We start from the raw sequence: 57,671 nt of genomic DNA, 5'->3' as shown, positions 1-57,671 counted from the left end.
TATTACGATGAACAGAAGTTCAGGTCGTGATTTACTGAGCATTAAATATACTTTAGAAACGGCAACGATTATTAAAGGAGTATTCTTTGACGCTTACGGTTTTAATTTACCTGATTTTATCGAAAAAATTATTAAACCTCTATCAGGCGATGCAGAATTATATAATTTAATAGACGAAACAATACGAGAAGATGCACCAAATAATTTAAATGACGGAGGTATAATAAAACATGAATATCATCCGAAAGTAGCCCAATTACATGATTTAATTAATAACGGAAAATTATATATTGAAAAACTAAAAGATCAATATCGCAAAGAAACGGGAATAGATAGTTTAAAAATATCTCATAATAATGTTATAGGGCTTTTTATCGATATCACCGCTAAAAATGTTAATAAAATCCTTGATCCCAAATTTATTCACCGTCAAACAACGGTTAATCATGTTCGTTACACTACTGCTGAACTACAAAAGCTTGAAAGTGAGTTAGTCAACGCTAAAACCTTAGTAATAAGCTTAGAAAAAGAATTATATTCGGATATTTGTAGCCAAGTAATCGAAAAAGCTTCCTATTTACGAATGCTTGCAAACTCCTTAAGCGGGCTTGACGTATTTTGTAATTTTGCTTACATCGCTGATGAATATTATTATGTTAAGCCTGAGTTTACCGATGATTTAAGCTTTGATATCATTAAAGGACGGCATCCTGTAGTAGAGAAAGCACTACAGCAAGAAAGCAAAAGCTTTGTATATAATGATTGTCATTTATCAGAGCTTGAGCGTATTTGGTTAATTACCGGTCCTAATATGGCAGGTAAAAGTACTTTTTTACGTCAAAACGCCATTATTGCAATCATTGCTCAAATAGGTTCGTTTGTACCGGCAAAAAGTGCTAAAATAGGGGTAGTCGACAAAATATTTAGCCGCATAGGTGCTGCCGATGACTTAATTAAGGGACAATCGACCTTTATGGCAGAGATGCTTGAAACCTCAGCAATTCTTGCTCAATCTACAAAAAACTCACTAATCATACTTGATGAGGTAGGTAGAGGCACATCCACTTATGACGGGGTATCTATAGCATGGTCGGTGCTTGAATATATTCATGATAAGCTGAAATGTCGCTGTTTATTTGCAACGCACTATCATGAGCTAACCGTTATGAGTAATTTTCTGCCGGCTTTGCAAAATTATACTATTGCTATTGAGGAGTCAGGTAAAGATATTCTATTTTTACATAATATTATATCAGGTGCTGCCGATAGGTCCTACGGTCTTCATGTTGCGGCTCTTGCCGGTCTTCCTGCGAGTGTTATAAACAGAGCTGAGCAGATTCTGCTTAAATTTGAAAAAACTTCTACAGGTAAAGGAAAAAATATTTTATCAACGGAATCAAATAATTTGAGTTTGTTTTATCTTGAACCTAATAAAACTACTATAAGCAGCAAATTAGATAAAAAATTCAGCACTATCGATCCTGATAAACTATCCCCTAAAGAAGCACTTGAGTTAATTTATGAGTTAAAGAAGTTGGTTTGATGCGAGTTTGGCAGTGCCTGCGTGAATCATTTTTTTCATCATTGCGAGGAAAAACTGCAAGTTTTGACGAAGCAATCTCAGGAGTTTGTTATTATTTCATGAGATTGCCACGCAGCCTACGGCTGCTCGCAATGACGACCTAGTATCTATGCAACCTTGCCTCCCTTTCCAACCAATATTTACTACAGGCGAAAAAATTAGGATTAGCGAAACTTTCTTTACCGTAAGTAATTTCTTGTCCATGCGTATCTAAAATATTACCACCACCGGCTTTAATTAAAGCATGACCTGCCGCTATGTCCCATTCCATAGTTTGACCGAATTTTGGATATATATCAGCTGCTCCTTCAGCAATTAAGCATAGTTTAATTGAACTGCCTATTGCATTTATTTGACCGAATGAATACTTACTTAAAAATTCTTTAGTAGCTTTATTTGAATTATAAAAACCTATTACCGCATTAAGCTCTTCATGTTTAAGTTCATGATTAACAAATATTTCTTTAGAATTCTGTTCGATTCTTAACCGACCGTTTACATCGGTATAATATAGCTTTGCTGTTTCAGGGTGATATATCAAGCCGATGGTTGGAAAACCGTTTTCAATAAGCCCTATATTGACCGTATATGTACATTTACCGTTTACATAGCTCCATGTCCCATCAATAGGATCGATTAACCAAAAAGTATCACTGCTGAATATAGGTAGCGGCTGCTCTTCACATACTATAGCTATTTGAGAGGTTAAGGTTTGTAGAGTTTGATAAATTATTTTACTAATTTCCTTATCGGCATTAGTGACTACTGACCCATCTGATTTAATATCAGTCAATATCCCTGCCTTTTTTATATCTAGTGCAATCTTGCCGGTATTAATAATTAAATCTTTTAAAGCATTAATTAAATTGTCATTCATAATTATTTATTTAACATCTTTGCAGCTGTATCATCTTCTAACCACTGACCGGTATTTAAAAACGTAGATTGCTGCAACTCAGCGATTTGATGATCAGGTGACCCCGGTAACATTTGCCACCCCAAATATTCAATTCCATAATATCCTATATCAACCATACTTAAATAAGAGTCCATATTTTCTAAATCTTTTTTATTATTTGCAAAAATTACTATTTTTTTAGGTTGTTTCGGTATAATTTTTAAGAACTCTACAAGAGCTTTTACTCTATTTATATTACCGGTAAATATTATACCTAAATAAAAAATAGGGGCTTCAGCATCGCTTGGATTAAATCTAAATACATCTTTATCATTAACTTTATTAGTAAAATTAATATTGAGTCCGTAAAGTACGGTATATAACCATCCTTCATAATTTTCAATTAAATTACATGGGGCCGTTATTTCCTGAAGACCTAAAACCGTTGCACCTTGTTGTTTCATCTTATTAATTAAATCTACCCATTTAGATTCAACAAGCATCATTTGACGCTGCACTATCAATTTTGCAATAGTTTTATTAACTGATGCGTTATCCGCTGCAAGACTATATAAATATTTAGTAAAATTTATATAAGAATTATCCTGATATCGAAATAATTTGGATTTCGGTGTTATGATAGTATTATCTATATTTATAAGTACCAGCGTATCTGCGTCTATCTTCGGTAATAAGTTTTTCATTGTTACTGAATCTACGGAGTAAGTAGGAATAATTTGACCGTAGCCCGCATACGAAATAACTAAGCAAAGTAAACTCAATAAAACTTTATTTATTCGTGTCATAAGGATTTTTACCTTTTGCATTATTATTCTTTAAAGGTGGATTATTTCTTTTTAGCTTATTTATTTGAGATATTAAATCATTAATCAGTTTAGTATAATATGCAACATCTTTATTTTTCAGAGTATTTTTATTATTATAATGATAACCAATAAATAATATATTAGAACTATAACTACTAAGTTGCAATTCCATTGAGCTTAGCAATTCTATGCTACTACTAATCATTATAAAGCATTTCGGTATAAAATTCATTTGAATAAGGAAATTGAGTATCATTTCCGCTTCCGATATATTATTACTCGTCAATATACCCTTATAAAATACCGGATAAGTATTAGCAAAACTGTCTAAATTATTAAAAATAATATAATTATTGTTTGGAAAACTATTTGAAAAATCAATATCGAAATTTTTCTTTAAATAATCGGCAAACCATATCTCAAATTTAGGAATATTATTAAAATTACCGGTAAACCCATCATTTACTGCTATTATGGGGATTTTACTATTACTAATTTCATTTACAAAATTTGGAAAATCAGATTCTTGTAATTCTTTCTTATAACTATCATTAGTTAAAATCAATTGCTTTATATAAATAGTTTTTGAATTTTTATTAATATTACGTAAAAGAGGCGTTAGTGTAAGATAAATGTCTTTATCAAGCTGTGCAACGATAGGCACTAAAGACTTAAACAAAAATTCATCTAGAACCGTTACTACTAATAAATCCTGAGGTACATAATTTTTATTATAATTTTCTTTAAAATCTTGTTTTATTTTATTTAAACTATCCACTTCTATAATTTCTGCACGAGCTATAGAAGCAATAAATAATATTAGAATAAATATATATTTTTTAAACATTTATGATTTCCATTTTTTTAAAGGCAGCATATCACCCTGTGATTTTCTATGTCATTCCCACGAAAGCAGGAATCCAGAAAAAATAACCTTAATAATTGGTACATGTTTGACAAAATAAACATATAAAAGCTTGTTTTTTTATATGTTTTCCTAGATTCCTGCCTACGCGGGAATGACATATATTAGTGTTACCACATCATACTGCTAATATCAATCCATATTAAATTATAATATGGTAAATATGTTTGGAAGTTTTTTTAGTTCGCTTGTCGGTACTGTTGGAAATGCATTTGGCGGTGGCATATTTTCAAGCGTGGGCAGATTTGTCGGCAAAATGCTTGGTGAGTATTTAGATCAACTAAATCACGAACCGATAGAATATGACAATATTAAAAATTTCAAAGAAAGTTTTAAATATGTAACAGCTAATTACGGCGAACCTATACCGCTCATTTTCGGTACTGCAAGAGTTAATGGACAAATAATTTGGGCAAATCAAAATAAGCAACTAAATTGTTATGTTCTATAACCAGTTCCGTAGCAAGAGCCGGTAGTAAATAAATCTCTTTAGGGTACGAGTCTAGAGCTGATAAAATATAACTATTACCGCATAATAATTTGCTTGCAATTAGCTCACTAACAAAATCCGCTCCGGCTTTTTTGGGATTCGGTTTTTTTAGTAAATAATGCACTGGATAGTCTAATATTACTTCTCCGGTTTTACTTTTAAGCACTTTCCACTGAACATGTCCCGCCGATTGTGCAATTAAATTAATACATCTATATACTATAACATTTTCTCGATAAGCTTCTATGCCGACTCTGATTAAATTACCATATGCAATGTCGTTTAGTTCAATAAAATTTTGTGATTTGGTAGTACTATTCTTCCAAAACTTTTTCCAATAATTTTTTATCATATATCCTAATATATTTGTTGTTTTCAGGATTATATAATGATTTGGGAGGTAGACTAAGAGAACTTAATAAGATGTTAATGTTCGTTAATGTAATTAAAATTATTTCTTTACAAATATAAAGATATACTATTTATTATAAAACATATTACCATGAAATATAGCAACTTGATAGGATATAAAACATGTCTTTACCATCTGAATATTATTCACAATGCCCCACAACAGCTTTGAATAAGCTAAAAAATTTTATAAAAACTAAAAAATATGACGAAATAAAATCAATTTTAGCATCTAAGAACAGCTATAATTGTTAGGGTTACATCATGCCATTACGTCATTTGATCTAGAAGCATATAAACTTATTATTTCTTATGCTAACCCTAGCCACTTTACTTCTGCTGAATACGATAGATATATACATAACATCGATGATACATCTATGCTTGATGTAGCAGCATTTATAAATTTTGATACTATACAATATAGAGATACAAAAAGCAGCATGTTGCAAGAGTTGATTAAGTTTAAGAAGAGAGCGATTGAGGAGCAAAATAACAATGCAATTAGTGAACTTAAAATAGAAGGATTTGAATTAAAAAATTAGCTAGTTATTTAAGTTTTCAAGAGTTTAAAAGCTTTATTGAAGATAATAAAATTGAGATAAATATTGAAGAACTTAATATTGCAAAATTTAAAATAGAAAAATTATCACCAATTGCATATAGCAAAAACTCTGATATTACTATTTTAATGACAAGGACTTACAATGTAAGCGATTTAAATGACAATATAATTCTTCATAACTATACAAAGCTTTTGCAATAGGGGCCTACAAATAAGTTATTAGCCTATATAACGGCTAATATTAAAGTGCAAGATAGCCTAAAAATAATATTTGATAATAAATCATTTGCTCATTACGATTGAGACAATAACCTAATATGTATAGGCGCAGAAAAATTAAATTTAGAATCAATAATAGCACATGAATTTGGACATTATGCAATAGAGAAAATTTTTTACAATGCAAGTATCCCACTAAATAATAGTTTTCAAATTTTGAAAACAGATTTCGTAAAAAATGTACCATATCAAAATGATGATAAAATATTTTTGCCTAAAAATTTTGAAAGCTTAAAGCGCTTAATTAATAGTGCATATGAATAGTAGTAGAGCGGCAAAACCAATACTTGATTTAACGGCAAGTTTAATATTAACATCAGAGGAAAAAAATGAAATTAGTAGTAAATATAACGATAGTAAAGAATTGATTAAATATTTAAAAAACGAGACTATATTACCTATATTTTACTTTAATAATTATAGACCGGACAAAACAGATACAAGAGAATTAGAGGAAGTTATAAAAACTAATTCTCATGCCCATATTATGACCAATTTAATTATTAATTTATTAAAATTACCTTGTGTAAAAGAACAGGATTATTATGAATTATTTGCAACTGATCAAAAAGTTCAATTGCAATGTATATTAACCAAAATTCTACCGCAAATAATAAAAGATAAAGATCTTACTAGCGAGCAAGTTTACTACTTAGAAAGCATTGGAAATCTTATACACAGAGAATCAGATGATAGAGCTGCAGAGTTCATAGTTAGGTATCTAGAAATTAGTATAGATAATTTATTGCATTCCATCGAAGATTCACGTATTATTAATGCAATCCAACCGCTGACAGATTTTTGGGAGGAACACATAGTTCCTAAAATGGAATCTACTATTATAGGATGTACAAAGGAATATAATTGTGACACATTTGATGGAGCGTAATTAATTTAGCTATTGTTGTGTGGCGCTTTTTATGTCATACCTGGCTTTTCGAAAACTATCCAGCACTATAACAAAAAAACCCTAATCACTAAAATTATACCTAATATTTTTTCTAGCAGAACTTATATCTTTTAAACGTTCACAAACCTTTTCAAAGACTTGTTTAGGCAAGATATTTGAAGCATTAATTTGTAAAAATTTATCGTCTTTTAATTTAATCGAAAAAGAAGGCTCTTGAAATTCTGGCCCATCAATTTCTCTAGCAATTTTTATATAATAACCGATTATATGACTGTTGTAATAATCACTTTTACTAATCATTTTCTTAGCTATTTTATTAATCTGCATGTCAGTTTTAGCAGTATAAGTAACCGTAAGGGCAATACCTAGCATAAGACGCTGTCTATGACTAAAAGGAATATCTGAAGATAATATAAATTCCGAAACAAAATTTGCTCTAAGCGTTTTATCAATATTTTTATTATATTGTGCTAGCATTATAGCGAGTTTAATAATAATAACAGTCGTGGCATCGGCATTAATTAAAAGATATTGTACTGCTTCAATATATTTTTCAATTTTACATATATTTCTATCAAATTTTACTAATCTCTTCACCCTCTCATAAATAATATCTTTTTCTGTTTCATGAGACGGCAACGAGTCAAATCTTACTCCTTCTTTTAAACCGTAATTTGAGATAATAATTTTTTCCGGTGAAAATACCTTAATCATTGCTTTTATTACTAAAACTGCATTATAATTTATGACTTTCTGCTCGTAATAACTCAGCTTTAATTTATCGATTTGCGATAATTTCTCTAAATATAACTCAAACTCTACACGATTTATTTCAAAATTATGTAAATTTTTAAGGGGATAATTTATAGACTCCATGTATATACGGCTCATTAGACGTAATGCACCGCCAATTAAATATAAATTAGGATAATGTGCAGTTCCAAATTCTTCCTCTAGCATTTTAGTAATAAGCCCGACATCACCAAAATTGCTACTAACAATAATTTTTGTACCAAGCGGCAATGATTTTAATTTACCGACTTTTTTATTTCCAATCTGTGCAAGCTCAAGACTTCCACCTCCAAGATCAGCTACAATACCGAAAGCATCACTAATACCGGAAATTAATCCGGCAGCAGTTAAATAAGCTTCACGTTCACCTGAGATAATTTCAATATCAATATTGAATCTCTTTTTAATTATAGCTTTGAATTCATCTGCTTTAGGATGCCCCCTAAGTATAGCTGTTGCAACACATCTAATATTAGTAACGGACAGTTTGGTAAAAATATGAATAAGATATTGTAGAGATAAATATGTTTGATGTTTTACGTCTAAATTATCTAAATTAAGTAAATTTGTAAGATAATTTCTAAATTTATAATTAAAAATTTCCGGCGCTCCAAGCTCATCACTTTCATAAACTACAGCTCTTAAAGCATTTGAACCGATATCAATAATAGCTGAACGCATTTTACTCATTATTTTCCGGAACAGTTATTGTTTCGGTCTCTTCAGAAGCCTCATTATTATTTGCCCTAGGGTCAAAAGGTACTTGAGTAGGTACAAAAGTCGGCGGTAATAATCTACTAGTAAAAAACTTATCTTCGTAATACTTAATTTTACGAGATTTTATAGGCGGAAAGGATTCTATTAAAACAATTTGCTCATCTCTCGGTAACTGTATTACTTCTTGAGGTAAAAGTAAAGCTCTTTGAACCTGAGAAACGTTTTGAGTTCTAGTAGAAATATTAAGATCAAAAAATAAAGGTTTACTAAATGATCTTTGTTCTACCGTCTTATTACCGACAAGCTGCGATATTAAATTTGCCGTTTCATAGTTATTAGCGGCAAAAGTAATACGATATGTTGCATTAGATAAGAAAGAATTCATCCCTGCATCTTCATATGTTCCTTTTAACTGCTGTGTATCTTGAATAATTAAAAATAAACGAACTCTATAACCTCTAAAATAAGCTATACCGGATTTAAAAGTATCCATCTTCCCGAGCGTCGGGAACTCGTCAAGTAAGAACATTACTCCATACGGCTCTTCCTTTAAATCCGGCATTTTGCGGCTTAAAAATTCTGTCGCCTGCTGATAAAACACCTGCATTAATTTTTGTAAACGCTGTATATTATCGGGTGTTAACCCTACATATACGGTTGTTTTTACTTTTTTAAATTCTTGTATATTGAAATCAGAAGATGCTGTAGCTGAATCAATAAGTGGATTTGCCCATAATTCAAGCGATGAGTTCATTGTAGATATTACGCCGGAACGCTCTTTATCGGCTTTTTGCAAAAATGCAGCAATATTCATATATGCAACAGGATGTATTACACCACCAAGCGTATCGAGTACGACCGCTAGATTATAAACTACGTCGTCACTCCTCATAGTACGCACTACTTCACCGAAAGATTTAGTTTTAGTAGAATCGGCTATTAAATATAGAGTTACGCCTAAAAATAAGCTTCGTGCCTCATTATTCCAAAAATCCTTTTCCGGCATTATAAGATTTGAAATTTTTTGAACGTCATCAACCATTTGCCCAGGTTTAGTACTAACCCAATCAATCGGATTATAACAATGAGTAATACCATCAGGATTAGAAGGCTCCCATACAAAAACTTTCTGCCCTTGCTTCTCACGCCAACCACTTGTCAACCCGTGATTTTCGAGCTTTATGTCATGCACTACTACCGAATCACTCCAAAATAACAAGTTAGGTATCACAAACCCTACACCTTTACCTGAACCGGTAGGAGCAAATAATAAAGCATGCTGGAACCCGTCTGCAACAAAATATCCACCGGCATCAACACCGATCAGCATACCTTTCTTAGATCTAAGACCTGCAGCCTCTATATCTGACGGATTAGCCCAGCTTGCATCTCCATATACTTTTTCATCTTGTTTGAAAAATTGTAATGATTTTATTCTTTCAAAATTTTTAATGTAAAATATTATAACAATAATAGCTGGACTGAGAAGAGAGGCAAGTAGCTTCAATTTTAAATAATTATAGTCGGCAATTTTTAACTGCCCCCAAACGTTAATAAGCCAGTAAGCCCACTTATAAGCAATATTTATAGCATTTATATTTACACCTAAAGCTCCAACCTCATTAGTAAAAATTGCAACAAATGCACCACTTATCCAAATGGTACAAAAAATAACAACCGGATGAATTATAGCATGACCGAATATATTTCTAGTAACTTTAAGTATCTTATGCCATTCCATGAATTGATATCCCTAGTTTATGCTTATATATTAGTTTTTGCGTGGAGTCATTTTTACGTCATTACGAGCAACTAAAAGGAGCGTGGCAATCTCAGGATTGTGTCCTGAGATTGCTTCGTCAATTACTTCGTAATTTCCTCGCAATAATGTTTTTAAATCATCCCCTCAGCGTTCTTGTTCTTCTTATAATATACTTCCGAAACATATCTTTTCCCGCCGCTACCGCGTTTTAACTGCACAACGATATCTACAACGGTTAAAATATATTTCTTTACTTCTTCAGGCGGCATACCAAGATCTGCTTGCATAACCATAAGCTTTAACTGCTCAATAGCCATAGCAGGACTATCAGCATGCAGTGTTGATATTGAACCGGGATGACCTGTATTAATAGCACGCAAAAAACTAAAAGCTTCCTTACCTCGAAGCTCACCTACTATAATCCTATCTGGTCTTAAACGCAAACAGGCCTCTATTAAATCTTGAGTAGTAACATTTGCACGCCCCTGTCCTCCTTTGGAAGCCAGTAAATGCACTCTGTTAGGATGACTTGATAGCACAACCTCACGAGCATCTTCTACAGTAATTAATCTTTCTATTGCAGGTATTTCAGTGAGTGCCGCATTAGTAAAAGTAGTTTTACCAGTTGAAGTACCGCCGCTAATTATGATATTTTTCTTTGAAACAACTGCATGTCTAATAAATTCTTTAATCTTTTTTTCAGCTAAGAAATTATTTAAAATTACTGCATCTTCATCTATTAAACTCTCTGTTGCAGTATCATCAAATGCCCCCATTTTAGCATATTCATCTAAAGTTAGATTCATACCGCTAGGCTTTCTTATAGCATAAATGATTTGTCCTATCTCACAAGCAGGAGGAAATACTATTTGAATACGGTAGCCATTCGGCAAAGTTGCCGAAAGAAGCGGTTTTTCTTCTGAAATCATCTGCTCGGTAGATTGAGCGACTAAACTCCCTAATGCAAGTAGATGTTCGCTATCCAGTTCCGGTATTTGCTTAGAATATATATCGCCTTTTTTTTCAACCCATACTTCTCCGGGCTTATTAACCATAATTTCGTTAATACCGTCTTCAGCAAATAAATTTTTAAAAGGAAGTAAAAACGTCTCTAAGGCTGCAAATTCTTCACTCATTTCATTACCTTCGATTTTAATAAAACGGATTTTGGGAATTTATAATCCTTATTAACGTATATTCTAACCGACGTACCTTGATTAACCGTTGTCGTCGGCTTAAACTGCTGCTGAGTTATCATATTTTTTACAACATTCGTTACATCCTTAAAAGCTTGAGTAGAAGCTTGTTGTGCTTGCGTCGGAGTTGATGCTATAGAGGTAGTAGTAAGCAAACTTGAAGCTGCCGTATTAACTGCCTGTACTAAGGTTTGAAGTCTCTGCTCAGCAGTATTCGCTGAAGAAGCAGTTTGTGCGGTTGTACATGCTTGAGTCATAGTAGTATAAGCAGTCGAAGTTTTATCGGTAATAGCAGCAAGTATATTAGTACAAATTGTAACTATCCTAGTATTTGCATCCATAGCGGTATTAGACGCAATAGTTTGAGCAGTATTTAATAATTGTTTTGCCGTAGCACTATTGGTAGCCGCTGCCTGAGAAGCTATAGGAGGCGGCACTAACTTATCAAGGACTTTAGCAAGCCCTATATTAAAACCGGATTGTAATACGGCATTTGCAAATTGTTCTTTATATTTATTATCAACTCTTCCTTGTAGTCCCGGTCTACCTAAATTATCAACTGCAGGTGAGTCGAATTCTATAGTATAACCATTAGTTAAATCGATTCTATCCCATATTATAGAAACTCTACCGTAACTATCTGAAGAAGTTGAGGTTGCATATTTACCGAATATTTTTGATCCTTTCGGTATCAATATAACTTTATCTTTCTCAGAAAATACGTCTCTACTAATAATGGCTCTTATTTCACCGCCGAGATCACTATTTATTGCCGTTTCAAGGACTGCATCAATTAATTTACCGCGTCCGAGAACCAAAGACATATCACCGCGATCTTTAAAGGTTGCTGCTGCCGTAATCTGTTCCGGTGTTTTTTTAGGCTCTACACCACCAATTAACACTATCGCTGATTTTCTTTTTGCTTCACGACGTTGCTTCTCTGCATCGCTCTCAACTAACGTTCCTGAAGTCGAAGGCAACGAAACCGGCGGCAATGGAAGTGTTTTATCTTTATTCTCTTCTACAGGAGTAGTAGGAGGTAAGACCGGTGGAACTTTTACTACCGGAGGGGGAGGCGGTGGAGGAGCAGTGGGCATCTCAAGCTTAGGCGGATCAGGTAACTTTGGAATCTCCGGAATATTATCATCAACCTCCGTAACAGGTTTTACAATATGACTCGGTATCTGAGTCTCCAGTACTTCTTCTTTTTCAGTACCGAAAAAAAGAGTATAAAAAATATATATAAAAATACCACAAATTACGACTACTATCGCAATACTCTTATTAAAGCTAACCGAAACTTTTGATAATTCTCTTTGTACTTCAGGAAAATCTGCTCCTGATAAAGAATCGGTATTATGATTGTTATTTTGCTCTTCAGCCATATCTAAATTATATTAGTTAAAGTATTTTTATTGTCATTGTTGCGTGGATCGGTTTTCCGTCATTGCGAGGAACCGCAGAGCAATTGTAAGTCCGCAATCTCAGGAGTTTGTATTATTTCATGAGATTGCCACGCAGCCTACGGCTGCTCGCAATGACGTATCTACACAGAAATGACATCGATTAAAATCTTGCCATGTAATTACTATTTTTCTTAGGGTAGTAAAATTTAATTACATATACTAAATCCCTTTCGTTACCCATCATAAGTTCCGTAGAAGCGATATCAAATTCATATATTCTTTTATTAGTTATAATAGTCATATTTGTACGAATATCTTTTTCAAGAGGCTTAATAAATAATCTATTTGCCAAAGGAGTTATTTTCCAAGCATAAGCATCCCCAAGAATTATATTTTGGATTTCTTCGTTTTTAGCAAATTCTATATGCGATTGAAAGCCAAAATGCAAAACTAATAAATAAACTTCATTTGGATTATATATATAAGTTTTTATCCTATTATCTTTAGTTATAGATAAATCATCTACATAATTATTACTACTATTACATGGATCATCTACAAGTGGACATTCTCGTTGTACTGTAAAACCACTTAATAATATAAAAACTAAAAAATAAAATCTAACTATTGTCATCGTCTACCCTATATCCGTTCACTTGAAACCCTACAGGATTTACATCAAGTTCTGAATCTGTTAATTGCATAGGCACATAAGCATAACTTACTACCGCTATTTTATTATAAACTAATTGGTTTCCTGATGTTTCATTTACGGAAAATCTAACTATATATTTATCTGCTGCGATTTTTGACCATGATTTTATTACTAAAAATGTAGTATTCTCTTCTTTATATTTTAAAGTAGGATCAAAATCTTTATTTCTTATATAGCCAAGATAATTGTAATAAACACTGCTTGTTGAAAATAATCTTATTGTCGTACGAGCTATCGTCGCAAAATCAACCGGATTATATGTTTCCCGTGCCGTTATGTATTTCTTTATAAAATACCTTGTAAGAGACTCATCCGCCGTTAACACTGGTGATGAAATAGGTTCTACCACCGAGGCACGTCCGGTATTACTATTAAGCTGAATAACAAAAGGCTCAAACTGTTTAGATTTTACTACAAAGGCTATTACTAAAGTTGCTATAACCATAAAAATAGTTAGTAGTATTATTAATATGATAAGTAAGTTACGTTGAACAAGTAACTTATCAGATCGCTCTTCATACCAATTCTGAGTAATTTTTAAAGGATTAGCCGATTTAATACTTTCTTGTGTTTGTGTATCTCCTGAACCGATTTGCGAGTTATTACTTGATTTAAAGAAGCCAAATATATTATTCATATCAAAGGTATTTTTATTATTACATTGTTATTGTGTAAAACTATTACTTTTATACTATATTTACTGAATTAACAGGTCTTCTTATACAAGGATTTACGCTTACACTCGAGCCATCATCTATATCAGCAGAAACACACGGGCTTTTAATTTCATAAGGAGCTGAAGGGGTACATGACAACAATTGAGCAAGCATAATTAATACTAATAGAAGCTTTAATGATTTTAACATTTTAATTATACATTATTAAATTATCTTGTTACTATTTTAAAATTACCTTACTATACAATAGTTCACAAGCATTTTTTGAAAAAATCTATTTATAAATATAAAAAAATATTAAAAAGATTGTAAACTATTATACTCTGAAGTAAATGAAAGAGTAGTTAACGAAGTTCAGCTTAGGAGAAGAGCGTATACTTAATACGTGGCTACCTGCGGACTTATAAGACATTGTCGCCAATTTTTCAAGTAGGACGAGTATAACATAATAACTACCATCAATAATTGTTATTGTATAATTTTAATTTATAATTTATTTATTTTAATTTTAAAGTTAAATATTTGGTATTGTAGCAACAATATAAACTTATTTTATAGCTTAAATAACATTAAATTAACAAATCATAATCATATTATAATAATTATGATAGAGTTTTAAAACAGAATAAAATTAGATATTAATCTAGTAATTATGGACCCATTAACCAACGCAATACAAGAATATATAAAATCCGGTGAATATTTTATTGATGCAAGAAAATGGTATAATTTTAAGTATATCTTACCATTAAGTCATAGAAGTCTTCTGCTTTTAATATGCACGATTTTTACCTTATTATTAACCTTAGTTTGTATAAATATCAATATATTGCTACCTATAAACAAAAAAGTAAGTTATTTAATAAAAGATGATGCCGCAAAACAAGCTACCGTTACTAATACTAAACATTCAACATTAACAAATCCTTATATCTCTATTGCAAATATTATGCTTCAGAATTATGTAAAGCAACGAGAAGAATACAATTACAATATATTAAAAGAACAATTTACCTTTATCAAAAATGCTTCTACGAGTATTGTTTATATGCAATTTGCTAATTTTATGAATATTGATAACCCATTATCACCGGTCATAAGATATCAAAAACTATATAGACGCTCAATTAATATATTATCAATTAACAATATAAACTATAACGAGGCAGTTGTTACTTTTGAATCATTGGCAAAAAATAGTACGGATGCAATTTTAGAAAATATGGTATGGGAAGCAAGAATCGGATTTATAATGGATTCTATCAGTACAAATACATCACCTGATATGCCGTTCAATTTTACCGTTACTAGTTACAAACTAAAGTTATTAAGGAATAAAAATCAGAAATAATATGAAGCAACTAATAATATTTTGTACTTTTATAATACTTACATTAGATGTATTTGCTCTTACTATATCACGACCTCTAGGTCGAGACCCACGTCTAAGAGTTATGACTTATAACCCTGACGATGTTTTCAAATTCACAGGATATTACGGCTATCAAGCAAGTATAGAACTAGCAAGAGACGAGGAAATAGTAAGTATTTCTATGGGAGATACTACTTCATGGCAAATAGTACCTGCCGGTCATAGGATTTTTATTAAACCGATGGAACCGGATGCTACTACTAATATGACTTTAATTACTAATAAACGGACGTACTTCTTTGAACTATATGCCGCCGAAACTCTTGATATGCGTGATCCTGAAATGGTCTTTAACGTAAAGTTTCTTTATCCGGATGACGAAAATGACAATATGAGCGGTCATATGCAAACTTTTTCTACTGCCCTAGCAAGTCCCGACCTGACTCATCCTGAAAAATATAACTTTAATTACTATATTAGCGGCAGCGAAGAAATAGCTCCTATTAAAATTTTTGATGACGGTGAGTTTACTTATCTGCAATTTAGAGATAAAAACGCTGAAATTTCTGGTATTTTTGCTGTAGATGATTCACTTCGAGAATCTTTAGTAAATTATCGCCTTGCTCAAGATAATCCTAATATGGTGATCCTTGAACAGGTTTTTCCTAAGCTCGCTATACGTAAGGGCAAAAAAGTCACATGCGTATTTAATCAGTCTTTCAAAGCGTATTAATGTCTACCAACGTCATTGCGGCAATGACGATGAAACTGATTCACGTAACAATACTTTTCTTACAATAACAATATAATTATGCATCATTTAATATATTTCTTTGCCTTGATTTTACTAACTAGCGGCTTATTTATAATGCTTACAAGTCGTAATTATATTCATAAAATTATCGGGCTTGGAATCTTTCAAAGTTCGGTGTTAGTATTTTATTTAAGTATCGGAAAAATTAAAATAGGCGGTGTACCTATTTTCCAAGAGGGCGTCACTACTTACACTAGCCCTTTGCCTCATGTATTAATGCTAACTGCTATAGTAGTTGGGTTTGCTACTCTTAGCGTAGCTTTAAGTTTAATATATCAAATTTATAAACATTTTGGTACAATATCAGAAAACGAAATTAATTTTGATAAATGATTATAGCTAACCATGTCCCTATCATACAAATATTATTCCCTTTATTTGGGGCTTTACTCTCAATAATATCTTTTCGCTTTATTACCTTTGCACGAATAATTACTACGATTTGTATTTTATCTAGCCTTTTGGTCAGTGTTTATGGATATAGCATTATACAAAATACGGAGCTATCTTACACCATGGGAGGATGGACTTCAAAAATAGGAATAGAATATCGGCTAAATGCACTAAACCAAGCTATTATTATTTATCTTAACTTGGTTTTATTATTCTTCTTAGTTTTTTGTCATAAGATTACTAATCAAACTATCTTAAAATATATAAACCATAATAGAAAATCTTTATTTTACGGTATATTATTATTCGCTCATACGGGCTATTTAGGGATGATTGCTACTCACGATTTTTTTAATCTATATATATTTATAGAGATTTCGGCACTTAGTAGCTATGTCCTGATAGCCTCAGGTAATAATCCAAAATCTTTAATCGGAACTTTTGATTATTTGATAATAGGTAGTATCGGTGCAACTCTTATTCTTATATCTATAGGATTTTTGCTAAGCATTACGGGTAGTTTGAATATGGCAGAAATTGCAGCGTATTTACAAGAACATACTAATTCCCGTATAATTACTATAGCTATCGGTTTTTTCTTAATAGGTGCTATTTTAAAAACAGCTTTTTTCCCTATGCATTTTTGGATGATGAGAGCTTATAATAACACGGCTTCAGTTATTTTAGTATATTTAGCAGGGATTTCTACTATAATAGGAATATATATAATATATAAATTTACTTATATTATTATAGGCTATGAGACAATTAAAACGGCTATTACAAATTTTATAAAACCTATCGCTTTAGCTACTCTTATTATAGCCCCGTATTTTGCTTACCAAACACAAGATTTCAAGAATATTATAATTTATTCATGTTGCACTCAAATAGGTTACGTATTTTTATTATACGTAACCGAAAACGGTATAATAGTTTTACCAAGTTTATTACTTGCGGATAGTATAAATAAAATAGCTCTTTTCTTGATAGATGCTTATAATGAAAGCTATAAAAGAGAGCCTAACAAAGTTTTAATAATAATTGCTATTATGTGCAGCTGTGGCTTACCTATCAGTCCATTATTTTTTATCAAAGTAAATATTCTTGAATTATTATTAACACAAAATCTACTATTAGATTTTATTATAATTTTACTTAGCTCCGTAGGATCGTTATTTTACCATTATAAAATGGTACTATTGTCATTCCCGCGAAAGCGGGAATCCAGTAATTAAAAAATATAAACACAGTAAGTTTTTAAAACTAAAAGCATGATTTATCTCGCTTTTTCTGGATTCCCACTTTTAGCTAGGCATGACATAGAAAGCCATACAGGTAATGCTCTAACCATACTATCAAAAAAAGTATAACAGCTTATCATGATTACACAATTTACTACTCCGAGTCTTTTGATTCTATCCACTTTGCTAGTTGGTGCATTAAACTTAACTAGCCCGTATGCCACTCAAAAAGATAGCTTTATACGTAATTTTTTACTTATTACTATCGCTATTTTTTTCTTCGGTAATATTTTAATTATAGACTGGTTGTTTTTAAAAGGTATTAGAGCAGGATTTGAATTTAATATATTCAGTAATTACTCTATAGGATTCCATCTTGAACCTTTAGGGCTTATTTTCTTAAGCTTAATAGGCTTTTTATGGATTTGTGCTTTACTTTACACTCCCAAATATCTTGCTATTAATAATATAGACTATTCTTCTAGATTCTTATTTTTCTTTAACTTAACTATTATAATCGGTGTTTTAATTGCTTTATCTAGCAACTTATTCACGATGTTTATTTGCTATGAGCTTTTAACTATTTCTACAGCTTTTTTAATAGGACATACCAAAAATAATATAGTACTTAGAGGGTTATATAAATATCTAAAAATTCTGATGATTTCTGCCACAATATTATTTTTACCGGCAGTAATAATTATTTATACTAAAACCGGTAACGGAGATTTTGCAAGTGGGAGTTTAGTAGAAAATTATTTTTCCAAAAACCAGTCAATTATTTTATTGTTAATGTTTATTTGCGGTATTGCTAAAACTGCAATTTTTCCGGTGCATTCATGGCTTCCTGCTGCAATGGTTGCACATTACCCCATTAGTAGTTTGCTGCATGCCGTAATAGTGGTTAAAACCGGATTATTTTGCATTTACAAAATCCTATTATATATATTCGGTTTATCGTATTTACAAATGATATTTGCCGAGTTTAACTGGTTAATTTTTATACCGATAGTAAGCATATTTTATAGCTCAATCAAAGCCCTAGACACGGATAATATCAAAAAAATACTCGCCTACTCTACTATGAACCAATTAAGCCTTGCATTGCTTAGTGCTTTCATGTTAACACCTAAGGCACTTGGAGCCGCAATACTCCATTTAGTTTCACATTCTTTTACAAAAATCTGCTTATTTTATAGTATGGGAAGTATTTACAGTTTAAAGAAAGCCGATCAAGTACAGAATTTACATGGTACATCCAAAGAATTTCCTTTAATTTCTTGTATTATATCTATCTCTTCATTATCATTAATCGGTATACCTATCTTTAGCGGATTTATTAGCAAATTCTCAATATTACTTGCCGCAAGCGAACAGAATCAAATCATTGTTATGATTGTCGTAATAGCTAGTAGTATATTCTCAAGCCTTTACCTGCTCAAAATATTAAGCTCTATTTATAAACCTTCTTTAGTAGAATCTAGCGTAACAAAACCACTCCCCTACTCTATACAAATTAGTATAATAATGTGCTGCTGTGCCGTAACTCTTTTCTATTTTATTCAAATCTTAATCAGAGAATTTTTAGCTTATATTACATAAACATATTTACATAATCTACACATAATCATATAATATGTATACCTTTTATACTTCAAAAGTTGGAAGTCAAATAAGCAGTGCGCCTACACAGCGTACAATAGTACTTGAACACAGGCGAATCCCGAAATTTGACGTACCAAATCTTGAAGTATCAAAGGTATACATATGGTAATTATTTTTGAGTATAAATATGACACAAATTATTAGAGCAACAGAATTTGTACGATCTTTTTCAGATATTATGAATAGAGTTTACTATAAAGGCGAAAGCTTTGACATTCAAAAAGGTAATCATATCGTAGCAAGGATTACGCCTGCAGAAATCAAGCCTTCTGTAGCAGTAAGAGACTTAGAGGAAGCTTTTAAAAATGGTCCACATCTTGATCCTGAAGATGCTGATCAATTCATGAAAAATCTCGAAGAAATAAGACGCAATACTAAACAAGATATTAAAAAATTGGTTGAAAGATGGGATTAATTATTGATACTGCTATAATCATAGCTTTAGCAAGAGGAAAGGTAAGTACTAAGCAATGGTCACATTACGGTCAGACTTATATTAGCCCTATTGTGTTAACTGAACTATTAATAGGAGTAGATAGAGTCAAGAATGAGAATAAACGTATAAAATGTTTAGCTTTTATAGAATACGTAAAAAGTCTGTTTACTATATTACCTTTCGGTATTGAAGAAGTATATACATATGCACGTATTACTCATGATTTATACACACAACGTATAACTATAGGAACTCATGATATGCTTATTGCAGCAACGGCTATTACAAAAGGTTTTCCTATATTAACTCTAAATGTAAAAGACTTTAAAAGAATCCAGGGACTAGAGGTTTTAACAGTTTCTTCTAAGGATTAAAATGTTTATTCAAAATACCAAGTGTACATTGCCGCTTACTAATTTTGAGCTTATGTTTGATTTTCACCCACAAAATCAGCTAATAGCTCTAGCATTTCTAATTGTTACTGCTATCTTAAATCTTTATACAATTTCCCAAAATAGAAAATTAGAATGCTTAATCGGTAGTTTATACTGTTTATCCTCTATTATATGCGTATTTGCAGCTGATTTTATTGCCATGATAATCTCGCTTGAATTCATGACGATTTTTGCCTGCATAATTATTTTTTGTGACCAATTAAAGATAAAACCGGCACGTCAATATTTCCTCACTCATTTATTCAGCAGCGGACTAATCTTAATCGGTATGACTCTTCTAATCCAAACAACAAGTAATACGACTTTTACTTCTTTAACGGCATCAGTAAATAATTTTGAGTTACCAGCAGTATTCATACTTGCAGGTTGTTTAATTAATGCCTCGGCTATTTTTGTAAACGGTTGGGTGGTTCATTGCTATCCTATAGCTTCAAGTAGCGGTATTGTATATTTAATTAGTTTTACTACTAAAGTTATTTTAATTATCATTTTAAAATTATTTAGCGGTCTTGAGATATTAAAGTTTTTTGGGATATCAATGATCATTTACGGATTAGTATTTTCTCTAATTGAAAAAAAACTTAAACGATTAATATGTTATCTTACCGTATCACAGCTTGGTTTTATTTTAACGGCTATTAGCATAAACTCTCCAAATATAGCTTATCTTATTACAAGCTTTATATTCATACATATATTATATAACGGATTATTTGCTTTATATTTCGCTTATATAGAAGATGAATATGATATTAAAAATTACCAAGATCTTCAGAATACTCAAATTAATTTTATTTTATTAAGCGGATTTGTTATTAGTATATTGATCTATACATCTATACTACCTATTAGTTCTTCTTATATTAAAGATGAAATAGCTAATATTTTAAGCGAGAATAGCGTAATGCTATTTTCCAAGATAGCGACTTGTACCGTATTATTTGGGTTGTTGATGGAGAGTTCTACGCCATTCCTGTCTCTCTTTATGTCATTCCTACGAAAGCAGGAATCCAGTAAAAACCTTAAAAATAAAAGCTTTATAATATTTCTGGATTCCCGCTTTCGCGGGAATGACATAAGAACTATAACCTACCTCTCTTTCTGCATCATAACTTTATGCATATGTTTATTCTACCCTATTCAAATATCACATACTGCTAACTTTAAGCTAGTAATCCTTGCAATCTCACTGTTATTGGCTTTAATATTTAGAAAAATACCACGCATTTCGACAGAAAACATAAACCTTGACCTATACCAATATATTGAAAAATTTATATATTTCAGTATCGATAAATATAAAGAAACAGCAGACAATAACGAAGATGCGGCAGAATATCTTAACTTTAAGGTTATTTGGGATAATATTTTAAGTAAAATATCTGCTTGGCATAATCAGCAAACTGCTATATTGATTGTATTATTCCTATTAATTAGTTTGATTTTAACACTACAATAATTCGATGTCATTGTTGTATAGATACCAAAATCGTCATTGCGCGAAGAAACTGTAAGTTTCAACGAAGCAATCTAGTAAACAATTCTGATTACAGAATTTTTTATTATTTTACTAGATTGCCGCGTCGCCTACGGCTCCTCACAATGACGACTTTAGGCATAACAACACAAAAAAATAAAAAACATGAAACCACCAATAACAGACAAACAAAATTACAGCTTTGAAGTTCACGGAGCAACAATAAACGATGATTATCACTGGCTGCGTGATCCTAAGTGGCCAAATGTAGAAGACTCTAAAATTTTAGATTATTTAAAAGCTGAGAATCAATATACCGAAAATTTCTTTGCTGATCTGCAAAATGATAAGAAAAAGATTTTTGAAGAATTAAAAGGACGGGTTAAATTAGACGATGAATCGGTTTATGTTAAGAACAAAGATTATTACTATTACCATAGAGTAGAGGAGAATAAAAATTATCCGATATATTGCAGAAAGCATAATAATATGGATTCAGCGGAAGAAGTAATATTAGATGTCAACCTTCTTGCTCCAAATAGCGGTTTTACTGATGTTGCTACAGTTGCAATGTCATCTGATCACAATTTAATGGCTTATAGTGTTAATTTTACAGGTAATGAACAATACAATATCAAAATATACAACCTTAAAGAACAAAAATACTTACCTGATGAATTAGGCAATGTACAGCTAAATCTCGATCGCTTCAGACAAGATGAATTTCAGGAAAAGCCTGCGGAACGTACCAATATACGTGAGCATAGGCGAATGCCGCAAAATTCGCTTGTATCAAGCGATCGAGATTTAGCTGTAGCTCCTACTATAATTTGGCATGAACACTTAAACGGCTTTTTCTATATTACTATTAATGAGAATCAACACTGGGATAAGGTAATGTTTCACCGTCTAGGTGAAGAGGTCACTCAGGATAAATTAATATTCGAGGTAAAAAACCCTCTTCATTTTATCAGCTGCAAGAAATCAGCAAGTCATGAATATATTTTTATAAATTCAGGCGATCATAATGAAAATGAAATTTACGTAATTTCTATGCAGGATGACAGTTTTACGCCTAAATTAGTACGAGCTGCAGAAAACAAAATATTCTATGAAATAGAATATAATGGCGATTATTTTTATATTAAAACTAATTATAAAGCTAAAAATTTCCATGTTATAAAACTGCCGGTAAATAATTTTGAAAATACTAGCTGGGATGATATTTATATTAAGGAAGAACAAGACAAATATTTAAAAAGCTTTAATGTTACAAATAATTATTTAATCTTAAACTATCGTGACCAAGGTTTACCGCTAATTAAAATAAAGTGGTTTAAAGATTTACAAGAAAACACAATTCATTTTCCCGACGAAAGTTTCCAAGCAAGTAGTTTTTCTACAAACTTTGAGGAAGACGATATCAGAATAGATTACTCTTCTCTAGCAAGACCCAATACCACTTATAGCTACGATTTTAATAGCGATAAATTAACGATATTAAAGAGCCACGAAATACCTTCAGGCTTTAACCCGGAGGAGTATAAAGTAGAGAGAATATTTGCAGATAATGAAGATGTAAAGGTACCTATAACCTTGTTTTATAAAAAATCTTTATTTAAAAAAGACGGTTCAAATCCTTTATATCTAATGGGTTACGGTGCTTATGGCATCGCTATGCCCGTCAATTTTAGAAATACAGCAGTGACACTTGCCGATCGCGGTTTTATTTACGCAGTTGCTCATATTAGAGGTGGCGATGATCTAGGTCATGATTGGTATGAAGCTGCTAAGTTTTTAACCAAAAAAAGAACATTTGAAGACTTCATAGCCTGTAGTAGAGCTTTAATTAACGAGCAATATACAAGTAACAACAACATAGTAATAATGGGCGGTAGTGCCGGCGGTATGTTAATCGGTTACATACTCAACGAAAAACCGGAAATCTATAGAGCAGCAATCGCGCATGTACCGTTTGTTGATGTTTTGAGTACCATGCTTGACGAAAGCTTACCGTTAACTCTCTTGGAATATAATGAGTGGGGTAATCCGAAAGAGAAAGAATATTTTGAATATATTAAATCATATTCCCCTTATGATAACGTAAAAGCACAAAACTACCCTGCTCTATTCGTTACTTGCGGTATATCCGACCCACGTGTAGGTTACTGGGAACCTGCTAAATGGGTAGCAAAATTACGAGCACTAAAAATGGACAACAATCCCTTATTATTAAAAACAAATATGGATACGGGACATAAAGGTTCTGCTGGTCGTTTTGATTATCTGAAAGAAATAGCTGACGAATTAGTATTTATTTTTAAGGTGTTTGATGTTGAGGTTTAGTTAGCAGATTTGTTGCAGGAATGACATACAACACCTCTACTGAATACAAAAACAATGCATAAAAATTATCTAGAACAATTACAAAAATTACCGATTACTTTAATTTTACTAATTAGCTTAATTTGCTGTATTGGTTTCATTGTGCTTTATTCTGCAGCAAATAGCAATTTGCAGCCCTGGGCTTACAAACAAATTATAAATTTTTGTATATTCTTGCCTTTAGCTATTATTATTGCATTAATTGATTTACGCATAATATTTAGGTTATCGTGTATCTTTTATTTGTGCGTACTCGCTTTACTAGTAGCCGTGGAGCTTTTCGGCTCAACTGCCATGGGCGGTAAAAGATGGATTGATATCGGTATAGTTAAGCTTCAACCTTCTGAACCGATAAAAATCGCCATTGTACTAATGCTTGCTAGATATTTCCATTCACTAACAATTGATGATCTTACAAAATTTCATAAAGTTATTATACCGATTATAGGAGTTTTCATACCGGCTTTTCTAATAATTAGAGAACCAGATTTAGGTACGGGAATGATTGTTTTAATTGTTGCGGCAATTATATTTTTTGCGGCAGGTTTTAGAATAAAATATTTTATAATACTAGGTCTTGCTGCTCTTATTAGCCTACCTATCGCTTGGAATATGATGTATGATTATCAAAAAAAACGGGTAATGGTTTTTTTAGATCCCGAACATGATCCGCTCGGTGCTAGTTATAATATTATTCAGTCTAAAATCGCTATAGGTTCAGGTAGCCTATTTGGACGCGGTTTAAATCAAGGTAGCCAAAGCCATTTGGATTTTCTTCCCGAACATCAAACTGACTTTATCTTTGCTACCTTCGCTGAAGAGTTCGGCTTTATAGGAGGAATGTTTTTACTAATATTATATTTTGCACTTATAACTATTTCTTTATTAATTGCCGCAAATTGCCGAGAGATTTTTAGTAAATTAATGGTAATAGGTATTACCTCAATCTTATTTAGTCACGTATTTATTAATATAGCTATGGTTATGGGCTTACTTCCCGTAGTAGGCGTACCGCTACCGTTTATTTCTTACGGCGGAACAATGATCGCATCCATGCTAATCGGCTTTGGGCTTGTGATGAATGCTCAGGTACACGGACATACCACTTTAAACTAGTGCAATTATATTGACAAAATGGATAACATAAATTAATAATAAGTTGCACTTCACTTTCTGATTTTCCCTATTGACTTTTATATAAAACAGTATAGATTTCTTTACAATTTAATTTTTTATAAAGAATTTATGCTCGGCTATGAGAAAGCACCAACAAGTTTAAATAGAGAACAAAAACAAGCATGAGGTATTTTGTCTATTGGAACTTTTCCTGAATATTTTGATTTATATTTATATGTACATATGGCAGTGCCTCTCAACGAGCTTTTCCTCAAGCTGATCCTCAGACTGCTCTAATCTATGAAGCAGCTGCATTATGTTCAACATATATATTTAGACCGATAGGAGCATTAATCTTTGGTTGGCTTGGTGATAATATAGGAAGAAAATCAACTATAATAATAACTACTTTGCTTATTACTATAGCTTGTTTTATTATGGCAAATCTTCAACTTATGATAAAACAGGAATTGTAGCTACATGGATTACGATAGCATGCCGTATGGCACAAGGCATGTCCTCAATGGGAAAAGTAATAGGAGCAGATGTATATTTAACTGAATTTATTAAACCACCTGTACAATATCCAACTGTAGCAGCTTTAGATAGTTTTTGTATATTAGGTGGTTTTGGAGCATTATGCTTAGCTTCTTTAGTTACTTCATTTGGTTTTAGTTGGCGTATAGCTTTTTTAATCGGTGCTGGAATCACTATAGTGGAATCATCGGGAGAACTGCGCTTAGAGAGACACCGGAGTTTGTGTATACTAAACGATATTTAAGAAAAACTTTAGAACAAGTTAATATTGATCCTAAGAAGATAAAAGTAATATTAAAACTATTATAGCGTTTTTTTATTAGATTGTACAGGTCCTGTAGCATTTTATGTATAATATATTTATTGTACTAATATATTAAAAAATACTTTTAATTATAGCCCTGCAGAAATTATTCATCAGAATTTATTTGTAGCACAGTTTAATTATTGTTGTTTTATTTCATGTGCCTCTATATACACAGCAATTTTTACAAAACTAATTAAACTTTCCTCATTTTTTCAGGTGATTTAGCACCTAAAGTTTGTAAATTATGCATTCTGTCAAAGAACTTTATTAATACTATATCATATCTTTTTTGTCTAACTAGCAAATTCATTATGTTTTATTAGTGCTGTTATTGCTTATCCCGTATAAAGCTTATCTGCCAAAAACTTTCTTCTTTATATTATCTTCTTCTAAAAAATATATCACTTTTTTCATTCAATATATCATCACGGTTTGTATATAAAGATTCAATAAATAAAATAGAGTCCTTTAAAGCTAGTTGCACAGCTATATTGTCCTGATCATGTCTTTCTATAGCTTTAGAAGAAAGCCCAAATTCTTTAACTACATTACCTAATTCTTTTATATTAGCTCGAAATCTAGTAGAATCAGAATTTGATATAGGTGTTTTTGAAAGATTTATTATTTCGTTTTTACGTTCTTGTGTTTTAATAATAACTATTTTCTTTAAGTTATCGTCTAAATCTTCTATTCCAATTTTATTGCGAATAATATCGTTTATACTAATTACTTTATTTCCATGCTTTCTCTCATGCCTTGCTGCTACTATACTGCAAACCAAATCTGTTAATATATCTATCTAAGAAACTTTGCGTTATTAAATCTATACCTTTTGCTAATATTTTTATTATACCCTCTTGCTCATTAATATTATTTTTAAATATTTTAGTTTCAGCAATACAGCAAGCATTTATGATATTTTTATATTCCAATAAAATGCATTACAGTAATCGTATAATAATGGGCTTGCTTGTGCTAAACTTTCAATTCCTCTAAAGATTTCTGCTTTTTGTATTGTTCCACTAGCTTTTAGTGTTTTATTGTGGCTATCTATCTTAATTTCATAGGCATCTAATCTTTTATTTGCCCCGGCATCTAGTAATTTAAAATTACTGGTTTTCAACCTTATTTTTGCATCTTGAATTATTTCACTTGCAAACTTCAGCTTACTACTATGTTTAAATATCTGTTTTTCTTCTTCAGGCTTAAGCTTTTCATTCTTAATAAAGCAATCACATTGTTCTTGGGCTGCTAATTCGTTAAATAGTTGCCCTCTTAGTTCTGTGTTAATTTCTGCTGGATAAATCGTGGCTATTTTCTTTAAATGATCCTCACCAAATTTATATATTAGATGATCACCGAAAATACTTCTTTTTTCTAACAACATTACGAACTTATCTTTATTATCACCTGCATAAGATAAAAGATATTTTTCAGTAAAAAATTTGGTATTTTAATTTGTAATACTACTTACGTAATTAATATCACTTGCTGCTATTTTAAGAGCTAATCCTTTGTTTAGGAATATAGGTTTATGTGTTTTATATCATTCTGCTAACGGATCGTCTGTTTCTGCAAGTAATTTAGTTACAAACTCCTCCAAACTTACTATTTTGCTTGCTGAATTATCGGTTGTAAATGTTTCATAGTTTCTATCTTCAAATATTATCTTGCCTTCTATTCCCGGTGCTTTACTAACCGATACTGTAAAAGTAAAATTATATTTCTTTATACCATTTAAAATAAACTTACTCTCTAACTCATTTATCACACCGCTTTTTAATATGCTTTTACATATTTCTTTTAAACAGATTTGCGTTTCGCTTATATTCGGTAATTAGTTAAAACTCACAATAAACCATTCTATTACTTCAGGATTTTTACTTTTTTCATTCTTGAGTGATGTAATCGGTTATTGTGTGTAGAGTGGTGTTTGCCTTTGTGTGTAAATCTTCATCAAATTGGAATGCTTCAATTTTAGTTAAGTAAATTATTTTTAATAATTCATGAAATTGTTTATGACCTCCTTTATTAACTAACATTACTTTTAATATTTCAATTAAATTCCAAGTAGCTTCATACTCAGGCATATCTGTCAACATAAGGGTCACTGAGTATATCTTTGAACACTTTAAATGCTTCTTCTACCGGTTTTACCTTTCCTAATTCAACTAAACTTAAAGCAGACTCAGATTTGTCAGAATTACTAAATAGATTTTTCAGTATTTTAGATGCGTCATGTGATATATTGGGGTTTATTTGTATTATCCAACCTAGGATTTTGGCGATTGTGAATTCAATATAATTACTAGGATTATTAAGTAGTGTATTCAATATTTTTAATGTCTCTTGGGCTAAACTAGGATTTATACGTACTGTTTCAGTTAAGCTCCAAATAACTACAATTTTGACTTCGTTGCCGGAATCGTTTAATACTTCTTTCAATATACTAAATATTGCTAATGTTAAACTTGACAATATATATTAACTCTAAACTTAAAACAACCGTAGCCTTAATATAAATATTAGAATCATTTAGTAGATATTGCAGTGTATTTAAAGCTTCTTGTTCATGCATTACACTTAGCATTTCAGTTAAGCTTCGAGTAGCTTGATATAAAATTTCATTATTAGAGTTACCCAATAGTTATTCTGATTTTAAACATTGCACAGTATCAAATTTGACATAATTAGCATTACGGATTAGTGTTTTCAATATGTTCAATGCTTCTTTTACTAAACTAGGCTTTGCTTTTACTATTTCAACTAAAACTGAAACTGCCTAGAACTTGAAATTTTCTATAGGATCATTAAATAATTCTTGCAGTGCATTAAATGCCTTGGGTGCTATATTAGGTGTTGTATTTACTATTTTAACTAAGCTTTTAGTAACTCAGTATTTGTTGTATAATTTTTTTTACCTGATTTAATATTTTTATATCTAAATTAGGCATAATATTAATTATTTCAATCAATATTATATTTACATATTCATTTAATACCTTTTTATTTAATAATGGTATTATTTTTTTAAAGCTTTCCTGTAATACTGTCTTATCTATCGTCTCATCTAATATATGTGCCAATTTTTGTAATACTAGCTTCTTTAATTGCGTATCATCAACTTTTAATAAACCGATTAATCTTTCATAAATTTTTGTTTTATTACCCGAAGTATTTTTATTTATTAATTATTTCTATAGCTATTTTAAATGCTTGAAATATAGTTTCTTTGTTTCGTAATTTCTCATTTATTAGCTTAGCAATCTCTGCCGATAAATATCCGCTATCTATTATATGTTGTTCCCAATCTGTAATATCTTGTAGTACGATCTCATCTATCAACTCTTGTATTTGTTTTAAATACGGTATTCTACTATTAAATTGTCCCTTAATTTTGCTTTGAGCTAATAAATGCACTAAGAGTATAATCTTTCTTTCAATTCCTAGCTCTAATATTCCATCAACATTACATGTTACAGCTTCCCAAAATATTTCTATTAACTCTTGATTATTTTCATTACTTACCATCCCTGCTAGAAACTTCAGAGTCATTAGATATTTCGGTTCGTTTCTATGCGCACCTATAAAGCTCGCTGCTTTGTGTTTTGTATTATTATCTGTTAACTGATTTTTTAAATAACATGCAGCTAGATATTCTTGAAATGTTAAATGAATAAATTGAAAATTTTGCCCTTCTCTTCTTAATAGCCCTTGTTCTATAACTTCATCTATATCATTAGCTTCAGTTTTATTTTTATATTTATTTTGGTTTTTTTCTAGATGCCTATTATTAAGCCAGTTTATTATTTCACTATATAAATATTAAAATCTTCATCGCTGTTTTTGTGCAACTGATCCCTTATATCTTGATCACTCCAAACCAAACATATTAATGCAGTATTGATAGGAACTTCACATATTTCTTTTTTATTTGGCTATGAGTATCCAAAAAGCTTTTTAATTGCACTCCTAGCTCTTTATCATACTCAAAATTTTTATGTACATATTGCTCTATTCCCTCACTATCCCAGCCTGTATTGTCTACTTTCTGCTCAAATCTGTTGCTCATTTCTTCTATAACCGCATTAGGCCTAGAACTCATTACGATATTTTTATACTGAAATACCGAATCCATAATATCTCGGTAATCACGATTACTCTGTGACAAAAACGCTACCTCATCATAACCATCCAGTAGTAATAATATCCTATCTTTATCTTGTATACTTTTTATATCTTCAAGTTTTATATCTTTAGAATCTAAACAATAATGGACAAAACAACTTAGTATATCGTCATCTATATTAGTACCATAACGTACTGTCCAATTGCTTAACAATTCCTTTAACCTGATTCTAAATACATAATCAAATTTGTTGTTCCACAGTTTGTCTTTTTCCCATTTATAAGATAGATAATGCATTAACGTGGTTTTACCTATTCCTGCACTACCGAGTAACAATACTTTACCTATATCAACTTGCATTCTGTTTATTTTCTCAACTATATTTTTTATTTCTGAGGTACTTTTATTAGTTAGATTTCTGCGAAGTATCGCAAACTTATTTTCTTCATTCAGTGACTTAACTATATTATCAATTTTTTCTTCTTGAACTTGATAATTTTTATTAAATAGCTCTCTTATCTCTCCGTATCTATGGCTTTAAAAATATTCTCTATTTCTGCCGGTGATGAAACAGAAGTAGATTTCGGTACGTGGGCTAGTCCTTTTGTCGGCAATAGTACTCAAAAGGCACAAAATAATCTAAGCGGTTATAAATCTAACTCAACCGGCAGTACTGTCGGTTTTGATAGTTGAGTAGGCGATGATTTCTTACTTGGCGTTGCTAGTGCATGGCAAACGAACTCTTACGGTTGATATGGCACTGAGATTAGGTAAATATTTTCACACTTCAGCCCAGTTATGTAATTTACAAGCAAGATATGATTTAAAATTAGCCCAGCGTAATGAATGGCCTCATATTAAAATCGTATTCGTACTATGGAAGTAGCAAGAAAAGCTAGTTTATCATTTCCCAGCAACGGCAAAAGATTCAGGATGTCTTATGGCAATATCGATATCCTGCATAAATCTTATTCTTATACTGTCGCTTGTATCAAGTGCATAAGGGTTAACTAACACATCTAATACGCCCCATTGCCCGACATAAAATATTAAATAATACTTTTTATCACGGAGTAATACATTATAAAAAAGGCAACAAATACTACTCTCATATTTACAAGCTTATTGTTACTAAAGAATTATAGAACAAATAGAAAAAGTTTTTGCATCAATGTATATTGAGCCTGATTTATTGAACAAAATAATTAAAAGTGTTAAAGAATCGGCAAAATATGAAAAAGATTATTATAACACAAGAATAACAGAATTAAATAAAGAGCTTATCAGTGTAAAAAATAGCCTTGATAAGCTTAGAAGTAAACTTTTAGAAGGTATATTTACAAATGAAGAATACGAAGAAGATAAATATAAATTAACAACACGTCGTGATAAAGTAATGTAGAGATAACAGAGCATAATAAAGGTGATGATTGTTTTACGGAAAAAATGATAGATGTACTAAATTTAGTTGTCAATGCACATCAATATTTTGTTTTGTCGAATGCTGAGGGGAAAAGACACCTAATAAAAACTGTGTTTTCAATTAAATTAACAGGCAAAAAGCTTGACTTTATGCTGCATTCACCGTTTGATGCATTCGTAAAGTTGTCAAAAATCGAGAAATGGCTCCCCGGGCCGGACTCGAACCAGCGACCGAACGGTTAACAGCCGTTTGCTCTACCACTAAGCTACCGAGGAACATTAGAAGCATCTGGAAGATTCAGATACTTCCTTATAACAAATCTTTATTATAACGTCTAGCGTTTTCTTTATATAAAATAAAAAAGTTTTATTCATCACCTATTTTTAAAGCTGCAATAAACGCAGATTGCGGAATTTCGATATTACCGTACTGTCTCATTCTCTTTTTACCTGCTTTTTGTTTCTCAAGTAATTTACGTTTACGACTTATATCACCGCCGTAACATTTAGATAAAACATCTTTACGTAGGGCTTTAATAGTCTCACGAGCGATAATACGACTACCTATACTTGCTTGAATTGCTATATCAATCTGCTGTCTCGGTATTAAATCCTTTAACCTTACGCATAATGCCCTCCCCCTTTGCTCGGCACGTGAGCGGTGTACGATTGTGGATAGTGCATCAACCGCCTCTGCGTTAACCAAAATCCCAAGCTTAACAAGTTCGGAAGGTTCATAAACATCCATTTGCCATTCAAAACTTGCATAACCTTTAGAACAGCTTTTTAAACGATCATAGAAATCGTAAACTATCTCATTTAGCGGTAATTTATAAATTATTTTAGCCCTATTTGCTATATAGCTATGATCAAGCTGCATCCCTCTCTTTTCCGTACAAAGCGATAGTACCGCACCTAAAAACTCATTAGGTACCATTATAGTTGCCTTAATCCAAGGCTCTTCCATTGATTCGATTTTTTGTAAATCAGGCAAATCTGCTGGGTTATGTATCTCTAAGTTCTCACCGTCCCGCATATGAATTTTATACACCACACTTGGAGCGGTAGTGATTAAATCTAAATCGAATTCCCTACTTAAACGTTCTTGGATTATCTCTAAATGTAACAGCCCCAAAAAGCCGCATCTAAAGCCTACTCCGAGTGCCGAAGAGCTTTCCATTTCATACTCAAAACTAGCATCATTAAGGCGTAATTTAGCTAGTGAATCCTTTAGATGCTCAAATTCCGAGCTATCCGTTGGATAAAGACCACAAAACACTACAGGTAAGTTTGGTTTAAAACCCGGTAGAGCTTGCTCACAAGGCTTTTTTTCATCAGTGATAGTATCCCCAACTTTACAATCCGCTACTTGCTTTATAGCCGCAGTAAAGAAGCCGATTTCGCCTGCATGCAGAACATCCGAAATATGTTTTTTCGGAGTAAAATAGCCAACATTCTCAACGGTATAAACTGAGTTAGTAGCCATCATTTTAATACGCATATTCTTACGTAAGTAGCCATCAATAACACGTACTAAAATAACCACGCCAAGATATGGGTCATACCAACTATCAACAAGCAAAGCTTTCAAAATATCAGAACTACTTTCTTTTGGCGGAGGTAATTTATTTACTATAGCCTCTAAAACTAAATCAATCCCTATACCGCTTTTAACAGAGATTAGCACAGCCTCACTTGCATCGATTCCGATTATATCCTCTATTTGCTGCTTAACCTGTTCAGGTTCTGACGCCGGTAGGTCAAGCTTGTTAAGCACCAGTACAATCTCATGATCGTTCTCGATTGCTTGGTAAACATTGGCAAGCGTTTGTGCTTCTACTCCTTGCGTACTATCAACTACCAATAACGAGCCTTCACAAGCAGCAAGTGACCTACTAACTTCATAAGCAAAATCGACATGCCCGGGAGTGTCCATTAGATTCAAATAGTAGGTGTTACCGTCTTTAGCTTTATATACAAGCCGCACGGTTTGTGCCTTAATAGTTATACCTCTCTCTTTTTCAATATCCATCGAATCTAGCACTTGCTGACTCATTTCCCTAGCCTGCAAGCCGCCACAATGTTCAATTAACCTATCGGCTAACGTAGATTTACCGTGATCAATATGGGCGATTATTGAGAAGTTCCTTATATATTTTTGATGATTCATAATTATTGTGATATAATTTGCATTTGTTTATTGTCTGTTAGCCCGCGATCAAGTCGCGGGATGACACTAAACCACGATAATATATAACAAAATCGAAATTTATAACAGGAAAAAATAATGCGAGCTGAAATAGAAAATTATGTAAAAAAAATTGAGCAGTCTTTAGAACTACTTTGGAGGTCACTTTGACGTTGAAGCATCAACTGAAAGACTGAACGCGTTAGAAGAGTTAACAGCCGATCCTAGTTTATGGAATGATCAGGCTAATGCTCAAAAATTACTGCGAGAAAAAAGTAATCTGGAAGAAAAACTAAACGCTTTTAATAAACTCAAATCCAATTTAAAAGATGCTTTAGAACTTGAAGAAATGGCTGAAGCTGAAAACGATTTAGAAACACTTTCACAAATTGAACAGGACTTAAAAAATTTAAGCATAATTGCTGCCAAATTTGAAACGGAATGTTTGTTTTCAGGTGAAGCAGACGGTAATAATTGCTTTTTAGAGATTAATGCTGGAGCCGGGGGAACTGAAAGCCATGACTGGGCGTCTATTATGATGCGTATGTATTTGCGTTTTGCCGAAAGACTCGGCTTTAAAACCGAAATAATCAATATGATTAACGGCGAAGAGGCAGGCATTAAATCATGCACGATTAGGATAATAGGAAAGCGTGCTTACGGCTGGTTTAAGACCGAAGCTGGCGTTCACAGATTAGTGCGTATTTCTCCGTTTAATGCAGCCGGTAAAAGAATGACTAGCTTTGCAAGTAGCTGGGTATATCCCGAAATTGATGATAATATAGCAATTACTATTGAGGATAAAGATTTAAGAATCGATACTTTTAGAGCATCGGGAGCCGGCGGGCAGCACGTTAATACTACCGATTCAGCTGTACGTATCACTCATATACCGACCGGTACGGTAACACAATGCCAAAGCGATAGATCGCAGCATAAAAATAAAGCTCAAGCTATGAAAATGCTTCAAGCCAAACTCTATGAGCTTGAAATGCAAAAACGTACCGATAGCGTTAACGAGCAGAATGCTACTAAAACCGATAATAGCTGGGGACATCAAATTAGATCATATGTTTTGCAACCTTATCAAATGGTAAAAGATTTACGTACCGATTATGAAACTTCCGATACTAAAGGAGTGCTTGACGGTGACCTTGAAGAATTTGTTTCCGCAAACCTTGCTATGAATGCGGGTGGTAAGAAGTAGTGAAAATCAATGAGCAATACTTTAAGTAATGAATCATATACTGATTTAATTAAAAATTTAAAACACGAAATTAGCAAAGCTCTTATTAGAGCCCATTTAGCAGTAAATAAAGAATTGATAGTTCTTTATTGGAATATAGGAAAATTAATTTTAGAACGTCAGAATAAAGAAAAATGGGGATCAAAAGTGATGCAAAATATTTCTAATGATTTGCGCAAAGAATTTCCTGAAATAAAAGGATTATCATATCAAAACCTTTCTTATATGCATCAGTTTTTTGCAGAATATAATAATGACCAAATTCTCCAACAGGCGGTTGGAGAAATCCCATAGAGTCATAATATTATTATTTTTTCAAAACTAAAAAATATAAATCAAAGAATTTGGTATGCACAACAAACCATCGAAAATGGTTGGTCAAGAAATGTATTATCTTTGCAAATTAAAAGTAATTTACATGAAAGGTCAGCGAAAGGTATAAATAACTTTTCCAATACTCTACCTGAGCTACAGTCTGATTTAGCCAGGTCGATTATAAAAGAACCGTATAACTTAGAATTTTTAGATATTCAAGGTAAAATAATAGAACAAGATTTAGAAAATAAATTGATAGATAATATTAAAAACTTTTTATTAGAGTTAGGACAAGGTTTTGCATTTGTTGGCAATCAGTATCATATAGAACTTGAGGGAGAAGATTATTATTTGGATTTAGTTTTTTATCACATAAAACTCAAATGCTATGTATGTTGTTATTGAATTAAAAACCGGCAAGTTTAAGCCGGAATATGCCGGTAAACTAAATTTTTATCTTAATTTAATGGAGCGCACAATTAAAGATAATTCGGACAATCCTACAATTGGGTTAATTTTGTGCGAAGAAAAACAAGGTATTACTGTAGAATACGCTATAGAAGGCATCCAAAAACCAATAGGAGTATCACAATTTAAGCTTACAGCAACATTACCTAAAAAGCTTGAAAAATTCCTGCCTACCCCTCAAGATCTAGCAAAGCTAAAAAGCAAATAAATTACTAAAAGTTATTTTTCTTGATATCATGGTCAAGCTTTGGTATGACCTTTTCATATTTCAACCTTATTATTTTTATCGCAACATGAAAAACTAGAAAAACTTTACTACTGCTATTTCTATATTTATTATAGCTATAGCCTCGGTTCTAGGATTTCAGAGTTATCAAAAATTTACTCAAGATAAATATTTTGAGCAGATAATAACCGTAAATAATCTAGAGTTTGATCCTGCTAATGAAAAAATCCACAAGACATTCTTATACCAAAATACCTATCAATTCCGATACTCAAAATATAGAGGCTGCAGATAAAAAGGACGGATATAATAGGATGAGGCTTGGCATAGATAGAGATTGCAAGAGAAGTCGCAGCTAAAAAACTTGATAAGCAAATATCTAGCCTAACATATGAAGAATTGCAAAAATACGGACCGATGATTTTGTTTAACGGCGGAGCGTATGATAATAAATTACTACAAGAAGCGCTTGATAAAAATATTATTACCGATTATCCAAAAGAAAATTTTTATATTTTTACGCTGCCGGAATACCAAACCAATACCGGCGCGGACAATTAACACTCTATATAAAGAGCATGAGAACAGTAATATTGACTTAAGTAACGCCGAAATTGCTATTGTTACTCATGCTTATCATTTTCCTCGTGTTAATCGATATTTTGATAACAAACCGAATTTTGACTTCTTCTTTATTCATAACACTAAACCTATAATTTTCTTAGTCGATCGAAAATTTGAAATCATAGGAGTAGATAATGAACTAAAGCAGGAGCTAATAAAATTACCTAACTATATAGAGAAAGGTTTTGTTGCAGAAAAATTAAATGCTAATATTTTTAGCAATGCTTAATTAATCAATGACTATCTCTCTTGCTTCTTGTTCTTTAATCTCAATACGAGGTAGAATAATAGTAAGTATTCCATTCTTAAGGCTTGAAGAGATATTTGCCTGATCTACATCTTCATATAATGATATTACATAATTAAAATTTTTATTCATATAATTATCTGAATCATCAGCTTTATTTTTTTCTTCTATATTCCCTGTAATAAATAATTTATTACCGTTTACTTTAACCTTAATTTGACTTTTATCAAAGCCAGGTACTTCCATAACAATAATATACTGCTTATCTTTAGTAATAAAATTGCTTTTTATGCTATTAGATTCATAAAGCGGCAATCTATTTTTAAATAAATTATCAATATTTGTAATTTGATTATCTATTAAATCTGCTACCTGACGCAGTGGCGTTGCATTACCGGAATCATAATTCTTATTAGCTATTGCAATATTACTAGATAAAATCATAGCTGCTATAGACGGAATATATAATCTTACGCTCTTTAACATAAAACCACCATTAATTTTGTTAGTTATATATTTAAATATATAAAATTATCTATTTAAAATTCAAGTCTTACATTTCCATAATTTACTGAAAGTACGCTGCCCAAAATAAAAACTAATAATCTCCGCAAAAATAGTTTGATCTTCTATGCTCCATAATATATCTAGATATTCAACTAGCAGAGCAGAACTTTTTAACGATTTATATTGAACATATTTAACTCCTACATACATTGCAAAAAAGCTATAGGCAAGCACGGGTCTTACCGAGCCATTTAAAGCATCAACCCAACTAACACCTGATTTATAAGTGGAGTAAAGAGAATATTGCTCTGCCATTTCTTGTGATATGGTAAGCTCTGTAAAAGTTTTAGAAGTTTTAGACTGATTAAGTTTTTGTTATTAGCAATTTGACGGTCTAAAATATTTATCTCGTGTTTTTTGTCGTTAATATCTTTATATATTTTCAAAATTTCAGGAATTATTGAACTAATAAATCCTGTTATCGCCGCAAGTAAAGTAATCATAAATATCTATCTATATAAATTTTAGGATAAGTATAGCAAAAATTAAGTCATTATACTAAGAAAGAGGCAAAAAGGGGCAGCATGGACTGATTATTTATGTCGTTCCTGCGAAAGCAGGAAGCCAGTTTTTTAATCTAATTATATACTAAATTTTTATATAGTTTGCTGTGTTTTTATCATTTTTTACTGGATCCCTGCTTTCGCAGAAATGACATCGAACATGTTTAATGATCCATGCAACAACGCCAATAATAGGAAAACTGATCCACTCAACAATTACTTTAAATTAGACCAAATACGGTTTTTTGCAATATAGAAAAAGATAGTAAATACTGCTAAAAACATCATAACTTTAAGACCCATAGATTTACGATGTTCCATTTCCGGCTCAGCTGCCCATTGTAGAAATACCACAATGTCTTGCGACATCTGCTCTACACTTGCGTTAGTACCGTCCATATAGGTTACCTGCCCGTCTGTAAGCGGCGGCGGCATTGCTACTTGCTCGCCAGGGAAATAGGGATTATAATGAGTTCCCTGCATCAGCTTAAAATCTGCCGGCGGTTCAGTATAGCCGGTAAGTAGCGAATATATATAATTAGCTCCGTCATGACGTGCTTTTATTATCAACGATAAATCAGGAGGATGGGCACCGTTATTAGTTGCTCTTGCTGCTTGCTCATTAGGGTAAGGAGGTACAAAACGATCAGAGGGAAGAGCGGGGCGGTCAAACATCTCACCGTCATCATTAGGTCCGTCTTGTATCGTATAGCCTCTGGCAATCTCTTTTATCTCGTCATCCGAAAAGCCGATATCTTTAAGATTACGGTAATATAAATTGTTTAAACCGTGGCAGACACTACAAACTTCTTTATAGACCTGAAAACCTCTTTGTGCTGCTTCACGATTAACTGTACCAAATACGCCGCCAAACGACCATTTCATCTTTTTTGGACGTAATACTTCTTCGTTGGCTAAACTTAAGCACGACGTTAGTAGTATGATGATAGAGATAAGTAGTTTAGTTTTCATAAATTTTTTTGAGTCGTCATTGCAAGGAAAAATTGAAAATGTTGACGAAGCAATCTCAGGAGCTTATATATTATTTTATAAGATTGTCGTGTTGAGATTTTGTCTTTACTTACAATGATGTTTTTATTACAGAATAATTTCATTATACAAATTATCCCAATTTATATTTGTTTGTTCCATTAATTTAATTTTTTTGTCTCTTAAACCGGCTTTAATTTGTTTTTCTCTATTTATTGCTGAATTCATAGTTGATGAATCTCATAAAATACTAAAATTTTGCAATTTTTACTAAACCCCTTAATTGTATCATTTTTGTGTTGATATATTCTTTTTATTAAATTAAAAGTAACACCAGTATAGCCATTTTTCAGTATAGCCATTTTTCTTGTTAGTTACTATAATATACTATTGGTTACTTCATAAATTTGTATAATACAAAAAACGTCATTGCGAGCAGCCATAGGCTGCACGGCAATCTCATGAAATAATAACAAACTCCTGAGATTGCTTCGCAATGACTTAACTCTTACAACTCCTCCGGCAATGGCAGCGGTTTTTCATATTTACCTATCAGCGGCAGAGCTACTAAGACATGAAAAAAGTAATAACAAGCAGCAAAACGGCTAATGGTAATATACAGCTCTTCTGCCGGCTGCCCGCCTAAATAACCAAGCAATAAACAATCTGCCATAAATAGCCAAAAAGCCATGCGGTGTATCGGTCTATAATTGCTACTTCTAACTTTTGAAGTATCAAGCCAAGGTAGTAAGAATAACACAAATATACTTCCGAACATTAATAGCACCCCACCAAGCTTAGACGGCACAGCTCTAAGTATTGCATAAAACGGCAGAAAATACCATTCAGGGACAATGTGGGCAGGCGTAACTAACGGATTTGCCGGAATGTAATTATCGGGATGTCCTAAATAATTAGGTTCATAAAAAATAAAATAGGCAAATATTATGAAATAAACTCCGAAACCGACAAAATCCTTTACGGTATAATAAGGGTGGAACGGAATAGTATCTTTAGGGCTTTTAACATCTATACCTTTTGGGTTATTTGAACCATGCTGATGCAAGGCCACTAAATGCAGCATCACTAAAGCAACAATAATAAACGGCAATAAATAATGCAGTGAGAAGAACCTATTTAATGTCGGGTTATCAACAGAAAAACCACCCCATAACCACGTAACTATGAATTCCCCTATTAACGGAATAGCGGAAAATAAATTAGTAATAACCGTTGCTCCCCAGTAGCTCATCTGCCCCCAAGGAAGCACATAACCCATGAAAGCAGTAGCCATCATGGTTAGAAAAATGATGATACCGATATGCCAAAGCAGTTCTCTAGGTGCTTTATAAGAGCCGTAATACAAACCTCTTGCTATGTGTAAGTATACGGCGGCAAAAAACATCGATGCACCTACCGCATGAGTATAACGCAGTAACCAACCGTAATTCACGTTACGCATGATTCGCTCAACACTATCGAAAGCATGATCAACATGCGGAGTATAGTGCATAGCAAGTATGACGCCGGTGATTATCTGAATCACTAACGCAATACCAGCAATAGAGCCTAAATTCCACAAATAGCTAAGATTTTTCGGAGTTTGATAATGACTAAAATGCTTTAGGAACGCAAAAATAGGAAGACGATAATCTATCCATTCTATAATAGCATTAGGCTTTTTAGGGGTAATATCTTCATTCATAAATAATTACCCTATTCTAATTTTTGTGTCGCTAATAAAAGTGTAAGGCGGCACAGCTAAATTTAAAGGAGCAGGCCCTCTTCTAACTCTACCTGAAGAATCATATTGTGAACCATGGCACGGACAAAACCATCCATCATATTCACCTTGATTAGCAAGCGGTACACAACCTAAATGCGTGCAGATCCCGATCGTCACCAGCCAATTATCATGCCCTGCTTTCACACGTGCTTCATCTGCTTCAGGATCAATTAGCTCTGACATTTTAACGGCTCTTGCTTCAGCTATTTTGTCAGGCGTACGGTTAGTGATAAAAACCGGTTTACCTTGCCATTTAACCGTAACTGTTTGACCTACCGCAATATTTGATAAATCAACCTCAACTGATGATAAAGCTAGCACGTCCGCAGAAGGGTTTAAAGAATCAACGAGAGGCCAAAGAGTACATGCTGCCCCAACTGCTGCAACACTACTAGCCGTTAGAACCATAAAATCACGACGTGTTGTTTGTTTGTTTTTATTCTCTTCAGTATCCGACATATAATATTAAGGTGACATAAATTAACGATTATTATTACTACCGCTTGGGGTATTATTAAGATTATTTGGATTTTCTAGTGCTTCATAAGGATTTATTATAGGACGTTCAGCGTCTGCAGCACTATCTGCTTGTTTTGGCGTAAGCTTATTTATTTCATCTTCTAACACTTTTGCTCCTGTCCCTTCTTCATGCTTATATTCGCCAGGATCACTTAAGCAATTCCAAAAACTAACTAAACGATTCCAATTAGGACCGAGTTTTGTAGTACAATTTTGAGCAACTGCTTTAGTTGTATCTAATATCTCGACTGTAGTTTCAGTAAAATAATCTATAAACCCAATTTTTTTTAAGCCCAATACTGTATAATATAAAGTAATTAAGGAAGCAACTGCTATAATTAAATACCATTTAGTGATAATAGACCACAGAAAAAATCCCATAGGATTTGCTGCCATTAACCTTCGTAAAGCCTTCCACATATATTTTGCTCAAAAAAATTTATTAATAATATTCATTTTATTTTATATCACTACATTAGTAAAAATAAAGCAAAATCACGTAATATTATAAATATTTTTAATTAAACAGGAACTCAAGAAGAATGAAATCGGTAAAAATACTAAATTAATTCCTATCATAATAAAAATTAATTGTAAGTTATTATCTTGTAATATTAAACCTGTCATTATAATATTCGGAATTAATAACGGCATGATAAACGTACCGACAAAGTTAGCATTCTTCTTAAAATAACATTGCACGCTACCGGATAACACTACTAAACTACTTGATAACACTAATATCATCCATACACTAATAAAGAAAAATATTATCTCAAGCAAAGTTTGATCAAACAAAACATAAATAATGGGTAAAACAAAAACCAGCCCTATCGTACTGCTGATAAATATAGCAAAAAATTTAGCCAATATAATTTTTTCATGACTAACAATTGATAATAATAACTCTAAGCTTCCGTCTTCCAAATCAGATTTAAATATCACCGAAGAAAAACCGATTAATGAAATTAATAAACAAATTACCGAAAAAATTAAACCGAATTTGTTAATATCCCTTTCACTGTTAATTAAAACAGTACTAATTATGCAAAATAAAAAAAATATAACTAGATATTTAATTATATTATTAATACGATTCTGCACTATCAATTCACGCTTAATTAGTACAAATAGACTATTCATAATTATTAAATACGTTGTAAATTAAGTACATAATAGCTGCAACAGTTAAACCTATACCAATTTCAACAATAACTATCGCAATATGCTGAGCAAGTAGCCTATCATTGATAAAATTTGTTAGTGAATAATAATTTAAATAATTATCGTTAAAAAAGAGTGATATTGTTCCTACAATTGCATATATTGCTACACCTAAAACCGCAATACAAACTAGCACGTTAGATCGGCTTAATTTTCGATTACCGTAAACTAAATCATAAGCAATAAGGCTAGATGCAAATATAACACCTGCTTGAAACCCACCACCCGGCGAAGACTCACCGTTAAGCTGAATATATATACTATATAAAATTATATAAGGTATTATAAAACTAGTAATATATTTTATTATTGGATTTGTCATCCCGTGGCTTGACCACGGAATCTTGTATCGCCTGCTGTGTCCTGAGATACCGCGATCAAGTCGCGGTATGGCATCATCAGACTTTCTTGAAAATATCAACAGCACGGCAATTCCTGCAATTAAAATTACGCTAGTTTCACCTAAAGTATCATATCCACGATAACTTGCAAGAATAACCGCAACAAAAGAAGGTATACCTATATCTCTAGAGGTATTTTCGATATAATATTTACTTGAATGCATATGAATAGGAGCATTATCATCACCGTAATTCGGTAATTCTAGCCCCATATAAGCAAGAGTTACTACAAACAATAAACATATTAAACTTGCCGGAATAATATTAGTTCTCTCAATATTCTTTAAATCCGAAGGTAATTTACGCAACAAATTCAAATATACGCATGTTGATAAGCAAGCTCCAAGTGCTGCCTCGGTCATTGCAACATCAGGAGCATCCATAATAAGATAGGATACACCAATTAATAAGCTAAATACAGAAGCAGCAATCACTGCATTTAGTAAATCTTTAGCAAAAATTATTTTTATCGAGATTAAAATCAATAACAAAGCAATTAAGTTAAGTAGGTAATTGCCGAGATCAAAATTTAAAGCTGTCTTTACTGTCATATGGTTGTTAAAATTTAACGTCATTGCGAGGAGAAAGGTAATTTCGACGTGGCAATCTTATCAAGCATCCTGAGATTGCTTCGTCAAAATTTTCAATTTTTCCTCGCAATGACGGTACTATCAGCTCTAATTTTCATAAATAAAGATGCTTTACCAAGTGCATGAGTTGCTACCGGATTTAGTATAAAAATCAATAAAGCCGCTAAAATTAATTTAACAGAGTTCACAATATCTGCTTCAATGCACGCAAAACCTATTAAGCAAATAGGCACGCCGAAACTCTCAATAACACTTGCTGCATGTAATTTAGTATAAAAATCAGGAAATCTAAAAAAACCGATTATCCCTGAAAATATAGCAAATAATCCAATAATTACTAATAAAATTCCTATATAGTATAGTGTCATTGTGTTTATCCTTTTTTCATCATTGCGAGGAAATTATGAAATAATTGACGAAGCAATCTCATTCAAAAGTCCTGAGATTGCCGCACGAACTAAAGTTCACTTGCAATGACGTTTTTACTCACCTTGAGCCAAGCTATAACCTGCAACCCCGTCAAATTCAAACAGATTCTCTACTTTGATAAAATCGATATTTGCTGTGCTTAAAGCTTCAAGCAATCTTGTTATATCTAAATGCTTTATTTCTGTGCCGCCTTTATTCATAAAACGACAACACCAATGATCGGAAACAGTTTCAAACCTTGTATCACGAGGCCACAGCTTTAATCCTTTTGACGAGATTGTTTTTAACTCAAAATTACCAAGATCAAGTTTATTAATTTTATCTGCTATATCATGAGCGGAAGATACATTCATATTCACAAATATATCCGTACCGACCAATTTCTTAACTTCTTTAGTATCAATTTTATAATCTATATTGCTTTCTTGCTTTTCAGCAATTAAGGGATAATCTGCTTTAGGTAGCTTTGTCGGTAACTGTCCTAATCTTTTCGTTACTTCTTCGGCAAATTCTTTTGTACCGACTTTTTTACTAGAACTCTGCTCGTTATATATATCGGCTGTATGAACGCCATCCTCTATAGTTTTTTTCCAAGCATTTTCGATTAATGTAGCGATATCACCCTGCCCTATATGTACTAGCATCATTATTGCAGCATTTAAAAGCCCTGACGGATTTGCGATATTTTTACCGGCAATATCGGGAGCACTTCCATGTACCGCTTCAAACATCGCATAATGCTGCCCAATATTTGCAGAACCTGCAAGACCTACCGAGCCTGAAATTTCAGCAGCTACGTCAGATATTATATCACCGTATAAATTAGAAGTTACGATAACGTCAAATATTTCTGGTTTGGTAGCAAGCCTTGCCGTCCCGATATCGATAATATAATGCGCGTTATTAATTTGCGGGTATTCTTTTGCAATCTCATTAAATACTTTATGCAAAACCCCATCGGAAAATTTCATAATATTATCTTTGCTTAAACACGTGATTTTTTTACGGTTATTTTTTACTGCATATTCAAAAGCATATCTAATAATCTTCTCACATCCTGTATGACTTATCAACTTCATTGACTCATACATATTATGCGTTTGACGGTATTCTATACCTGCGTATAAATCTTCCTCATTCTCACGTATAATAGTTAGGTTCAAATTTGGATGTAATGTTCTAGTAAAAGGATGAAACGAAACGGCAGGACGAATATTAGCAAAAAGCTGTAATGTTTTACGAATCGTGACATTTAAACTTTTATATCCTCCACCTTGCGGAGTAGTAATCGGGGCTTTAAGTATAATACCAGTGCGTTGTATTGATTCCCAGCTTTCCTCACTTATGCCTGAAGTATAATGCTTCTTGTAAAGCTTTTCACCTACTTCAATGGTTTCTAAACGAATACGAGCCTCGGCTTTACGTAATATATAAAGCACTGCCTCCATTATTTCAGGACCTATACCATCCCCGTATGCAATTGTAATCGGTGTAAATTCTGCCATATTAAATACTCTCTTGTTTATATCATTCCCGCGTAGGCGGGAATCCAGTAAAACCTATAAAAACTAGTTTTTATAGATTTATTTTATCAAATATGTAACTTCTGTATCAATATTGAAGTTATTTTTCTGGATTACCGCCTACGCAGGAATGACACACAAAAATTCATACAACACTATCAATAGTTTATTGTTACTTCTTTTAATCTCTCATTCAACATAAAAGTCACTTCGGAAGTTATATTCAAATTATTTTTGGCATATAAGACTTGAGCACTTGGAATTACCAAATTAAGGTTATATTTCTCGGCAAGTTCACTAATTATTGTAATAGTTGTTTCATGGACTCTACTCATAGCCTCAGCGTGGGCTTGTTCAAGCTTTGTTTTCTTAATCTGAATTTCTTTTCTAACGTGGCTAACTTTTGCATTAAATTCGTTTACTTTATGCTCAAATTCGGTTTCACTTAAATGAGAACGCTCATTTAGCAGCTTCTCTTCCAGCGGTTTAAATTCTGCTTCTTTTGCAGCAATATCCTCTTGAATTTTATGATTAAGCTTTTCGATTTTATTACGCAAATCTTTTATAGCGATCGAACCTTCCAATATAGATTGTACATCAGCAACAGCTACTCTAACTTTAAAATTATCTTCTTTAATTGGCACATTTTGTGCCTCCGTAATCGTTGAGAAATTTATTATGAATATGTATAAACATAATATTCGGTACATCATCCTTGATCCTTTTAGGTTAAACGGTGTCGGCTAGGATTGTCATCCTGTGACTTGACCACGGGATCTTGTATCACAAGCAGTATCCTGAGATCCCGCGATCAAGTCGCGGGATGACATTCAAGATTACTGGATTTCCGCCTACGCGGGAATGACACTGGAGCAACACCCTTATTAATCTAAGAATAAATAACATCAAGCAATTTGTCTACAATTAAAAACTTAACCTTTACCTAACATTGGCACATTCCCGCCTCTCCATGGTGTATATTCGCCATCCGAATAATAATCACTAGAAATAGGTTCAAACGAAATAGATTTTATTGCTTCAGTACTTAAAATAGGTGCTCTCTCCATCACTAAGCAAAGGTTCAGTAGCCGGTTCTTCTAGCTCAACATAAATTTCATGCTGTTCATTAAATTCATATAAAAAAAAGCTTCATGAATATGCTCTGTTCCTTTGTTCTTAATCAAAACTACTGTAATACCATAGTCTTTTGCAGCATTGACATGTTTAATATCATCATCCATGAAAAATACGTTTTTTTATTAGTTATTTCGGTATTATTAATTATTTCTCTTATATATTCTTTTTTAGTACAATTTTGTATTTCTTCAAAATTATTAGAAGGTAAAGCTGATTTTATATAAATTTTTGCTGCATCTTCCTTTCCTAGTAACCTTTCTAATGCATATTTTACAGCATGAGGATAATCATTAAATGATGCTATAGCTATTTTATGACCGGATAATATAATATTCGTTAAAAAGGTGTGCTATTTGCTCTTCATTTTTCCAACCTAAATTTTCATTATCTAGGAATTTCTCCATCAGCTCTATAGAAAATTTTTGCTCAAGCCTAACTTTTTCTTGCGCTCGTTCTTCATAGGAGCTAAAAAAGCGATTTTGTATATTAACGTGCTATTAAACCTCCTAACCTCTCTCCGATATAATTATGCGAATGTCCAACTAAAGTATTGTCACAATCAAATATAAATAAAGCTGTATTATCGTTCATTAATTTCTCTTATTTTAAAGTTTAAAAATTCTTAGTAATTTTTATTCTGCAGTTAAATCAATTTCTTTTTTAAGAACTTATATTCCAATTTTTGGTATTTTAGTGTATAATACGAGAAACTATTGTAAACTTGTGAGAATTTTTAAAGATGACATCTATTCGTAATATAGCAATTATTGCCCACGTTGATCATGGAAAAACTACGCTTGTTGATAACATGCTTAAACAAAGCGGAACATTTAGAGCTAACCAAGCAGTTGCTGAGCGTGCTATGGACTCTAACGATCTTGAGCGTGAGCGTGGAATCACGATACTTGCCAAATGCACTGCTCTTATGTGGAACGATATCCGTATCAATATAGTTGATACGCCAGGACACGCCGATTTTGGCGGTGAAGTAGAACGCATCCTTAGCATGGTTGACGGTGTAGTGCTACTTGTCGATGCATCGGAAGGACCAATGCCACAAACAAAATTCGTGCTTTCTAAAGCATTAAATCTCGGCTTAAAACCTATTGTCGTTATTAATAAAATCGATAGAGATGACCAAAGAATCAAAGAAGTTATCGATGAAGTATTTGAGCTATTTGTGGCACTTGAAGCAAACAACGATCAGCTTGACTTCCCTATAGTTTATGCATCAGGTAGAGCAGGTAGAGCATCTTTAACCTTTGATGATAAAATTAATCCTTTAGATAATTTAGCAGATGATTTAGCACCGCTTTTCGACCTTATAGTACAGCATGTACCAAAACCCTTAGCCGATGACAAAGCACCGTTTTCTATGCTTGTTACTACTAGAGAATATAATTCTTTCTTCGGTAGGGTTTTAACAGGTCGTGTACAAAGCGGCACTGTTAAAATTAACCAAAACGTAAAAGTATTAAATCGTGAGAATAAAGTACTTGAAACTGGACGTATCACTAAAATATTAGCCTTTAGAGGCTTAGAACGAATCGCTATAAATGATGCTACAGCCGGCGATATTATTGCCGTATCAGGCGTTGAAAACGCCAACGTTGCCGATACTATCTGCTCCCCTAAGGTAACCGATGCCGTACCGTCTCTACCTATCGATCCGCCGACTTTATCCATGACTTTTAGCGTTAATGACTCACCGCTTGCAGGAAGCGAAGGGACAAAAGTTACGTCGAGCTTAATTGGAGCTAGGTTAATGCGTGAGCTTGAAAGTAACGTGGCCTTAAAAGTTACTGAATCTGCTGAGAAAAATGCTTTCCAAGTTGCAGGGCGTGGTGAGTTACAACTTGGTATCTTAATTGAAACTATGCGTCGTGAAGGGTTTGAGCTATCTATTAGCAGACCCGAAGTATTATTCCAAACTGATGAGAGAGGTAATAAGCAAGAACCGATGGAAGAAATCCAAGTTGACGTTGATGATAATTATGTTGGAATAGTCGTAAAATCTTTAGCACTGAGAAAAGCTGAAATGACTGATATGAGGCCATCAGGCGGCGGTAAAAGCCGTGTTACGTTTATCGGACCGTCGAGAGGGTTAATCGGCTATCACAGCCAGTTTTTAACCGAAACACGAGGCACAGGGATTATGAATCGTATTTTCCATGGATATGCTGATTATAAAGGAAATATCGAGAGAAGACGTAACGGCGTGCTTATCTCTAACGGTGACGGGGCAGCGGTCGCATATGCTCTATGGAATCTAGAAGAAAGGGGGAAAATGTTTATAAACCCTAGTGACAAAGTATATAGAGGCATGATTATCGGCGAACATAATCGTGATAATGATTTAGAGGTAAACCCACTAAAAGCGAAACAACTAAGCAACGTTAGAGCGGCAGGTAAAGACGAAGCCATAAGGCTAACTCCGCCAATGCTTTTAACGTTAGAGCAGGCAATCAGCTATATACAAGATGACGAGCGAGTTGAAGTAACACCGAAATCTATTCGTTTACGTAAAGCTCTACTTGACCCTAACGACCGTAAAAGAGTTGCAAAGTAGGTATGCCTAAAAAAGTTGACATCGTCATTGCGAGGAAAAACTGTAAGTTTTAACAAAGCAATCTCTGGAATCTTGCTTTATGAGATTGCCACGCTTCTTTCAGTTGCTCGCAATGATGAAAAAACTAAGCTAATACATTAAATACTATAATAACAAACCTTTTTAACGGCTTCTATTACATCGCTCTCACTCGGCAGAGCTAGTGTTTCTAAATTAACAGCATAAGGAAGGGGAAGATCTTTGCCGCTTACCATCTCTATCGGAGCATCTAAATAATCAAATGCTTCTTTCATAACAATAGAAGCTATACTTGCACCAACACCTGCAAAAAACCACCCTTCTTCCACTACAACTAAACGATTAGTTTTTTTCACTGATTCTATTATTGTCTCAGTATCAAGCGGTTTAATAGTGCGAAGATCAATAACCTCACAATCAATATTATCATTCTGCACAACATTTGCAGCATCTAAGGCAAGTTTTACTTGAATCGAGAAAGTTACTATAGTGACACTACTACCCTCTCTTAAAATTTTTGCCTGACCAAAGGGTATAGGCTCGATTGTTTCCGGCACGTCAAAACTATGACCATATAAAATTTCATTTTCTAAAAAAACAACGGGATTATCGTCCCTAATAGCTGTAAGCATAAGTCCTTTATGATCTTCTGCACTATAAGGAGCTACTACTTTTAATCCCGGAATGTGGGAATAGCAAGCTGTATAATTTTGGCTATGTTGTGCAGCTACTCTACTTGCTGCTCCGTTTGGTCCTCTAAATACTATCGGACATTTGACCTGCCCGCCTGACATGTAATGCGTTTTTGCAGCTGAATTAACTATGTGATCGAATGCTTGCATAGCAAAGTTAAAGGTCATAAACTCCACGATCGGGCGAAGTCCTGCAAAAGCTGCTCCGACTGCAAGCCCTGCAAAACCATATTCCGTTATCGGTGTATCAATTACCCTCTTAGGACCAAATCGCTCTAGTAATCCTTGAGTTACCTTGTAAGCTCCTTGATATTCTGCAACTTCCTCGCCTATGACGAAAACCTTGTCGTCTCTTATCATCTCTTCTTGCATGGCATCACGCAACGCTTCACGTACCGTTATTTGCATTTTTCTTTTTTATTTGATTAAATTAAACGTTATTGCAAGTAGGCTTGCCTGCGTGAACGTCATTGCGAGCAGCCGTAGGCTGCGTGGCAATCTCATGAAATAATAACAAATTCCTGAGATTGCTTCGTCAAAACTTACAGTTTTTCCTCGCAATGACGCCTTAACAGTACACCTGGGTATACAACTCCCCTTCATCAGGTAGCGGTGAATTTTCTGAGAATTCTACTGCTTCTTTCACAATTTCTTTTACCGACTGTTCTATTTCTTTTAAATCCGCTTCGGTTACATATTTATTGTCGAGTATCGTTTTTCTTATTATTACCAACGGATCACGCTCTTTATATTGCTCAACTTCTTCTTTACTGCGATATTTTGCCGGGTCGGACATCGAATGCCCACGATAACGATAAGTTTTTACCTCTAATATCAGCGGAAAGCTATTTTCTCTAACATACTCGGCTGCTTGCTTAGAGCCGTCATACATTTCTTCAAAATCCATACCGTCTAGCTGAAATCCTTTAATTCCAAACGATGCCCCTTTCTTATATAAATCACGCATAAAGGTAGAACGTGCTAAAGACGTCCCCATCGAATATTCGTTATTTTCAATAATATAAACTACCGGCAAACCCCATAAAGCAGCCATATTAAAAGCTTCATATACCTGACCTTGATTAACGGCACCATCACCTAAAAAAGTAAAACAGATATTATGCGTATCGTTATATTTTTCAGCAAACGCAAGCCCTGTGCCTATCGGTACTTGAGCCCCTACTATACCGTGTCCACCGTAAAATTTGTTTGGTACATTAAATAAATGCATCGAGCCACCCTTACCTTTCGAACAACCTGTAGCACGCCCCATAAGCTCGGCAAGAACATACTTAGGCTCAGTTCCTGCTAAAATAATATGAGCATGGTCACGATAGCTAGTAATAGTGCTATCACCTTTTTGTTTAACCATATCTACTGCAGAAATTACTGCTTCTTGCCCTATATATAAATGACAAAAACCACCGATTTCTCCCATTCCGTATAACTGACCGCATTTTTCTTCAAAACGACGCAGTAGGAGCATATCTTTAAAGCTTTTTATATATTCTTCCTTTGTCGGCTTATATTTTCCTAACTTCATATCCACTAATTACTCCTTAAGACTATTGTCATCCCATGGCTTGACCACGGGATCCAGTCTTTTTTTTATTTTGAACTGGACCTCGTAGTCAAACCACGGGGTGACATTTGTAAATTAAAAGTCACAAAATATGGCACATGATCCGAAGGTGAAGGCCAATCACGTGCTTCTGGTAGTAAATGCATAGAAAATAATGCACCTTTTAAATTATCGCTAACCCAAATATGATCAAGTCTTCTACCTCTGTTAGATTTTTTCCAATCTATATTTCTATAACTCCACCAAGTATAAAATTTTTCGTCAAGCGATACGAAATGTCTGCTACTATCAATAAAACCTAACGCATTTTGTAGCTCTACCAATAACGAGCGTTCAATATCGGTATGGCTAATAACATTTCGCAACTGCTTACTAGACCATACATCATGTTCATGCGGAGCAATGTTCAAGTCCCCGACAATAATCATTTTATCGTTTTTAGTACGGTTAGTCGTTAACCATTCCTGCATTAACCTTACATATTCGAGCTTATGCTTAAATTTTGTATTTACCTCGATATCAGGTATATCACCACCGGCAGGAACATAAAAATTATGTATTTCTATATCATTAACTATAGCTGCTATATGCCTTTTATCACTATTATATAACTCCAATGAAAAAACATTATTCAAAGGAAATTTTGAAATAATAGCAACACCGTTATATGATTTCTGCCCTGAATATATTACATGTTCGTAACCTATATTTTTAATAACTTCAAGAGGAAATAATGAGTCAGCTACCTTTGTTTCTTGAAGTAAAATAATATCCGGCTGATGTTCATATGCTAATTTTCTTAATAAATCGATCCGTAGACGCAATGAATTAATATTCCAAGTAACTATCTTCATTAGACTTGTTGTATAACCTCCTTCTAAAGGTAATTTGTATGTCAATCCGGTACTCGCATCCTCACGTACTAAGTGTACGCTACGGTACTGCGTTCCGTGTTTCTTTCAAATTCCTCTTTATAAAATAGCTTACACAACAAGTCTATTTAATTTTTTATGGCTGCCCCTATTATTGCATCTCTAAAATAAATTATTCCAAGTTGATTTAAAGGATTTTTCATATCAATTTTATCTTTTTCTTCTTCAGGAATTTTTATCATAGTATTACTAAGTATAGCAAAATAAAGATTATCAGGCAAAACATATCCTGCTTCACTTTGTATTCCAAGGGCTTTTCCCGTATAATGAATCATTAAACGCTTAGAATCAAGATCAGTAAGAAAAATACCGTAACCCATATAAGACTTACGACCTTCTATATCTTTTGCTAAAAAATATTTAGTAGTCATAAGTTTATACGACTTCTTAGAAAGAATTTTCTCCTCATTTAATGCCCTATACCATCTAATAAGATCAACCGGTGTTGATATTATACCACCGTCAGCACAAGGAACTGCTAAAAAATCAGCAGTTACAGGAGTAAATATAGGTTTATTACTATTATTAGGCGTTAAAAAATATCTTACCGGATAATTAGAACTAATAACGTTTTTTTGGATTCTAGCGGCTTCACTATATGAAGCAAAACTAGTAGATTTCATATTAAGCGGTTTAAAAAATTCATCATAAAAAAAGTTAGCTAAATCTTTTTTAGCCACCTTTTCTATAATCATACCGAGTATAACAAAATTAGTATTACTATATTTAAATTTTTTCCCTATAGATATTTCTAAAGGCTTAGAAGAAACAAATTGTAATATTTTCTTGTGAATCTCTTTCTTAGGCATATTTAAATCAAGTTTAACAAAACTAAAATATTCAGCAATACCACTACTATGCGTTAATAAATTATGGATAGATATTTTATATGCCCAATCCGGCACTTTTCCACCCCACATTTCCGGATCAAGATATTTATAAATTTTATCGTTAATATTTAATAATGCCTGTTCTTGTAATTTTAAGATTCCCGCTGCTGTAAAAGGCTTTGTAGCAGAAGCAATAGGCATCATTTCATTTGCTTTTAATTGCTCACCATTTAAAGCAAAAATTCCTTTAGCACCGGTTAATAAAGGTTTATAATCATCGGCAAACATAAAAACAGCATTTAAAAATCTATTACTTATATATTCTTTTTCTGCTTCATTGATTCTTTGCTGTATATCTGCAAAACAATCAATACAATTAGTCATAAAAAAAAGCAGCAATAAAAAATATCTACGAATCATAACTGCAACACTCCACAAACTTATCAATAGACGTCTTACATAACGCAGCTAATAAAAAGAAATTTGAAGGAGACACGGAACGCAGAACCACAGCGTACACTTGACATGAGGATTCGAGTACCGGATCGACATACAAATTACCTTTAGAAGCAAGTTATGTAAGACGTCTATTAAAATAAAACGGTAATTTTGCTTCTAACTTAAGCTCTTGACCAAAAATTTTTTCAGATAAACATATAGTATTAGCATGCAAGAACATATATTTACTATACGGCATTATTTCTTTATTACCATATTTATCATCTCCAAGTATCGGACAACCTAATAATTTAGCATGCAACCTTAATTGATGCATTCTACCTGTAACTGGCGTAAATTCAATTAAAAATAAGTTATTATCAAGTGATTTAAGTACTTTATAATAAGTAATGGCAAGTTTACCATTTTCACTATCAATATCAGTAATTTTAGGTGTACTTCCTTTACTCTTTTCTATATTACTTCTAACTTCGCCTACATTTTTAATTGGCTTCCCATAGGTTACGGCAAAATATGTTTTTACAACCAATTTTTCTTTAAAAGCATCATGAAGTTTTACACTACTTAAATAATTTGTGGCTATTAAGAGCAAACCGCTTGTTTTTTTATCTAATCTATGTACTAGTTTAAAATCAGCACCTTTATAATTCAAATATTTTAGTGCAGAGTCAATAGATAAATTTATTTTACTGCCGCCTTGAGTAGCAAGACCTGCAGGTTTATTTATAGCTATTAAATTATCATCTGCATATATCAAATAATCGGTAGTAATTTTCTTCGCTAACTTAATTTCAGCGTTGGTAAAAACTAATTTTTCAGGTTGCTTAACAGGTAAATTAAACTTATCGTTAATAAAAATTTTATCGCCGCCCTTTACTCTTAAACTCGCTTCTGCTTTCTGAGAATTAACGGTAATTTGTTTTTGACGTAATGCTTTCTCTATTACTCCTTGAGTCAATAAGGGATATAGACGTTTTAAATATTTATCTAATCTAGAAGAAATAGGAGTATTGAAATCGATGATCATATTTTTAATAAATTAGGAACTTTTTATTAAAAAATAGCACCAAATTATTATAGACAAAAGGATTATAGCAAAAAGCTGATGTATAGAGGCAATTATTATAGGTACAGAGTATAAAAGAGTAATTATTCCGGTAGATACCTGCATAAATAATGCAATCATTAGAAAATACGCTATCTTATTTAATTTCGGATGTTCTATTTTTAACAAGCAAATTATCAAAACTACAACAACCAAAAATACGCTATAGCCGCCTAAACGATGTATGAATTGTATAAAAACCGGATCATACCAATTTTTAAGATCAACGAAATTATCTTTTATCTCCATCGGGATAAAACTATCATACATTAGCGGAAAACTATTATATATCAGCCCTGCATCAAGCCCTGCAACTAAAGCACCTAAAAAAATTTGCACATATACTACAGTAATAGCAATACCGGAAAATATTAATGGTAATTTAAAATCTGTTTGTGACGAGATTAACAAAATATCACAACGATTTTTTATTAGTTGATAAAAAAGTATGTGATAAATAATTACGGCGATAATTAAATGAAAAGCAAGTCGAAAATGACTAACATACGGGCTATTTAACAAGCCGCTTTTAACCATATACCACCCCATAAAGCTTTGTACGCAAAATAACAACAAAACAATTATATAAGGTATGTCACGATTTTTTATAATATCTTTAAAATAAAAATATATTAAAGGTACAATATATATTAAAACTGTAATTCTACCGAGTAATCGATGTATAAACTCTAACAGATAAATAAACTTAAACTGTGATAAAGTAATTCCGTAATTAACAGAGTTATATTCAGGAAAAGCTTTATATTTAGCAAATTCCGCTTGCCAGCTTTCAAAACTAAAAGGCGGAAAAATACCAGTTACCGGACGCCACTCAACTATAGATAAACCAGAACCGGTAAGCCTTGTTATCCCCCCTATAACAATCGTCGCTATGACCATTATACAACTTATACACAACCATTTTGTAATTAAACTTTTCTGCACTTTTATTTTAAGTTTATGTTTTTTTTATCGCGTCATTACGGCATTGCTATGTCATCCCCGCGTAGGCCTTGTTGCGTGGATAGGTTTATCATTTATCATCCCGCGACTTGATCGCGGGATCCAGCTAAAAATACTAATCATATTAGTATTTTTTATTATTTTTATGGACCCCGTGGTCAAGCCCACGGGGTGACATTAAAGATTACTGGATTCCTGCTTTCGCAGGAATGACATATTTATAACCCTCAAATCAAGACTCTGCATTCTTTTCCGTATCTTCGACGGTATTAGAAGGACGTTTCTTATTTGATGTTTTATTACGATATCTACGTTTTGTCTTTTTTGGAGTAGCTTGTGCTGCTTCTAAGCCGGCATTACTTTCTACAACTTTCACCTCTTCCACAACGCTTACGGTTTGCTCTACCGATTCTTTTGCCTCTAAACTCTTATCTTTTACTTCATTAGCAATATTATTACTATTATTAGCTGTTTTCCATTTATGTTTATTTTTGCGTAACTGTTCTTTTTTCAGCTCTTCTTCAGTATAATCGGCATTATGATTCTGAATTACCGGCTTAACAGAATTAACATTATTGTTATTTTTCTTGAACAGCTTCACTTTTTCAATCGAATAACTATCTGATGTAGCATTAGGATCGGAATAAAAATTAAGCTTTATATTATATTTTTCTTCAATAAATTTTATCTCAGCACGTTTATTATTAAGTAGATAAATAACTGAAACGATATTGGTAAAAACATTTATTACATCAATTCTTTCTTCAAAAATTTCATTCTCTATAGTACGTAAAATTAACATAGCATTAGCGTCACTTGCTCTAATGACTCCTTTACCGTTACAATGAGAACAAATTGCCGAATTAGTTTCTAAGAAAGAAGAACGTAATCTCTGCCTTGAGAATTCAAGTAGTCCAAACTGACTAATATTACCGGTTTGTATACGAGCACGATCACGACTTAAAAACTCTTTAAAGGATCGTTCAATAATTTTACGATTCTTAGCTTCGCTCATGTCTATAAAATCAACAACTATCAAACCTGATAGATCTCTAAGCTTTACTTGCTTTGCTACTTCTTTGGCTGCTTCTAAATTAGTTTTTAGTGCCGTTTCTTCAATATTTTGTTCAGAAGTTGATTTACCGGAATTTACATCAATTGAAATAAGAGCTTCCGTAGGATTAATAACGATATATCCTCCTGAAGGTAACGTCACTACAGGCTGATATAATTTAACTAATTGCTCTTCTACTTGAAACTTAGTAAATATAGGAGTTTTACTTTTATGCTCTTTCAGCTTTGCAAGCTCTGAAGGTAATAAATCCTGCATAAATTTTGAAGCGTCTTCATAACCCTCTTGTCCTTGAATTACCACCTCTTTAACATTGTGATCGCACATATCACGTATGGTTTTACGTATTATACTATCTTCCTCATGAATAAAACACGGAGCCGGAAATTTAATAGTACTTTTACGAATTTTATTCCATAACCTTACTAAATAATTATAGTCTTTCTTTAAATCTAAGGTGCTACTTCCTCTACCTGCGGTTCTAACAATGACGCTATAAGCATTTTTGTCACCGCTTACTATTTTATTTAAAATATCTTTCAGTCTTTTTCTTTCTTCCCCG

General features: G+C 32.6%; 63 protein-coding genes, 1 tRNA gene and 8 pseudogenes (2 of these 72 running past the window's edge). 26 read left to right on the top strand and 46 right to left on the bottom strand.

Translation table 11 applies throughout. The features are described 5' to 3' along the window. A protein-coding gene (gene mutS / locus RAT170B_RS01530; protein ID WP_045805514.1) for a DNA mismatch repair protein MutS crosses the window boundary here: on the top strand, positions 1–1,543 show its 3' portion. The gene continues 1,118 nt to the left of window position 1, outside the view; 1,543 of the gene's 2,661 nt are visible here — the last part of the coding sequence; its start codon lies off the left edge, out of view; the stop codon is at positions 1,541–1,543. Positions 1,544–1,682: 139 nt separating this feature from the next. Here the strand turns inward: mutS and RAT170B_RS01525 are convergent, their stop codons facing one another. Genes RAT170B_RS01525 through RAT170B_RS01515 form a run of 3 tightly spaced genes read right to left on the bottom strand, consistent with a single transcriptional unit; the run spans position 1,683 to position 4,154 of the window. Next, entirely contained in the window at positions 1,683–2,459 is a 777-nt protein-coding gene (locus RAT170B_RS01525; protein ID WP_045805418.1) for a 3'(2'),5'-bisphosphate nucleotidase CysQ, read from the bottom strand. A gap of 2 nt (positions 2,460–2,461) precedes the next feature. After that, positions 2,462–3,307 carry a DUF2608 domain-containing protein gene (locus RAT170B_RS01520; protein WP_045805417.1) on the bottom strand — a complete coding sequence of 282 codons (846 nt, stop codon included), beginning with the start codon at positions 3,305–3,307 and terminating at the stop codon, positions 2,462–2,464. Next, entirely contained in the window at positions 3,270–4,154 is an 885-nt protein-coding gene (locus RAT170B_RS01515) for a DUF2608 domain-containing protein (protein ID WP_045805416.1), read from the bottom strand. Before RAT170B_RS01515 ends, RAT170B_RS01520 begins: the two co-directional genes overlap by 38 nt. A 241-nt stretch (positions 4,155–4,395) precedes the next feature. Between RAT170B_RS01515 and RAT170B_RS01510 the strand changes: the two genes are divergently transcribed. Further along, complete coding sequence (locus RAT170B_RS01510; RefSeq protein ID WP_014014100.1) at positions 4,396–4,683, top strand: hypothetical protein; 288 nt, start codon at positions 4,396–4,398, stop codon at positions 4,681–4,683. On the opposite strand, the gene RAT170B_RS12010 is transcribed toward RAT170B_RS01510, so the two are convergent. Further along, positions 4,625–4,888 carry a hypothetical protein gene (locus RAT170B_RS12010; protein WP_315849880.1) on the bottom strand — a complete coding sequence of 88 codons (264 nt, stop codon included), beginning with the start codon at positions 4,886–4,888 and terminating at the stop codon, positions 4,625–4,627. The genes RAT170B_RS01510 and RAT170B_RS12010 overlap by 59 nt on opposite strands. Before the next feature lie 493 nt (positions 4,889–5,381). Here RAT170B_RS12010 and RAT170B_RS01500 point away from each other — a divergent pair, with 493 nt between their 5' ends. Together RAT170B_RS01500 and RAT170B_RS11055 are read left to right on the top strand one after the other, a co-directional pair. Then, complete coding sequence (locus RAT170B_RS01500) at positions 5,382–5,678, top strand: hypothetical protein (protein WP_045805414.1); 297 nt, start codon at positions 5,382–5,384, stop codon at positions 5,676–5,678. A gap of 555 nt (positions 5,679–6,233) precedes the next feature. Beyond that, entirely contained in the window at positions 6,234–6,866 is a 633-nt protein-coding gene (locus tag RAT170B_RS11055) for a hypothetical protein (protein WP_261368626.1), read from the top strand. Between the two features lie 81 nt (positions 6,867–6,947). Here the strand turns inward: RAT170B_RS11055 and RAT170B_RS01490 are convergent, their stop codons facing one another. From RAT170B_RS01490 to RAT170B_RS01460, 7 genes are all read right to left on the bottom strand, one after another. Continuing rightward, positions 6,948–8,360: a Ppx/GppA phosphatase family protein gene (locus tag RAT170B_RS01490; RefSeq protein ID WP_045805512.1), complete on the bottom strand. Its 1,413-nt coding sequence runs from the start codon at positions 8,358–8,360 to the stop codon at positions 6,948–6,950. A gap of 1 nt (position 8,361) precedes the next feature. Beyond that, a complete protein-coding gene (locus RAT170B_RS01485; protein WP_045805413.1) occupies positions 8,362–10,137 on the bottom strand; it encodes a type IV secretory system conjugative DNA transfer family protein in 1,776 nt (591 codons plus the stop codon). Between the two features lie 152 nt (positions 10,138–10,289). After that, on the bottom strand, positions 10,290–11,294 hold the full coding sequence (gene virB11, locus RAT170B_RS01480; protein ID WP_014120655.1) for a P-type DNA transfer ATPase VirB11: 1,005 nt from the start codon (positions 11,292–11,294) through the stop codon (positions 10,290–10,292). Next, entirely contained in the window at positions 11,291–12,739 is a 1,449-nt protein-coding gene (locus RAT170B_RS01475; RefSeq protein ID WP_045805412.1) for a TrbI/VirB10 family protein, read from the bottom strand. Before RAT170B_RS01475 ends, virB11 begins: the two co-directional genes overlap by 4 nt. Before the next feature lie 181 nt (positions 12,740–12,920). Next, entirely contained in the window at positions 12,921–13,394 is a 474-nt protein-coding gene (locus RAT170B_RS01470) for a TrbG/VirB9 family P-type conjugative transfer protein (protein WP_017443177.1), read from the bottom strand. After that, positions 13,381–14,112: a virB8 family protein gene (locus RAT170B_RS01465; RefSeq protein WP_045805411.1), complete on the bottom strand. Its 732-nt coding sequence runs from the start codon at positions 14,110–14,112 to the stop codon at positions 13,381–13,383. The genes RAT170B_RS01470 and RAT170B_RS01465 overlap by 14 nt, the downstream gene beginning before the upstream one ends. A gap of 49 nt (positions 14,113–14,161) precedes the next feature. Further along, complete coding sequence (locus tag RAT170B_RS01460) at positions 14,162–14,341, bottom strand: DUF2706 domain-containing protein (RefSeq protein ID WP_010977041.1); 180 nt, start codon at positions 14,339–14,341, stop codon at positions 14,162–14,164. Positions 14,342–14,804: 463 nt separating this feature from the next. Here RAT170B_RS01460 and RAT170B_RS01455 point away from each other — a divergent pair, with 463 nt between their 5' ends. From RAT170B_RS01455 to RAT170B_RS11045, 13 genes and pseudogenes are all read left to right on the top strand, one after another. Continuing rightward, a complete protein-coding gene (locus RAT170B_RS01455; RefSeq protein ID WP_045805410.1) occupies positions 14,805–15,503 on the top strand; it encodes a virB8 family protein in 699 nt (232 codons plus the stop codon). Between the two features lies 1 nt (position 15,504). Next, positions 15,505–16,257, top strand: a complete 753-nt coding sequence (virB9, locus tag RAT170B_RS01450) for a P-type conjugative transfer protein VirB9 (protein ID WP_045805409.1) — start codon at positions 15,505–15,507, stop codon at positions 16,255–16,257. Between the two features lie 78 nt (positions 16,258–16,335). Further along, positions 16,336–16,671, top strand: a complete 336-nt coding sequence (locus tag RAT170B_RS01445) for a Na+/H+ antiporter subunit C (protein WP_014014086.1) — start codon at positions 16,336–16,338, stop codon at positions 16,669–16,671. Continuing rightward, the gene (locus RAT170B_RS01440) at positions 16,668–17,969 is read left to right on the top strand and encodes a proton-conducting transporter membrane subunit (protein ID WP_045805408.1); all 1,302 of its coding nucleotides are present in this window, start codon (positions 16,668–16,670) and stop codon (positions 17,967–17,969) included. Before RAT170B_RS01445 ends, RAT170B_RS01440 begins: the two co-directional genes overlap by 4 nt. A 144-nt stretch (positions 17,970–18,113) precedes the next feature. After that, entirely contained in the window at positions 18,114–19,577 is a 1,464-nt protein-coding gene (locus RAT170B_RS01435; RefSeq protein ID WP_014014084.1) for a proton-conducting transporter membrane subunit, read from the top strand. Between the two features lie 37 nt (positions 19,578–19,614). Further along, a pseudogene (locus RAT170B_RS08135) lies at positions 19,615–19,740 on the top strand (palindromic element RPE5 domain-containing protein); the annotation flags it as partial. A gap of 27 nt (positions 19,741–19,767) precedes the next feature. After that, complete coding sequence (gene vapB, locus RAT170B_RS01430) at positions 19,768–20,055, top strand: type II toxin-antitoxin system antitoxin VapB (RefSeq protein WP_045805407.1); 288 nt, start codon at positions 19,768–19,770, stop codon at positions 20,053–20,055. Next, positions 20,046–20,450: a ribonuclease VapC gene (gene vapC, locus RAT170B_RS01425; RefSeq protein WP_014014082.1), complete on the top strand. Its 405-nt coding sequence runs from the start codon at positions 20,046–20,048 to the stop codon at positions 20,448–20,450. The genes vapB and vapC overlap by 10 nt, the downstream gene beginning before the upstream one ends. Before the next feature lies 1 nt (position 20,451). Further along, positions 20,452–21,990, top strand: a complete 1,539-nt coding sequence (locus RAT170B_RS01420; protein WP_045805406.1) for a proton-conducting transporter membrane subunit — start codon at positions 20,452–20,454, stop codon at positions 21,988–21,990. 183 nt (positions 21,991–22,173) lie between these two features. After that, positions 22,174–24,354 carry a prolyl oligopeptidase family serine peptidase gene (locus RAT170B_RS01415; RefSeq protein WP_045805405.1) on the top strand — a complete coding sequence of 727 codons (2,181 nt, stop codon included), beginning with the start codon at positions 22,174–22,176 and terminating at the stop codon, positions 24,352–24,354. 54 nt (positions 24,355–24,408) lie between these two features. Further along, entirely contained in the window at positions 24,409–25,509 is a 1,101-nt protein-coding gene (gene rodA, locus RAT170B_RS01410; RefSeq protein ID WP_045805404.1) for a rod shape-determining protein RodA, read from the top strand. 227 nt (positions 25,510–25,736) lie between these two features. Then, on the top strand, positions 25,737–25,985 hold the full coding sequence (locus RAT170B_RS12005; RefSeq protein WP_315849879.1) for an MFS transporter: 249 nt from the start codon (positions 25,737–25,739) through the stop codon (positions 25,983–25,985). Positions 25,986–26,032: 47 nt separating this feature from the next. Beyond that, a complete protein-coding gene (locus RAT170B_RS11045) occupies positions 26,033–26,290 on the top strand; it encodes a hypothetical protein (protein ID WP_261368625.1) in 258 nt (85 codons plus the stop codon). Between the two features lie 256 nt (positions 26,291–26,546). Here the strand turns inward: RAT170B_RS11045 and RAT170B_RS12000 are convergent. The 11 genes and pseudogenes from RAT170B_RS12000 to RAT170B_RS01355 form a co-directional block, all read right to left on the bottom strand. Further along, a pseudogene (locus RAT170B_RS12000) lies at positions 26,547–26,663 on the bottom strand (guanosine-3',5'-bis(diphosphate) 3'-pyrophosphohydrolase); the annotation flags it as partial. Between the two features lie 69 nt (positions 26,664–26,732). Beyond that, positions 26,733–27,134, bottom strand: a complete 402-nt coding sequence (locus RAT170B_RS01400) for a hypothetical protein (RefSeq protein ID WP_045805403.1) — start codon at positions 27,132–27,134, stop codon at positions 26,733–26,735. Continuing rightward, positions 27,103–27,285, bottom strand: coding sequence for a hypothetical protein (locus RAT170B_RS10755; RefSeq protein ID WP_024704486.1), 183 nt, complete (start codon positions 27,283–27,285; stop codon positions 27,103–27,105). The genes RAT170B_RS01400 and RAT170B_RS10755 overlap by 32 nt, the downstream gene beginning before the upstream one ends. Then, positions 27,264–27,740 (bottom strand): hypothetical protein, encoded by a 477-nt coding sequence (locus RAT170B_RS10750; protein WP_045805402.1) that lies wholly within the window; start codon positions 27,738–27,740, stop codon positions 27,264–27,266. The genes RAT170B_RS10755 and RAT170B_RS10750 overlap by 22 nt, the downstream gene beginning before the upstream one ends. Before the next feature lie 159 nt (positions 27,741–27,899). Further along, positions 27,900–28,124, bottom strand: coding sequence for a hypothetical protein (locus RAT170B_RS01385; protein WP_024704484.1), 225 nt, complete (start codon positions 28,122–28,124; stop codon positions 27,900–27,902). A 118-nt stretch (positions 28,125–28,242) separates the two neighbouring features. Then, positions 28,243–28,443 carry a hypothetical protein gene (locus tag RAT170B_RS01380; RefSeq protein ID WP_014014076.1) on the bottom strand — a complete coding sequence of 67 codons (201 nt, stop codon included), beginning with the start codon at positions 28,441–28,443 and terminating at the stop codon, positions 28,243–28,245. Continuing rightward, on the bottom strand, positions 28,436–28,831 hold the full coding sequence (locus RAT170B_RS01375; RefSeq protein WP_014014075.1) for a hypothetical protein: 396 nt from the start codon (positions 28,829–28,831) through the stop codon (positions 28,436–28,438). The genes RAT170B_RS01380 and RAT170B_RS01375 overlap by 8 nt, the downstream gene beginning before the upstream one ends. Continuing rightward, entirely contained in the window at positions 28,803–28,997 is a 195-nt protein-coding gene (locus tag RAT170B_RS01370) for a hypothetical protein (RefSeq protein ID WP_045805401.1), read from the bottom strand. Before RAT170B_RS01370 ends, RAT170B_RS01375 begins: the two co-directional genes overlap by 29 nt. A gap of 241 nt (positions 28,998–29,238) precedes the next feature. Then, positions 29,239–29,439: a hypothetical protein gene (locus RAT170B_RS11040; RefSeq protein WP_014014073.1), complete on the bottom strand. Its 201-nt coding sequence runs from the start codon at positions 29,437–29,439 to the stop codon at positions 29,239–29,241. Positions 29,440–29,533: 94 nt separating this feature from the next. Then, a complete protein-coding gene (locus tag RAT170B_RS01360; protein WP_045805511.1) occupies positions 29,534–29,908 on the bottom strand; it encodes a hypothetical protein in 375 nt (124 codons plus the stop codon). Between the two features lie 337 nt (positions 29,909–30,245). Next, complete coding sequence (locus RAT170B_RS01355) at positions 30,246–30,842, bottom strand: NACHT domain-containing protein (protein ID WP_261368624.1); 597 nt, start codon at positions 30,840–30,842, stop codon at positions 30,246–30,248. A gap of 171 nt (positions 30,843–31,013) precedes the next feature. Here RAT170B_RS01355 and RAT170B_RS09535 point away from each other — a divergent pair, with 171 nt between their 5' ends. The 3 genes from RAT170B_RS09535 (at position 31,014) to RAT170B_RS01340 (ending at position 31,884) form a co-directional block, all read left to right on the top strand. Continuing rightward, positions 31,014–31,175 carry an autotransporter outer membrane beta-barrel domain-containing protein gene (locus RAT170B_RS09535; RefSeq protein ID WP_024704481.1) on the top strand — a complete coding sequence of 54 codons (162 nt, stop codon included), beginning with the start codon at positions 31,014–31,016 and terminating at the stop codon, positions 31,173–31,175. 61 nt (positions 31,176–31,236) lie between these two features. Continuing rightward, the gene (locus RAT170B_RS01345; RefSeq protein WP_225981189.1) at positions 31,237–31,368 is read left to right on the top strand and encodes a transcriptional regulator; all 132 of its coding nucleotides are present in this window, start codon (positions 31,237–31,239) and stop codon (positions 31,366–31,368) included. A gap of 285 nt (positions 31,369–31,653) precedes the next feature. After that, positions 31,654–31,884 (top strand): hypothetical protein, encoded by a 231-nt coding sequence (locus tag RAT170B_RS01340; RefSeq protein WP_045805399.1) that lies wholly within the window; start codon positions 31,654–31,656, stop codon positions 31,882–31,884. 221 nt (positions 31,885–32,105) lie between these two features. Here RAT170B_RS01340 and RAT170B_RS01335 read toward each other — a convergent pair. Next, positions 32,106–32,180, bottom strand: a tRNA-Asn gene (locus RAT170B_RS01335). A 91-nt stretch (positions 32,181–32,271) separates the two neighbouring features. After that, positions 32,272–34,074 carry a translation elongation factor 4 gene (gene lepA, locus RAT170B_RS01330; protein WP_045805398.1) on the bottom strand — a complete coding sequence of 601 codons (1,803 nt, stop codon included), beginning with the start codon at positions 34,072–34,074 and terminating at the stop codon, positions 32,272–32,274. 117 nt (positions 34,075–34,191) lie between these two features. Between lepA and prfB the strand changes: the two genes are divergently transcribed. From prfB to RAT170B_RS11035, 4 genes and pseudogenes are all read left to right on the top strand, one after another. Beyond that, positions 34,192–35,299 (top strand): peptide chain release factor 2 gene (gene prfB / locus RAT170B_RS01325; RefSeq protein WP_146620321.1). Its coding sequence is split into 2 segments (ribosomal slippage): positions 34,192–34,260 and positions 34,262–35,299, totalling 1,107 coding nucleotides; the frame shifts between segments, so codons are not numbered across the junction. A gap of 9 nt (positions 35,300–35,308) precedes the next feature. After that, a pseudogene (locus tag RAT170B_RS11995) lies at positions 35,309–35,989 on the top strand (PDDEXK nuclease domain-containing protein); the annotation flags it as partial. A gap of 15 nt (positions 35,990–36,004) precedes the next feature. Beyond that, positions 36,005–36,329: pseudogene (locus tag RAT170B_RS01310) on the top strand (PDDEXK nuclease domain-containing protein). 435 nt (positions 36,330–36,764) lie between these two features. Further along, positions 36,765–36,949 (top strand): annotated as a pseudogene (locus RAT170B_RS11035) (hypothetical protein). Positions 36,950–37,200: 251 nt separating this feature from the next. Here RAT170B_RS11035 and RAT170B_RS01300 read toward each other — a convergent pair. The 14 genes and pseudogenes from RAT170B_RS01300 to RAT170B_RS01235 all read right to left on the bottom strand — a co-directional run bounded on the left by RAT170B_RS01300 (position 37,201) and on the right by RAT170B_RS01235 (position 47,478). Beyond that, a complete protein-coding gene (locus RAT170B_RS01300; RefSeq protein ID WP_012736569.1) occupies positions 37,201–37,704 on the bottom strand; it encodes an Hsp20/alpha crystallin family protein in 504 nt (167 codons plus the stop codon). A 60-nt stretch (positions 37,705–37,764) separates the two neighbouring features. Next, complete coding sequence (locus RAT170B_RS10220) at positions 37,765–38,040, bottom strand: hypothetical protein (protein ID WP_045805395.1); 276 nt, start codon at positions 38,038–38,040, stop codon at positions 37,765–37,767. A gap of 464 nt (positions 38,041–38,504) precedes the next feature. Beyond that, on the bottom strand, positions 38,505–39,260 hold the full coding sequence (locus tag RAT170B_RS01290) for a cytochrome c1 (protein WP_045805394.1): 756 nt from the start codon (positions 39,258–39,260) through the stop codon (positions 38,505–38,507). Positions 39,261–39,386: 126 nt separating this feature from the next. Further along, positions 39,387–39,506, bottom strand: coding sequence for a nuclease (locus tag RAT170B_RS11030; RefSeq protein WP_014014063.1), 120 nt, complete (start codon positions 39,504–39,506; stop codon positions 39,387–39,389). Positions 39,507–39,786: 280 nt separating this feature from the next. Further along, positions 39,787–40,983 carry a cytochrome b gene (locus tag RAT170B_RS01280; RefSeq protein ID WP_045805393.1) on the bottom strand — a complete coding sequence of 399 codons (1,197 nt, stop codon included), beginning with the start codon at positions 40,981–40,983 and terminating at the stop codon, positions 39,787–39,789. Positions 40,984–40,989: 6 nt separating this feature from the next. Next, positions 40,990–41,523 (bottom strand): ubiquinol-cytochrome c reductase iron-sulfur subunit, encoded by a 534-nt coding sequence (gene petA, locus RAT170B_RS01275; RefSeq protein WP_045805392.1) that lies wholly within the window; start codon positions 41,521–41,523, stop codon positions 40,990–40,992. Positions 41,524–41,544: 21 nt separating this feature from the next. Further along, on the bottom strand, positions 41,545–42,003 hold the full coding sequence (locus tag RAT170B_RS01270; RefSeq protein ID WP_045805391.1) for a DUF2670 domain-containing protein: 459 nt from the start codon (positions 42,001–42,003) through the stop codon (positions 41,545–41,547). A gap of 75 nt (positions 42,004–42,078) precedes the next feature. Then, positions 42,079–42,726 carry a heme exporter protein CcmB gene (locus tag RAT170B_RS01265; RefSeq protein ID WP_014014059.1) on the bottom strand — a complete coding sequence of 216 codons (648 nt, stop codon included), beginning with the start codon at positions 42,724–42,726 and terminating at the stop codon, positions 42,079–42,081. Then, a complete protein-coding gene (locus tag RAT170B_RS01260) occupies positions 42,719–43,783 on the bottom strand; it encodes a DUF4040 domain-containing protein (protein ID WP_045805390.1) in 1,065 nt (354 codons plus the stop codon). The genes RAT170B_RS01265 and RAT170B_RS01260 overlap by 8 nt, the downstream gene beginning before the upstream one ends. 68 nt (positions 43,784–43,851) lie before the next feature. Continuing rightward, entirely contained in the window at positions 43,852–44,166 is a 315-nt protein-coding gene (locus tag RAT170B_RS01255) for a Na+/H+ antiporter subunit G (RefSeq protein WP_045805389.1), read from the bottom strand. Positions 44,167–44,280: 114 nt separating this feature from the next. Further along, the gene (locus RAT170B_RS01250; RefSeq protein ID WP_045805388.1) at positions 44,281–45,732 is read right to left on the bottom strand and encodes an NADP-dependent isocitrate dehydrogenase; all 1,452 of its coding nucleotides are present in this window, start codon (positions 45,730–45,732) and stop codon (positions 44,281–44,283) included. A 176-nt stretch (positions 45,733–45,908) separates the two neighbouring features. After that, positions 45,909–46,463 carry an OmpH family outer membrane protein gene (locus RAT170B_RS01245; protein WP_045805387.1) on the bottom strand — a complete coding sequence of 185 codons (555 nt, stop codon included), beginning with the start codon at positions 46,461–46,463 and terminating at the stop codon, positions 45,909–45,911. A 219-nt stretch (positions 46,464–46,682) separates the two neighbouring features. Next, on the bottom strand, positions 46,683–46,820 hold the full coding sequence (locus RAT170B_RS10215; RefSeq protein WP_173019423.1) for a hypothetical protein: 138 nt from the start codon (positions 46,818–46,820) through the stop codon (positions 46,683–46,685). Between the two features lie 378 nt (positions 46,821–47,198). Continuing rightward, a pseudogene (locus RAT170B_RS01235) lies at positions 47,199–47,478 on the bottom strand (hypothetical protein). A gap of 148 nt (positions 47,479–47,626) precedes the next feature. On the opposite strand from RAT170B_RS01235, the gene typA reads away from it, so the two are divergent. Beyond that, the gene (gene typA / locus RAT170B_RS01230; RefSeq protein ID WP_045805386.1) at positions 47,627–49,456 is read left to right on the top strand and encodes a translational GTPase TypA; all 1,830 of its coding nucleotides are present in this window, start codon (positions 47,627–47,629) and stop codon (positions 49,454–49,456) included. Positions 49,457–49,593: 137 nt separating this feature from the next. Here the strand turns inward: typA and RAT170B_RS01225 are convergent, their stop codons facing one another. From RAT170B_RS01225 to RAT170B_RS01210, 5 genes and pseudogenes are all read right to left on the bottom strand, one after another. Further along, a complete protein-coding gene (locus RAT170B_RS01225) occupies positions 49,594–50,574 on the bottom strand; it encodes a pyruvate dehydrogenase complex E1 component subunit beta (protein WP_014014051.1) in 981 nt (326 codons plus the stop codon). 160 nt (positions 50,575–50,734) lie between these two features. Continuing rightward, positions 50,735–51,715 carry a pyruvate dehydrogenase (acetyl-transferring) E1 component subunit alpha gene (pdhA, locus tag RAT170B_RS01220; protein ID WP_045805385.1) on the bottom strand — a complete coding sequence of 327 codons (981 nt, stop codon included), beginning with the start codon at positions 51,713–51,715 and terminating at the stop codon, positions 50,735–50,737. Positions 51,716–51,774: 59 nt separating this feature from the next. Then, a complete protein-coding gene (gene xth, locus RAT170B_RS01215; protein WP_014014049.1) occupies positions 51,775–52,602 on the bottom strand; it encodes an exodeoxyribonuclease III in 828 nt (275 codons plus the stop codon). Further along, positions 52,600–52,739, bottom strand: a pseudogene (locus RAT170B_RS12335) (palindromic element RPE1 domain-containing protein); the annotation flags it as partial. The gene xth and the pseudogene RAT170B_RS12335, both read right to left, overlap by 3 nt. 9 nt (positions 52,740–52,748) lie before the next feature. After that, positions 52,749–53,930, bottom strand: coding sequence for a serine hydrolase domain-containing protein (locus RAT170B_RS01210; protein ID WP_041404307.1), 1,182 nt, complete (start codon positions 53,928–53,930; stop codon positions 52,749–52,751). 44 nt (positions 53,931–53,974) lie between these two features. On the opposite strand from RAT170B_RS01210, the pseudogene RAT170B_RS11990 reads away from it, so the two are divergent. Beyond that, positions 53,975–54,103: pseudogene (locus RAT170B_RS11990) on the top strand (palindromic element RPE1 domain-containing protein); the annotation flags it as partial. Here RAT170B_RS11990 and RAT170B_RS01205 read toward each other — a convergent pair. From RAT170B_RS01205 to RAT170B_RS01195, 3 genes are all read right to left on the bottom strand, one after another. Beyond that, on the bottom strand, positions 54,085–54,996 hold the full coding sequence (locus tag RAT170B_RS01205; protein ID WP_045805384.1) for an RluA family pseudouridine synthase: 912 nt from the start codon (positions 54,994–54,996) through the stop codon (positions 54,085–54,087). The pseudogene RAT170B_RS11990 and the gene RAT170B_RS01205 sit on opposite strands and share 19 nt — an antisense overlap. A 12-nt stretch (positions 54,997–55,008) precedes the next feature. Then, entirely contained in the window at positions 55,009–56,019 is a 1,011-nt protein-coding gene (locus tag RAT170B_RS01200; protein ID WP_045805383.1) for a COX15/CtaA family protein, read from the bottom strand. A 250-nt stretch (positions 56,020–56,269) separates the two neighbouring features. Then, positions 56,270–57,671 carry the 3' portion of an Rne/Rng family ribonuclease gene (locus RAT170B_RS01195; RefSeq protein WP_045805382.1) on the bottom strand. Its footprint extends 671 nt past the window's final position, so only the last 1,402 of its 2,073 coding nucleotides appear in the window; its start codon lies off the right edge, out of view; its stop codon occupies positions 56,270–56,272.

This window comes from Rickettsia argasii T170-B (genome assembly GCF_000965185.1).
GTDB classification, from domain to species: Bacteria; Pseudomonadota; Alphaproteobacteria; order Rickettsiales; family Rickettsiaceae; genus Rickettsia; species Rickettsia rickettsii.
Note: the sequence above shows the minus strand (reverse complement) of the source record. Positions and strands in the feature narration are given on the sequence as shown.

What these genes read in the sequence shown, in the direction of transcription:
- RAT170B_RS01510 (WP_014014100.1), top strand. Translation starts at nt 4,396, where the DNA reads ATGTTTGGAAGTTTTTTTAGTTCGCTTGTCGGTACTGTTGGAAATGCA.
- RAT170B_RS01440 (WP_045805408.1), top strand. Translation starts at nt 16,668, where the DNA reads ATGATTATAGCTAACCATGTCCCTATCATACAAATATTATTCCCTTTA.
- rodA (WP_045805404.1), top strand. Translation starts at nt 24,409, where the DNA reads ATGCATAAAAATTATCTAGAACAATTACAAAAATTACCGATTACTTTA.
- RAT170B_RS01270 (WP_045805391.1), bottom strand. Translation starts at nt 42,003, where the DNA reads ATGTGGAAGGCTTTACGAAGGTTAATGGCAGCAAATCCTATGGGATTT.
- RAT170B_RS01290 (WP_045805394.1), bottom strand. Translation starts at nt 39,260, where the DNA reads ATGAAAACTAAACTACTTATCTCTATCATCATACTACTAACGTCGTGC.
- RAT170B_RS01460 (WP_010977041.1), bottom strand. Translation starts at nt 14,341, where the DNA reads ATGTTAAAATCATTAAAGCTTCTATTAGTATTAATTATGCTTGCTCAA.
- virB11 (WP_014120655.1), bottom strand. Translation starts at nt 11,294, where the DNA reads ATGAGTGAAGAATTTGCAGCCTTAGAGACGTTTTTACTTCCTTTTAAA.
- vapB (WP_045805407.1), top strand. Translation starts at nt 19,768, where the DNA reads ATGACACAAATTATTAGAGCAACAGAATTTGTACGATCTTTTTCAGAT.
- RAT170B_RS01520 (WP_045805417.1), bottom strand. Translation starts at nt 3,307, where the DNA reads ATGCAAAAGGTAAAAATCCTTATGACACGAATAAATAAAGTTTTATTG.
- RAT170B_RS01455 (WP_045805410.1), top strand. Translation starts at nt 14,805, where the DNA reads ATGGACCCATTAACCAACGCAATACAAGAATATATAAAATCCGGTGAA.
- RAT170B_RS01420 (WP_045805406.1), top strand. Translation starts at nt 20,452, where the DNA reads ATGTTTATTCAAAATACCAAGTGTACATTGCCGCTTACTAATTTTGAG.
- xth (WP_014014049.1), bottom strand. Translation starts at nt 52,602, where the DNA reads ATGAAGATAGTTACTTGGAATATTAATTCATTGCGTCTACGGATCGAT.
- RAT170B_RS01280 (WP_045805393.1), bottom strand. Translation starts at nt 40,983, where the DNA reads ATGAATGAAGATATTACCCCTAAAAAGCCTAATGCTATTATAGAATGG.
- petA (WP_045805392.1), bottom strand. Translation starts at nt 41,523, where the DNA reads ATGTCGGATACTGAAGAGAATAAAAACAAACAAACAACACGTCGTGAT.
- RAT170B_RS01470 (WP_017443177.1), bottom strand. Translation starts at nt 13,394, where the DNA reads ATGACAATAGTTAGATTTTATTTTTTAGTTTTTATATTATTAAGTGGT.
- RAT170B_RS01485 (WP_045805413.1), bottom strand. Translation starts at nt 10,137, where the DNA reads ATGGAATGGCATAAGATACTTAAAGTTACTAGAAATATATTCGGTCAT.
- RAT170B_RS01340 (WP_045805399.1), top strand. Translation starts at nt 31,654, where the DNA reads ATGTATATTGAGCCTGATTTATTGAACAAAATAATTAAAAGTGTTAAA.
- RAT170B_RS01205 (WP_045805384.1), bottom strand. Translation starts at nt 54,996, where the DNA reads ATGATCATCGATTTCAATACTCCTATTTCTTCTAGATTAGATAAATAT.
- RAT170B_RS01435 (WP_014014084.1), top strand. Translation starts at nt 18,114, where the DNA reads ATGATTACACAATTTACTACTCCGAGTCTTTTGATTCTATCCACTTTG.
- RAT170B_RS01445 (WP_014014086.1), top strand. Translation starts at nt 16,336, where the DNA reads ATGCATCATTTAATATATTTCTTTGCCTTGATTTTACTAACTAGCGGC.
- RAT170B_RS01465 (WP_045805411.1), bottom strand. Translation starts at nt 14,112, where the DNA reads ATGAATAATATATTTGGCTTCTTTAAATCAAGTAATAACTCGCAAATC.
- virB9 (WP_045805409.1), top strand. Translation starts at nt 15,505, where the DNA reads ATGAAGCAACTAATAATATTTTGTACTTTTATAATACTTACATTAGAT.
- RAT170B_RS01360 (WP_045805511.1), bottom strand. Translation starts at nt 29,908, where the DNA reads ATGACTCTGAAGTTTCTAGCAGGGATGGTAAGTAATGAAAATAATCAA.
- RAT170B_RS09535 (WP_024704481.1), top strand. Translation starts at nt 31,014, where the DNA reads ATGGCTTTAAAAATATTCTCTATTTCTGCCGGTGATGAAACAGAAGTA.
- RAT170B_RS01380 (WP_014014076.1), bottom strand. Translation starts at nt 28,443, where the DNA reads ATGCCTGAGTATGAAGCTACTTGGAATTTAATTGAAATATTAAAAGTA.
- RAT170B_RS01250 (WP_045805388.1), bottom strand. Translation starts at nt 45,732, where the DNA reads ATGGCAGAATTTACACCGATTACAATTGCATACGGGGATGGTATAGGT.
- RAT170B_RS01225 (WP_014014051.1), bottom strand. Translation starts at nt 50,574, where the DNA reads ATGCAAATAACGGTACGTGAAGCGTTGCGTGATGCCATGCAAGAAGAG.
- lepA (WP_045805398.1), bottom strand. Translation starts at nt 34,074, where the DNA reads ATGAATCATCAAAAATATATAAGGAACTTCTCAATAATCGCCCATATT.
- RAT170B_RS01355 (WP_261368624.1), bottom strand. Translation starts at nt 30,842, where the DNA reads ATGCAAGTTGATATAGGTAAAGTATTGTTACTCGGTAGTGCAGGAATA.
- RAT170B_RS01345 (WP_225981189.1), top strand. Translation starts at nt 31,237, where the DNA reads ATGGCACTGAGATTAGGTAAATATTTTCACACTTCAGCCCAGTTATGT.
- RAT170B_RS10750 (WP_045805402.1), bottom strand. Translation starts at nt 27,740, where the DNA reads ATGTTGTTAGAAAAAAGAAGTATTTTCGGTGATCATCTAATATATAAA.
- RAT170B_RS01525 (WP_045805418.1), bottom strand. Translation starts at nt 2,459, where the DNA reads ATGAATGACAATTTAATTAATGCTTTAAAAGATTTAATTATTAATACC.
- RAT170B_RS01415 (WP_045805405.1), top strand. Translation starts at nt 22,174, where the DNA reads ATGAAACCACCAATAACAGACAAACAAAATTACAGCTTTGAAGTTCAC.
- RAT170B_RS01300 (WP_012736569.1), bottom strand. Translation starts at nt 37,704, where the DNA reads ATGTTAAAGAGCGTAAGATTATATATTCCGTCTATAGCAGCTATGATT.
- RAT170B_RS01210 (WP_041404307.1), bottom strand. Translation starts at nt 53,930, where the DNA reads ATGATTCGTAGATATTTTTTATTGCTGCTTTTTTTTATGACTAATTGT.
- RAT170B_RS11045 (WP_261368625.1), top strand. Translation starts at nt 26,033, where the DNA reads ATGGGAAAAGTAATAGGAGCAGATGTATATTTAACTGAATTTATTAAA.
- typA (WP_045805386.1), top strand. Translation starts at nt 47,627, where the DNA reads ATGACATCTATTCGTAATATAGCAATTATTGCCCACGTTGATCATGGA.
- RAT170B_RS01265 (WP_014014059.1), bottom strand. Translation starts at nt 42,726, where the DNA reads ATGAATAGTCTATTTGTACTAATTAAGCGTGAATTGATAGTGCAGAAT.
- RAT170B_RS01490 (WP_045805512.1), bottom strand. Translation starts at nt 8,360, where the DNA reads ATGCGTTCAGCTATTATTGATATCGGTTCAAATGCTTTAAGAGCTGTA.
- RAT170B_RS01260 (WP_045805390.1), bottom strand. Translation starts at nt 43,783, where the DNA reads ATGACGTTAAATTTTAACAACCATATGACAGTAAAGACAGCTTTAAAT.
- RAT170B_RS10220 (WP_045805395.1), bottom strand. Translation starts at nt 38,040, where the DNA reads ATGGCAGAGCAATATTCTCTTTACTCCACTTATAAATCAGGTGTTAGT.
- RAT170B_RS11055 (WP_261368626.1), top strand. Translation starts at nt 6,234, where the DNA reads ATGAATAGTAGTAGAGCGGCAAAACCAATACTTGATTTAACGGCAAGT.
- RAT170B_RS01515 (WP_045805416.1), bottom strand. Translation starts at nt 4,154, where the DNA reads ATGTTTAAAAAATATATATTTATTCTAATATTATTTATTGCTTCTATA.
- RAT170B_RS01475 (WP_045805412.1), bottom strand. Translation starts at nt 12,739, where the DNA reads ATGGCTGAAGAGCAAAATAACAATCATAATACCGATTCTTTATCAGGA.
- RAT170B_RS11030 (WP_014014063.1), bottom strand. Translation starts at nt 39,506, where the DNA reads ATGAATTCAGCAATAAATAGAGAAAAACAAATTAAAGCCGGTTTAAGA.
- vapC (WP_014014082.1), top strand. Translation starts at nt 20,046, where the DNA reads ATGGGATTAATTATTGATACTGCTATAATCATAGCTTTAGCAAGAGGA.
- RAT170B_RS01245 (WP_045805387.1), bottom strand. Translation starts at nt 46,463, where the DNA reads ATGATGTACCGAATATTATGTTTATACATATTCATAATAAATTTCTCA.
- RAT170B_RS01255 (WP_045805389.1), bottom strand. Translation starts at nt 44,166, where the DNA reads ATGACACTATACTATATAGGAATTTTATTAGTAATTATTGGATTATTT.